This window comes from Methanoculleus thermophilus (assembly GCF_001571405.1).
In the GTDB taxonomy this organism is placed as follows: Archaea; Halobacteriota; Methanomicrobia; order Methanomicrobiales; family Methanoculleaceae; genus Methanoculleus; species Methanoculleus thermophilus.
This window is the reverse complement of sequence record NZ_BCNX01000017.1, coordinates 1-43,304: the sequence shown is the minus strand read 5'-3', so window position 1 is coordinate 43,304 and position 43,304 is coordinate 1. Positions and strand designations below refer to the sequence as shown.

Annotated in this window: 39 protein-coding genes; 13 read left to right on the top strand and 26 right to left on the bottom strand. The window is 60.0% G+C overall.

What is annotated here, in order from left to right; all coding sequences use genetic code 11:
* On the top strand, window positions 1-222 hold a 222-nt coding region (locus tag MCUTH_RS12010; protein WP_236707460.1), incomplete at its 5' end, for a metal ABC transporter solute-binding protein, Zn/Mn family.
* 32 nt (window positions 223-254) lie between these two features.
* Here MCUTH_RS12010 and fdhD read toward each other — a convergent pair.
* The 3 genes from fdhD to fdhF form a co-directional block, all read right to left on the bottom strand.
* The gene (fdhD, locus tag MCUTH_RS11110; RefSeq protein ID WP_066958858.1) at window positions 255-989 is read right to left on the bottom strand and encodes a formate dehydrogenase accessory sulfurtransferase FdhD; all 735 of its coding nucleotides are present in this window, start codon (window positions 987-989) and stop codon (window positions 255-257) included.
* Between the two features lie 515 nt (window positions 990-1,504).
* A complete protein-coding gene (locus MCUTH_RS11105) occupies window positions 1,505-2,743 on the bottom strand; it encodes a Coenzyme F420 hydrogenase/dehydrogenase, beta subunit C-terminal domain (protein ID WP_066958857.1) in 1,239 nt (412 codons plus the stop codon).
* A 1-nt stretch (window position 2,744) separates the two neighbouring features.
* Window positions 2,745-4,814 carry a formate dehydrogenase subunit alpha gene (fdhF, locus tag MCUTH_RS11100; protein WP_066958856.1) on the bottom strand — a complete coding sequence of 690 codons (2,070 nt, stop codon included), beginning with the start codon at window positions 4,812-4,814 and terminating at the stop codon, window positions 2,745-2,747.
* 317 nt (window positions 4,815-5,131) lie between these two features.
* On the opposite strand from fdhF, the gene MCUTH_RS11095 reads away from it, so the two are divergent.
* The 4 genes from MCUTH_RS11095 to MCUTH_RS11080 are packed head-to-tail and all read left to right on the top strand — an operon-like array spanning window position 5,132 to window position 8,990.
* Window positions 5,132-5,773 carry an FmdE family protein gene (locus MCUTH_RS11095; protein WP_066958862.1) on the top strand — a complete coding sequence of 214 codons (642 nt, stop codon included), beginning with the start codon at window positions 5,132-5,134 and terminating at the stop codon, window positions 5,771-5,773.
* 57 nt (window positions 5,774-5,830) lie between these two features.
* Window positions 5,831-6,652, top strand: a complete 822-nt coding sequence (gene tsaA / locus MCUTH_RS11090) for a tRNA (N6-threonylcarbamoyladenosine(37)-N6)-methyltransferase TrmO (RefSeq protein WP_066958855.1) — start codon at window positions 5,831-5,833, stop codon at window positions 6,650-6,652.
* A gap of 15 nt (window positions 6,653-6,667) precedes the next feature.
* Window positions 6,668-8,521 (top strand): molybdopterin biosynthesis protein, encoded by a 1,854-nt coding sequence (locus tag MCUTH_RS11085; RefSeq protein ID WP_066958854.1) that lies wholly within the window; start codon window positions 6,668-6,670, stop codon window positions 8,519-8,521.
* 52 nt (window positions 8,522-8,573) lie between these two features.
* Entirely contained in the window at window positions 8,574-8,990 is a 417-nt protein-coding gene (locus MCUTH_RS11080) for a nuclear transport factor 2 family protein (protein WP_066958853.1), read from the top strand.
* Window positions 8,991-9,085: 95 nt separating this feature from the next.
* Here the strand turns inward: MCUTH_RS11080 and MCUTH_RS11075 are convergent, their stop codons facing one another.
* Window positions 9,086-9,604 (bottom strand): META domain-containing protein, encoded by a 519-nt coding sequence (locus MCUTH_RS11075; RefSeq protein WP_066958852.1) that lies wholly within the window; start codon window positions 9,602-9,604, stop codon window positions 9,086-9,088.
* Window positions 9,605-9,835: 231 nt separating this feature from the next.
* Window positions 9,836-11,479 carry an META domain-containing protein gene (locus tag MCUTH_RS11070; RefSeq protein WP_066958851.1) on the bottom strand — a complete coding sequence of 548 codons (1,644 nt, stop codon included), beginning with the start codon at window positions 11,477-11,479 and terminating at the stop codon, window positions 9,836-9,838.
* Window positions 11,480-11,722: 243 nt separating this feature from the next.
* Between MCUTH_RS11070 and gpmA the strand changes: the two genes are divergently transcribed.
* The 5 genes from gpmA to MCUTH_RS11045 all read left to right on the top strand — a co-directional run bounded on the left by gpmA (window position 11,723) and on the right by MCUTH_RS11045 (window position 17,518).
* Window positions 11,723-12,472 (top strand): 2,3-diphosphoglycerate-dependent phosphoglycerate mutase, encoded by a 750-nt coding sequence (gpmA, locus tag MCUTH_RS11065; protein WP_066958861.1) that lies wholly within the window; start codon window positions 11,723-11,725, stop codon window positions 12,470-12,472.
* Window positions 12,473-12,558: 86 nt separating this feature from the next.
* A complete protein-coding gene (gene gap, locus MCUTH_RS11060) occupies window positions 12,559-13,566 on the top strand; it encodes a type I glyceraldehyde-3-phosphate dehydrogenase (RefSeq protein WP_066958850.1) in 1,008 nt (335 codons plus the stop codon).
* A gap of 12 nt (window positions 13,567-13,578) precedes the next feature.
* Window positions 13,579-14,637, top strand: a complete 1,059-nt coding sequence (locus tag MCUTH_RS11055; protein ID WP_066958849.1) for a hydroxyacid dehydrogenase — start codon at window positions 13,579-13,581, stop codon at window positions 14,635-14,637.
* A complete protein-coding gene (gene ppsA / locus MCUTH_RS11050) occupies window positions 14,634-17,072 on the top strand; it encodes a phosphoenolpyruvate synthase (RefSeq protein WP_066958848.1) in 2,439 nt (812 codons plus the stop codon). The genes MCUTH_RS11055 and ppsA overlap by 4 nt, the downstream gene beginning before the upstream one ends.
* A gap of 248 nt (window positions 17,073-17,320) precedes the next feature.
* Window positions 17,321-17,518: a hypothetical protein gene (locus tag MCUTH_RS11045; RefSeq protein WP_066958847.1), complete on the top strand. Its 198-nt coding sequence runs from the start codon at window positions 17,321-17,323 to the stop codon at window positions 17,516-17,518.
* A gap of 487 nt (window positions 17,519-18,005) precedes the next feature.
* Here the strand turns inward: MCUTH_RS11045 and malQ are convergent, their stop codons facing one another.
* From malQ to purH, 20 genes are all read right to left on the bottom strand, one after another.
* Window positions 18,006-19,505, bottom strand: a complete 1,500-nt coding sequence (malQ, locus tag MCUTH_RS11040; protein ID WP_083524877.1) for a 4-alpha-glucanotransferase — start codon at window positions 19,503-19,505, stop codon at window positions 18,006-18,008.
* 164 nt (window positions 19,506-19,669) lie between these two features.
* Complete coding sequence (locus MCUTH_RS11035) at window positions 19,670-20,473, bottom strand: proline dehydrogenase family protein (RefSeq protein ID WP_066958846.1); 804 nt, start codon at window positions 20,471-20,473, stop codon at window positions 19,670-19,672.
* A gap of 3 nt (window positions 20,474-20,476) precedes the next feature.
* Complete coding sequence (locus MCUTH_RS11030) at window positions 20,477-21,283, bottom strand: class I SAM-dependent methyltransferase (protein WP_066958845.1); 807 nt, start codon at window positions 21,281-21,283, stop codon at window positions 20,477-20,479.
* 13 nt (window positions 21,284-21,296) lie between these two features.
* Window positions 21,297-22,064: a TIGR04255 family protein gene (locus MCUTH_RS11025; RefSeq protein WP_066958859.1), complete on the bottom strand. Its 768-nt coding sequence runs from the start codon at window positions 22,062-22,064 to the stop codon at window positions 21,297-21,299.
* A 655-nt stretch (window positions 22,065-22,719) separates the two neighbouring features.
* Entirely contained in the window at window positions 22,720-23,088 is a 369-nt protein-coding gene (locus tag MCUTH_RS11020) for a hypothetical protein (RefSeq protein ID WP_066958844.1), read from the bottom strand.
* 46 nt (window positions 23,089-23,134) lie between these two features.
* On the bottom strand, window positions 23,135-24,088 hold the full coding sequence (locus MCUTH_RS11015) for a methyltransferase domain-containing protein (protein WP_066958843.1): 954 nt from the start codon (window positions 24,086-24,088) through the stop codon (window positions 23,135-23,137).
* Between the two features lie 56 nt (window positions 24,089-24,144).
* The gene (locus MCUTH_RS11010) at window positions 24,145-24,570 is read right to left on the bottom strand and encodes a PaaI family thioesterase (protein ID WP_066958842.1); all 426 of its coding nucleotides are present in this window, start codon (window positions 24,568-24,570) and stop codon (window positions 24,145-24,147) included.
* A 2-nt stretch (window positions 24,571-24,572) separates the two neighbouring features.
* Window positions 24,573-25,271, bottom strand: a complete 699-nt coding sequence (locus MCUTH_RS11005) for a glycosyltransferase (RefSeq protein ID WP_066958841.1) — start codon at window positions 25,269-25,271, stop codon at window positions 24,573-24,575.
* A complete protein-coding gene (locus MCUTH_RS11000) occupies window positions 25,268-26,245 on the bottom strand; it encodes a glycosyltransferase family 4 protein (RefSeq protein ID WP_066958840.1) in 978 nt (325 codons plus the stop codon). The genes MCUTH_RS11005 and MCUTH_RS11000 overlap by 4 nt, the downstream gene beginning before the upstream one ends.
* Entirely contained in the window at window positions 26,242-27,555 is a 1,314-nt protein-coding gene (locus MCUTH_RS10995) for a protoporphyrinogen/coproporphyrinogen oxidase (RefSeq protein WP_224732846.1), read from the bottom strand. The genes MCUTH_RS11000 and MCUTH_RS10995 overlap by 4 nt, the downstream gene beginning before the upstream one ends.
* A gap of 482 nt (window positions 27,556-28,037) precedes the next feature.
* Window positions 28,038-29,621: a sodium:solute symporter family protein gene (locus tag MCUTH_RS10990; protein WP_066958838.1), complete on the bottom strand. Its 1,584-nt coding sequence runs from the start codon at window positions 29,619-29,621 to the stop codon at window positions 28,038-28,040.
* A gap of 206 nt (window positions 29,622-29,827) precedes the next feature.
* Window positions 29,828-30,331: an acetolactate synthase small subunit gene (gene ilvN, locus MCUTH_RS10985; protein ID WP_066958837.1), complete on the bottom strand. Its 504-nt coding sequence runs from the start codon at window positions 30,329-30,331 to the stop codon at window positions 29,828-29,830.
* Window positions 30,328-32,004 carry a biosynthetic-type acetolactate synthase large subunit gene (ilvB, locus tag MCUTH_RS10980; RefSeq protein WP_066958836.1) on the bottom strand — a complete coding sequence of 559 codons (1,677 nt, stop codon included), beginning with the start codon at window positions 32,002-32,004 and terminating at the stop codon, window positions 30,328-30,330. The genes ilvN and ilvB overlap by 4 nt, the downstream gene beginning before the upstream one ends.
* A complete protein-coding gene (locus MCUTH_RS10975) occupies window positions 31,976-33,487 on the bottom strand; it encodes a 2-isopropylmalate synthase (RefSeq protein ID WP_066958835.1) in 1,512 nt (503 codons plus the stop codon). The genes ilvB and MCUTH_RS10975 overlap by 29 nt, the downstream gene beginning before the upstream one ends.
* Before the next feature lie 88 nt (window positions 33,488-33,575).
* The gene (locus MCUTH_RS10970) at window positions 33,576-34,253 is read right to left on the bottom strand and encodes a DUF4013 domain-containing protein (protein WP_066958834.1); all 678 of its coding nucleotides are present in this window, start codon (window positions 34,251-34,253) and stop codon (window positions 33,576-33,578) included.
* 175 nt (window positions 34,254-34,428) lie between these two features.
* On the bottom strand, window positions 34,429-35,115 hold the full coding sequence (locus tag MCUTH_RS10965) for a DUF4013 domain-containing protein (protein ID WP_066958833.1): 687 nt from the start codon (window positions 35,113-35,115) through the stop codon (window positions 34,429-34,431).
* A gap of 316 nt (window positions 35,116-35,431) precedes the next feature.
* On the bottom strand, window positions 35,432-35,596 hold the full coding sequence (locus tag MCUTH_RS11770) for a hypothetical protein (protein ID WP_263478269.1): 165 nt from the start codon (window positions 35,594-35,596) through the stop codon (window positions 35,432-35,434).
* Between the two features lie 54 nt (window positions 35,597-35,650).
* Window positions 35,651-36,301: a DUF4013 domain-containing protein gene (locus MCUTH_RS10960; protein WP_066958832.1), complete on the bottom strand. Its 651-nt coding sequence runs from the start codon at window positions 36,299-36,301 to the stop codon at window positions 35,651-35,653.
* Window positions 36,302-36,838: 537 nt separating this feature from the next.
* Entirely contained in the window at window positions 36,839-37,531 is a 693-nt protein-coding gene (locus tag MCUTH_RS10955) for a DUF4013 domain-containing protein (RefSeq protein WP_066958831.1), read from the bottom strand.
* Window positions 37,532-37,600: 69 nt separating this feature from the next.
* Entirely contained in the window at window positions 37,601-39,085 is a 1,485-nt protein-coding gene (purH, locus tag MCUTH_RS10950) for a bifunctional phosphoribosylaminoimidazolecarboxamide formyltransferase/IMP cyclohydrolase (protein WP_066958830.1), read from the bottom strand.
* Between the two features lie 295 nt (window positions 39,086-39,380).
* Here purH and MCUTH_RS10945 point away from each other — a divergent pair, with 295 nt between their 5' ends.
* Genes MCUTH_RS10945 through dnaJ form a run of 3 tightly spaced genes read left to right on the top strand, consistent with a single transcriptional unit; the run spans window position 39,381 to window position 42,875 of the window.
* Entirely contained in the window at window positions 39,381-39,890 is a 510-nt protein-coding gene (locus MCUTH_RS10945; protein WP_066958829.1) for a nucleotide exchange factor GrpE, read from the top strand.
* 4 nt (window positions 39,891-39,894) lie between these two features.
* Complete coding sequence (dnaK, locus tag MCUTH_RS10940; protein ID WP_066958828.1) at window positions 39,895-41,724, top strand: molecular chaperone DnaK; 1,830 nt, start codon at window positions 39,895-39,897, stop codon at window positions 41,722-41,724.
* 5 nt (window positions 41,725-41,729) lie between these two features.
* The gene (gene dnaJ, locus MCUTH_RS10935; protein WP_066958827.1) at window positions 41,730-42,875 is read left to right on the top strand and encodes a molecular chaperone DnaJ; all 1,146 of its coding nucleotides are present in this window, start codon (window positions 41,730-41,732) and stop codon (window positions 42,873-42,875) included.
* Window positions 42,876-42,919: 44 nt separating this feature from the next.
* On the opposite strand, the gene msrA is transcribed toward dnaJ, so the two are convergent.
* A partial coding sequence (msrA, locus tag MCUTH_RS10930) for a peptide-methionine (S)-S-oxide reductase MsrA (protein WP_066958826.1) occupies window positions 42,920-43,304 on the bottom strand: 385 nt, incomplete at its 5' end.

Genomic DNA, 43,304 nt, shown 5'->3' with positions numbered 1-43,304 from the left:
TCGGTCGAATTCCTGGAGCGTGTTGGAGGCGACCACGTTCGGGTGATCGTGCTCGTGCCGCAGGGAGCCGATCCGCATACCTATGAACCGCCGCCAGGAGTCCTCGCCGGGGTTGTCCTCCTGAAAAGATGGTGGGTTTTGGAGGAGCGAGAGTCCGAAGGACCGGATCTTGAGAAACTCGAAGAGTTTCGAGGTGCGGCGATTCGTAGGATCAGAGAGTGAAAAATTCGAAGAATTTCGAAAGGTTTCCCACCCTACGCCCCGCTACACCCCACAATCCTCTCCGGATGCGTATAGACCGCCATCTCCGGTGTCCTGGCAGAACCGACGATGCATAGGCCCGTCTCGTCTGCGATCTCGACGGCAAGCGCGGTCGGCGTGCCGGTGGAGACGAGCACCGGGATGCCGGCAACCAGGCACTTCCTGACCATCTCGGAGGTGATCGCCCCGGTGCTGGCGGCGACCATCCGGGAGAAGTCGAGTTTGTCCTGGAGTCCCCGGCCGATGACCCGGTCGAGTGCGTTGTGGCGGTCGAGATCTTCGAAGCGGGCGACGAGCCGGCCGTCCAGGGCGAGCAAAACCGCATCGAGCGGGTCGGGCGCCGAAAGGGCAGCGACGGCGGCCTCGATCTCGGGGATGGAGACCGCGAGATCGGAGTCGATTGTGGGCAGTTTCTGGGTGTCGATGTAGGAGACAGCCCCTCCGCACCCGGAGAGGATGGTCTTCTTTACGGTGCCCCTTCGGAAGGGATTCTTTGTGAGGACACTGATCCTATTCTCCTCGATCCTGACCGACTCGATCTCATCGGGGCTTTTGATGATCTCTTCGGTATAGAGGTAGCCAGTGATGAAGTCCTGAAACCCACCGGGGCTCAAGATCACGGTTGTCAGGTGGCGGCCATTGACGAAGATCGCAACCGGCGTCTCCTCGGCGGCATCACGGGCGATCTCTCCACCACCGATACGGATACAGGCAATTCTCTTGAACATGCTTCCTCACATCGTATTGACGCATTCCCGGAGAGCACCGGGCACTGCCCGGTGTGGGGCCGGTCATCCCATAAGAGATCTGCGGGGGTGAACTATATCCTGCCGGTCCCTTGATCGCGTTTGATATGGTGCGTCGTAAACTCTTACCGAGATTACGGAGAACGCTCTGCCCAACACCACCTCTCTATGTCACGAACGGCAATGAGGGACAGACGAACCTCATAGGTATTGCAGCAGTTCGGCCATCCGATCCCGCTTACCTCATTTATTCTCATGAGTCGAAAAACGGTATAAAAGAGGTTTTACCGGCTACCCCGGGGCGGGAGAGGATCGGGGAATCCGTCCGTCCCCGGGTATTGCCCAGGCAAATTCTTTTGTGCCCCGGCACGGGCACTTTCAGATTTTTATAGAACTCAAGATGCTCTTCGACGATCGATCACACACCCGATTGGACCCTCCCCGGGTCCGGTCAGGCTCCGGGCGCGAGCCCATCACAGCCTGCCGTGGCAAGGGGATTACTTGAATATGTCGAAGATCTGGTCGTCGCCGGTTGCAGTGAGCCGATCCCGCTCCGCCCGCTCCTCAACGAGCGCAAGCACTGGAAGATCCATGTTCACACCCGGGACGTGGCCGAACATCTTCTCCATCTCGGTCTGCAGGGCGTGCATATAGAGGGAGTTCGCGATCTCCATCGGGCAGTTCTCCTCACACTGGCCGCAGTTGACACATGAGTCAGCCACGTGAGCGTAGCGGATCAGGTGGAACATGAACGGCACGGGGAGAACGCCGGGCGCTACCAGGTAGGGCTTCTTCGTGCTGCACTCGACACAGTAGCAGATCGGGCAGTTCGAGATACAGGCGTAGCACTTGGTGCACCGGCTCGAGTCCTCCATGATCTTCTGGAGGCGCTCCTTGCCATCGCCGAGCTCTCCGAAGTAGCGCGCCCGCCACTTGTCGCCGAGTTTGAGCATCGCGTTCTCGACCTTGCCGCGGATCTCGATGCCCTTCGGGTTTGCGGGCTCGGAGGCGATTGCACCGGCCTTCACGGCTGCATCGAGGAGGTTTGCCCCCTTCTCCGAGCAGACCTCGACGAAGGTCGCCTTGCCGGCCTTGTCACCGATGACACCCCAGTTTCCGCAGGCAAGATCGGCCTGGCGGGGGATCTTCATCTTGCAGCGGCGGCAGTTGCTGCGGCGGCCGTAGCCTTCTTCCTCGAGTTCGTCGATCGAGATGCCCTTGTGCTGACCGTCCTTCGTGACGATGATGAACTGGCCCTTGTCGATCTCTTCCTTGACGACGTCGTCGGGGTCAACGCCGAACTTCTCGCGAATCATCTTCCGGGCGGCGACGGGGCTGACCGAACCACCACAGTTGACGCCGATCATCAGGATGTTGTCCAGGTTGACCTGGTTGCGCTTCGCGAGCTCGTAGATGCCCATTGCATCGCAGCCCTTGACCGTCACCCCGATACGCATGTTCTCGGCGCCGTCGAGGTACTTCTTGATCAGTTTCGAGAGCAGGAGCGTTCCGCAGTGAAGCGAGCCTGCCGTCTGTCCGATCTCTGCCGGGTCGGTGATGAGCGTGGGAACAGCGTCGTAGAGGTCCACTCCCTTCTTCACTGCCAGCACGGCGTCAACGATATTGTTCTCCAGGGCATACTTGAGAAGCCCGGTCACCGCGCCGCCGCACTCCGCCACCTCGGCGAGTTCGGGGCTCGTTGTCCAGGCGTATACCATATCTCCCTTTGCTACCATCTCACTGCACCCCCGTGATCTTCTCGACCTTCACAGCGCTGTGCTTCAACTCCGGCATCTTGGAGAGCGGGTCGAGGGCGGTGTTCGTCAGCTGGTTCACAGATCCAGCCCCACCGAAGTGCATCGTCATCATCAGCACACCGGGCCCGACCTCATCGGTCACCCTGGCAAGGGCCTCTGCCTGTCCGCGCCGGCTTACGAGTCTGATCTTCTCACCATTCAGGATATTCAGCCGCGCAGCGTCCTCCGTGTTGATCTGCACGTAGGCTTCCGGCACCTCCTGGTGGAGGATCTTCGCCCGGCCGGTCTGGGTCCGGGTGTGGTAGTGGAAGAGCAGACGTCCGGTCATCAGGGTGAACGGATACTCCTCGTCGGCAACCTCCGCAGGCGGTCGATATTCGATGCCGAAGAAGTGTCCGAGGCCGTCGGGGTTAGCGAACTTCTCGCGGTGCAGGATGGGCGTTCCAGGGTGGTCCTCGGATGGGCAGGGCCAGTGCACAGACTCCGGTTTCTCCATCCTTGCGTAGGTGATACCGGCCATCGACGGGGTGACACGCCGCATGTCGTTCCAGATATCCTCCGGCGAGTTGAAGTCGAAACCGTTGAGCCCGAGTTTGTGGGCAAGTTCGACGAAGATCTGCCAGTCTTCCTTTGCATCGCCCGGAGGCTCCACGGCCTTGCGGATACGGTTGACACGCCGCTCACCGCTGGTGAACGTACCATCCTTCTCGGCAAACGATGCGCCGGGCAGGATGACGTCGGCATATTGCGCCGTCTCGGTCATGAAGATGTCCTGCACGACAAGGAAGTCGAGTTTCTCAAGCGACTGCATGACGAGGTTCGAATCCGGATAAGAGACAACCGGGTTCAGCGCAAAGATATACATTGCCTTGATCTGGTCGCCGCACTGCTTGATCTGCTCTATTAATGTCGCGCCGTACTCTTTTGCAAGTCCGGTGACGCCCCAGAGTTCCTCCATACGCGCCCTGACGGCATCATCCTCGCACTTCTGGTAGCCGGAGAAGACGTTCGGGTAGGCACCCATGTCGCAGGCGCCCTGCACATTGTTCTGGCCACGGAGCGGGTTGACACCAGTTCCGGGTCTCCCGACGTTGCCGGTGAGCATGGCAAGGTTTCCAAGCGACCGAACGTTGTCCGTGCCGGTCGTGAGCTCCGTGATGCCGAGGCAGTAGATGATCACTGCGTTCTTTGCACTGGCGTAGATCCGGGCAATCTCCTTGACCCGCTCGGTGGGCACACCGGTGATCGACTCAACGTCGGCGTACTTCTCCACGGTCTTCTTCAGTTCCTCAAATCCAGTCGTCCTCTTCTCGATGAACTCCTTGTCGTGGAGATCCTGCTGGATGATCCAGTACATGATCGAGTTGATCAGGGCGATGTTCGTCGAGGGGTTGTAGCGGACGTACTCGTCGGCCAGACGTGCCGTGGGAGTGTACCGCGGGTCGCAGACGATGATCTTCTTCCCCATCTTCTTTGCCTGGACAAGCCGGCGGCCAGCGAGTGGGTGTGCCTCAATAGTGTTTGCACCGATAAGGAAGATGACATCGGCGTTTAAGGCGTCCTCGAATGGGTTTGTCGCGGCACCGGAGCCGAACGAGAGCGAGAGTCCGGCGACGGATGGTCCGTGGCAGATACGGGCACAGTTGTCTATGTTGTTGGTCTTGAAGGCGACCCGGGCGAGTTTCTGCATGATGTAGCACTCCTCGTTCGGGGTCCGGCACGAGACCTGGAAACCGAGGGACTTAGGCCCATATTTCTCATAGATCTCCTTGAACTTCGAGGCAACGAGATCGAGCGCCTCATCCCAGGTCGCTTCTTCAAACTTGCCGTTCCTCTTGATGAGAGGCTTTGTCAGCCGATCCGGACTCTGGACAAACTCCCAGCAGGTTGCCCCCTTGGGGCAGAGTTTCCCTTCGTTGATCGGGGACCTCTTGTTGGGCTCAACCCCAACAAGCTTGCCGTCGTTCACCACGAGGTTGAGCCCACACCCTACACCGCAGTATGGGCATGTCGTGGGAACATAGCGCAGTTTTCCATTGGTTTCAGCCATTCACATTCTCCAAATTGTTGCGTTCAACGTCGGTCGCCGGCATGTCCAAAGAGAGACATGCGCACACCATTAGTTTTACATTTACTACGTAGTATATAAATTTAAACTTACTCATTTAACTTCGATCGAAATATTATGGCGTATAATTGTTACAGGCAAGTTTAAATTTAATTCTCAGGTTGCTCATGTGGTTTAGGCGCCATATCAGGTTTTATGGCAAAATAAAAGGAATAAGTCATATTTATATATATTTTGTTAATTGAACAAATTTTACAGAGCCAAAATATTTACAAATAACCTTGACCAAACATTATCCCGTGCAACCGAGACTGACTCACACATGGGACGACATCGAGACCAGGCTCAAATCAAAAGGTACCTCTCCAGAGTTGATTGAGCACTTCCGGCGATGTATCGACTTTCATACCTATGCAGCTCCCGGACTCCTGGTCGGGGTCTACATGGTGGACTACGCCTTGGAACTCCTGAATCCACCCAAGGGCGAGAAGATCTACGCTGTCTGCGAGACCATGAAGTGTCTGCCGGACGCCCTGCAGGTGATTGCCCACTGTACGATCGGCAATCACCGTCTCCGGGTGCTCCCGATCGGAAAGTTCGCCCTCACCATGAACGGACCTGCCGACTCTCCATACGTAAATGGAATCCGGGTCTTTGTCGACGGCGATAAGATCGAGCAGTATCCAACGTTTGCTCTCTGGTTCACGAAAGACCCGCTCTTTGACCCGAGAGAACGGGGTGCAGCGTTGATTGACGAGATCCTCGATGCAGGGCGTGCATTCATCTCCGCCGAACGGGTGCGGGTGAAAGTACCGCAGAAATGGCCGTGGAAATCTGCAATCTGCTCCATATGCGGTGAGATGGTCCCCGACCACCTGCTCGTCGATGGGGCTTGCTCAGACTGCCGATCCCAGTCCTATTACGAAAAAATAGCATATTGAACGTGAGCTCCTCCCCCTTTTGGGGAGGTATAAATCTATTGAGATAGAAGGCACCGCATGGAGCTCTCTCCTATCGGATTCGTGCATTCGAGTATTCACTCTCGCAGTGATATGCCGGTCCAGGGCGTCGACGCCGAGATTGAGATACTTCCCCAATACTCCGAGGGGCTCGCAGGTATCGAGGAGAACTCACACCTGATCCTCGTCTGCTGGATGCATGAGGCCGACCGCGACGTCCTGCGGGCAGTGGCCCGGAAGGTTTCGAGCGACCTGCCGGAGAAAGGCGTCTTTTCCCTTCGTTCTCCTGCCCGGCCGAACCCTCTCTCAATCTCGGTGGTTCGACTGATCGGCATCCAAGATGGACGATTTCTCGCGCTTGCAAACGTCGACCTCATCGACGGGACGCCGGTGATCGATATCAAGCCCTACCAGGCAGGATGGGACTGCGTCTTCTCTGCGACCGGCCACGACCGGACGGAGAAGATCCTGAAGATGAGTCCTGCAGAGTACCGGGCCGGCCTCATTCGTGAGGCCATGAACTATCACGGGGAACTCTGCCCGGGCGTGGCGGTTGCGGTGCGGATCGCGGAGGCGGCAACCCGCGCCCTCAAAAGCGACCTACGGGCGCCGCAGATCTCAGTCGTGCTCGGCGCTGACCCTTGCATCTCCGATGCACTCATCGGGATCACCGGCGCAAGCCGGGGAAACTGCCGGCTCCGATACTCGAAAGATGATCGCTATAGCGTATCCAGTCCACAAGAGGAGGTAATCTTCCACCTTCGTGCCGTGCCCGAGAGCGTCGATGAAATTCTTGCGTGCCCCGAAGAATCGCTATTAGACTGCGCCGTCTGCTCTCCGGCGCAGCCGCTGGAGACATAGTTTCTGGAGTCTAATATGCCACGCCGGTACCTGAACCTTACGCCACTTTCGGAAGCACTTGCGGCTATGCGGGCGGCATTTCCTCCGGAGGAGCATGCCGAGACCGTGCCGTTGCGCCAGGCTGTCGACAGAGTGACGGCTAAACCCATTTATGCAGCATATTCGGTCCCGGAGACCGATATAGCAAAGTTCGACGGATACGCGGTGAAGAGCAGGGAGACGCTGGGAGCACAGGACCAGCGGCCGCTGCCTCTCACTGAGTATGCTCGGGTTAATACCGGGGATTTGATCCCTCCATCCTTTGATGCGGTTGTCATGATCGAGGATACCTGGGATGATGGCGGCATACCCTGGATCAGGAAATCTGCCTCATCCGGCCAGAACGTCCGGCATGCGGGCGAAGATATCCGAGCCGGTGAACTGGTACTCCCAAAAGGTCATCGAATCCGGTCGTTCGATATCGGTGCGCTCGCGACCTACGGAATAACCCGGGTATGCGTGAGATCGGTCAGGATCGGCATTATCCCAACGGGGAGCGACCTCGTCCCGCTCGGTGTAGCACCGGCGCCCGGCCAGACAATCGAGACGAATACCCTCATGGCGGAGGCCTACCTCACCCGGATGGGAGCGACCTGCTGCCGTTACGGTATTGTTCCTGACGACCCTGATCTGATTCGCCCGGCATTGGAGAAGGCCCTCGTTGAGAACGACCTTGTCATTCTCTCGGCGGGGTCATCGGCCGGCACCCGCGATTACTCCCGGGAGGTCGTCGAGGCGCTCGGAGAGATCATATTCCACGGTATCGCCGTTCGACCGGGAAAACCGGTGCTGCTTGCGAGGGTCAACGGCAAACCGGTCATCGGGATGCCCGGGTATCCCGTCGCGGCACAGACGATTCTCCGCGAGGTCGTCGGGAACCTGCTTGAATGGTGGGGGCTTTCAGCACCTCAGGCCGAGGAGCTGGACGTCCGGCTCTCGCGGAGATTGGCGTCCGATCTTGGATTTGACGAGTTTATTCCGGTCTCGATCGGGAGAGTCTCCGGCACCTGCTGGGCGACCCCGCATCCCCGGGGCGGGGGTATCCAGATGGCGGTTGTCCGGGCGAACGGCTACCTTCACATCCCTGCCGATCGAGAGGGTATCGAGGCAGGCGAGGAGGTGCGTGTCCGGCTCACCGTTCCTCCGGCCACGATCGCCCGCACGCTCATCTGTGTCGGTCAGCGCGATCTTGCTCTCGGCGAACTTGGAAACTGCCTTGCGGATGCCGGTTACCTGCTCCACTGCTGCAACGCCTCGACGATTGGTGCGGTGCTGGCTCTCCGGGGAAACACCTGCCATGCGGCAGCGGTCGCTCTTCCGGAGACCAGATCGGCCTGGAACGACCATGTCCTCAGGTTCCTGCCCGACGTGGACCTCCTGCGACTTCAGGTAGCCCGGACGGAACTCGGGATCGCCTCGACCGGGCACCTTGATCCCGCCGATCTTGCATCGTTGCGGTTCGTCAACCGTCCAAAGGGAACGCCGGCACGAACACTCTTTGATGAATGGCTGGACGGGCAGGGTCTCGATGCCGGGGGGATCAGCGGGTATGGTCACGAGATACGAACGCATAGTGCGGTTGTTGCTGCTATCAGCAGTGGGAACGCAGACGCCGGTGTCTGTACGGCTCATATGGCCAGGGAAGCAGGGCTCCGGTTCACCCCGCTCGGTTACGAGTCGTACGATCTCGTGATCCGGAAGGAACTCGCTGCAGACGACGGCGTCGCCGCCCTCATCCGGGCTGCGCATTCCCCGGAACTCCGCGCGCTCCTCCGTGCAGCAGGGAGAGCACCGGTGGACGGAGCCTCTGGCGACGTGCTCCCGGCCTGAAACAGCACATCTCCTCGAAACGAATATCTCTCTTTTGACAGGACACCTCTTCATGCGTGTCAGTGAACAGACACGGAACCAGATCATGGCGATGCTCCAGCGAATGGCGGAGGCCATCGGGAGAAAAGACATCGAGGGCATCATGGCGCTTACCGACCCTGATTTCCGGGGTTTCGGAATCGGGGTCGATGAGAGGGTTATCGGGAAGGAGGCTTACCGCAGGCACATTGAGCGCGAGTTTGCGAAGACTGAGGCGATCTCACTTGAGCTCTCCGGGATTCATATCGGAGCAGAGGGGACAATCGCCTGGATCATGGCCGATATGACCTATCACTTCGTCGTAGACGGCGCTCCGCAGACCTTAACCGGGCGGATGACGGCGGTGCTCCGCGGGACAGGCCACGCATGGGTCTTTGCCCAGATGCATTACTCCCTCCCGGCAGAAGGGCGGTCATATCGGCGGGTATAGTATCCGGGCTGCTTTGAAAATCCTCCTCACCAGCAGGCACAAGAAGATCCTGCTGTCGATGACCGCGAGCGTATTTCGACGATCTGGTAGCAGGGTTATCGTTCGGCCGAGAGCAGTGGTCCGGTCTTTGGCCCCTCTATCCGCGAGAACACGAGCAGATTTCTGCCCGACGGACCGGAGAGGATCAAAAGGTTATCTTCAACGCGGTAAGAAGCGGCCGCAACAAGGAGTTCGCGGTACCGGCTTTCCTGCCGGGCAAAGTCCTGGGCTATTGCGGGGTGGGCCAGTGCGACGTCGCCTGATTCCACCGTGATGGTTGAACCATTGATTCTGTAGGAGGCGGAGTAGGGATTCCCCCCGGCCAAACCCGAGAGCGTGCCGTCCTCGCTGAAAGCGATAAGCGGTTCCGTTCCGGGCAGGGGTGCAATGATCGAGCCGTTATCCGCACAAAATTGAGTGAGTTTCCAGGTCGTCCCCCCGAGTGGTTCGGCGGCCCGATCAGCATCGTTATGGGGCAAGGTTGTTGCGCCGGAGTAACTGGCTGAGATGAGGCACGTCACCGCGATGATCAGGAGTGCAGCCTTTGCGAGTGTGTGGTGTCCGCCTCTGCCCATCTATACCACAGGTAGGCGTTAGGGAAACAGAATTAAAAAGTAATCTATTTTTATCGAGATTCTCTCAATTCCCTTTCATTCTGCTGAGATGAGGTAACGGTCCCGATCCCGGTGTATCGCTCTGAGCATCCTCTGGCAAGGGAGACGGATGACCAAATGTGATGAATTGGAAAAAGCAAGGCAGGGACTGGTTCATGAGATACGATCCCTGCCATGGAGGATAAGAGCGGATCAGGAGCGATCCGCGCTCTCTGCCCGATAGGAGAGGAGGGTCTCTCCAGCCTCATCGAGGAGTTCGAGCCGGTCTCCATCGATGCGATAGCCCGCTACCGACGTAAGGAGGTTAAGGTATGTGCTCTCCTGCTTCATGATGCCTTCGGGCTCTTCGCAGTACATCTTCGTGCTGATAGGCGCATCAATGGTGAGGCTCATGCCGAAAAGTCGGTAGCCAGCCCCGTAGGAGTTGCACCCGGCATTGCCGGAGACGTTCCCATCGGGCGAGAAGACCGCAGTGATCGTGGTCCCGGCGATAACCGAGGAGACGGCCTCCCCACCAAGGCTGTATGACTCAAGCGTCCACTCCGTCCCGGTGAGGGGTGCCGGAGGCACTTCCGGCGCCTGTACGAAGAAGAGGATCTCGTTACCCTCCGCATCCGCGAGGATCAGCCGGTCGCCCTCGACCCGGTAGGAGGAGACGTTTGCTAGGTGGCCCATGAACGCCGCTTCCTGCTCCATGACCCCCGGCGTCTCGCAGTATATCAGGGTGCTGTAGAGCGAGGCGACCGTGAGGTTTGCGCCGTCAAGGCTGTACTGACCGCCGTAGTGGTTGCACCCGGCATTCCCGGTGACGATCCCATCGGCCGCGAAGTTCGCGGTGATGGTCGTGCCGGCGATCACCGAGGAGACTGCACCTCCACCGGTGCTGTAGGCCTCAAGCACCCAGTCTGTCCCGAAGAGCGGGAGGTCGGGCTTCGGGAGGTCGAGCTCGAAGACCAGGATGTCGTTGCCCTCGCTGTCCGTGAGGGTCAGCCGGTCGCTCGTCGTCCTTGAGGAGACATAAGCGCTGAGAGGGATCCTCTCGCCGTCCGCCATCACGCGCTCAACGCGGTAGGATGCGGCGTCCGCGAGGAGAGCGAGGTAGCGGTCCTCCTGCTCCATGAGGCCGGGCGGCTCGCTGCAGTACATCTCGGTTCGTGTGACCGGTTCGATCGAGAGGTTCGCGCCGTTTGCGGTGTAGCGTGCGCTGTAGTGGTTGCACCCGGCGCTGCCTCTGACCTTCCCGTCAGCGTCAAAGATCGCCGTGACGGTTGTGCCGGCGATGACCGGGGCCAGGGTGCTGTTTTCATCGGCGAGGCTTACGAGTTTCCAGGACGTTCCGGGGAGCATCACGGGTACGAAGGAGTCCTGCACGAAGACGAGCACGTCGGTGCCTGCCGCATCGGTGATGACGAGCCGGTCGTTCTCCATCCGGCAACCTGCCGCCGAGCCGAGGAGATCCATGAACCTTGACTCCTGCTCCATGATACCCGCGGGCTCCGTGCAGAGTTTCAGTGTCTGGACGAGTGAGGAGATCGAGAGGGTTGTGCCGCTCTGGAGGTAGTTGCCGCCGTATCCGTTGCACCCGGCGGAGCCGATGATTTTGCCGTCGTTTTCGAACCGTACGGTGATCTCCGTTCCCGGCAGAACCGAGACGAGGGAGCCGTTCTCGGCAAGGTAGGAGTAAAGTGACCAGGAGGTTCCAGGGAGCGCGACAGCCGGGCCGGGGGTCGACGTCCCTGATATACATCCTGCGGTTATGATGCACGCCACAGCGATGACGAGCAGTGATGCCGCCGCAAGGATCTGGTTCCTGTTCCAGTTTCTATTCGGTGCCATACAACAGCATATGGGCGGGAAGAAAAGATAAATGAATTGTAAGTTACGAAAAAAATCGAACCTATATGCGACCGATTTCCAAAACCAGGTGATTATATTCGACATTGAGATCGGATCACTCTGTTGCCCCACCGTACTTTCCTATTGCCCGGGTGCGGGAGATGCTCCCGTGGATCGTCTTTTTGGGTGATGCATAGGGTTTATGGGGAGGCAAAAACCACCCTCGGGCGGGAGATGACTGGAATGGTCGAGTTAATCCTCTTACGGCACGGCGAGAGCCTCTGGAATAGGGAGAACCGGTTCACGGGCTGGACCGATGTGGGCCTCTCGGCGCAGGGCATCAAAGAGGCCCACCGGGCGGCGGCGCTCCTTAAGGAGGGTGGACATACGTTCCGCGTCGCCTACACATCCGTCCTGAAGCGGGCCATCCGGACGCTCTGGATAGTCATGGACGACCTGGACCTCATGTACGTCCCGGTGCACCGGTCGTGGCGGCTGAATGAGAAGAGTTATGGCGCCCTGCAGGGTCTGAACAAACAGGAGACCGCGGAGCGGTATGGCGCAGAACAGGTGCACCTCTGGCGCCGGGCCTATGACGTGCGGCCGCCGCCGCTCGCATGGGACGACCCGAGGCACCCGCGGTTCGACCCCCGCTACGCGGACCTGGACCCTGCAAGCCTCCCGGCGACAGAATCCCTGCATGACACGCTCAAGCGGGTCCTCCCCTGCTGGGAGAACCACATCAAGAGGGATCTTGCGGCAGGCAAGCCCGTCCTGATCTCTGCCCACGGCAACAGCCTCCGCGCCCTGGTCAAGCACCTGGATAACATTCCGGACGACGAGATCGCGGACGTAAACATTCCCACCGGCTATCCTTTAATCTACGAACTGGATGATGGGGACTTAACGGCGGTCGGGCACTACTACCTGGGCGACCCACAAGAGGTCGCGGCGGCCGCCCGCGGCGTGGCCCGGCAGGCCGGGCCAAGATAGCCCCCTCCCCGGGACCCATGGGTTGGGGGAAGAATCATATACTCAACCCATAGAGGGGGTGGTCCAGCCTCACAGGGGGAAGTCTGATGAAGAAGGTTGCCATCAATGGGTTTGGGCGGATCGGGCGGAAAGTTCTCCACAACTACGTGATCGACCCGCCAGAGAATATCGAGATCGTTGCGGTGAACGATCCAAACCCGACAGACCAGCTTGCTTACCTGATGAAGTACGACTCGGTCCACGGGCGGGCACCCTACCCGGTCGAGGTCAGCGGAGATACCATCCGGGCCGGCTCGAAAGGGGTCCGGGTGCTGCACGAGAGAGATCCTGCACGCCTCCCATGGAAAGACCTCGGCGTGGATATGGTGCTCGAGTGCACCGGGCGGTTCACCGAGCGGGCGGCCTCCGCAAAACATCTGGATGCCGGGGCATCACGGGTCGTCATCAGTGCGCCGTCGGATGATGCGGACCTGACGGTCGTCCTCGGCGTCAACGAGGGGTCCTACGATCCCGCAAAGCACGTCGTCATCTCGAACGCATCCTGCACGACCAATGCGCTTGCCCCGGCGGCGAAGGTCTTGAACGAGACGTTCGGCGTCGAACGCCTGATGGCCACGGCAATCCACGCCTACACCGCCACCCAGGCGCTGGTGGATCGGGCCGCAAAGAAACCGCGCCGGGGGCGTGCTGCTGCCGTCTCGCTGATCCCGACATCGACCGGGGCCGCCGTCGCCACCACGCGGGTCCTCCCCGAACTCACCGGGAAGATGGATGCGATAGCCATCCGGGCCCCCATCCCCGATGGATCGGTCCTCGATATCGTTGCGGAGCTCTCGCGGGACGCAACGGCGGATGAAGTGAACGCCGCGATGAAGCAGGCGGCGGAAGGACCGATGAAGGGGCTTCTCATGTACACCGATGATCCCCTCGTATCCGCCGATATCGTCGGCGACCCGCACTCCGGGGTCGTTGACGGGCAGTCCACGAGCGTCGTCGGCGGGCGGATGGTCAAGATCCTGGTCTGGTACGACAACGAGTTTGCGTATGCTAAAAGGATGGTCGATATCGCCTCCTACATGGCATCTCGTGAATGAGGAGGTTGAACCATGCCAAAGCTGGTCTTCTTCGGCCTCGATGAGCACGAACAGGACGTGATCTGGAGAGCGTTCGCCGGCCCGAGCGGCTATGAGATTGCCCTGCACACCGAACAGCTCACAATCGAGAACGTATCGCTTGCCCGCGACGCTGACGGCATCGGTATCTTCGTCCTCTCGCGAATTACCCGAGAGGTCCTCGACCGATTGCCGAACCTCAAGATGATCGCCACCATGTCCACGGGGTTTGATCATATCGACGTAGATGCCTGCCGGGAGAGAAATATCGCCGTCTGCAACGTGCCGCGCTACGGCGATGCCACCGTGGCGGAGTTCGCGTTCGGGCTCATCCTGGCTCTAGTCCGGCGGTTCAGGCCGACGTTTGAGCGGGTGGACCGGGGCGACTTCTCCCGTGCCGGGCTGCAGGGAATGGATCTCTCCGGCAAAACCCTCGGTCTGATCGGGACCGGGCGCATCGGCTCGCACCTCGCCCGGATCGCCCATGCAGCGGGGATGAAGGTGATCGCCTACGACACAAGACCGAACCCGGCCCTTACGGAGGAGTACGGCGTCCGCTACATGGATCTCAACGACCTGCTTTCCGAAGCAGACGTCATCAGCCTGCATGTCCCCTACACGGAGGCCACCCACCACCTGATCAATGCCGAACGGCTGCGACTGGTCAAACCCACTGCTCTCCTCGTCAACACCGCCCGCGGCGGCGTGGTGGATACGAGGGCGGTCGCGGATGCCCTTCGCGAGGGTCGGCTTGCGGGGGTCGCGCTCGATACCTTCGAGGGGGAGCGGGTCTGGATCGAGGAGGAGTTTGCCGGGGCTGATGAGGCGCCGGCGGACGAACTGCGGGACGCGCTTGAGAGTTTCTCCCTCCTGCACTCGGATCGGGCGATTCTCACACCGCACAACGCCTTCAACACGCGCGAGGCGGTCGAGCGGATCCTCGCGACCAGCATCGAGAACATAAAGGCCTTCTTTGCCGGGAACCCGCAGAACGTCGTCGCCGGGACCTATCGGATGCCGGCAGCGGCACCGACCGGGGGCAGGGGAGCATGAGACAGGATGCGGCCTATATCCGCTGGTTCGCCGATATCGGGTCAGAGGACATCGCCCTCGTCGGGGGGAAGAACGCATCAATCGGCGAGATGTACCGCGAACTGACGCCGAAGGGCGTAAAGATCCCCGACGGTTTCGCCGTGACCGCAGAGGGCTACTGGCACGTCCTCTCGTCCGCCGGAATCCTCGATGACCTCAAAGAGACGCTTAGGGGTCTTGATCGGAACAACGTCACCGATCTCGCCAGGAGAGGGAGGCGTGCCCGCGACCTGATCCTCTCCGCCGGGGTCCCGGATGACCTCTGGGACGAGATCCGGGCTGCGTATGATATGCTCTGCGACGAATACGGGCCCGATGCCGACGTCGCCGTCAGGAGCTCCGCAACCGCCGAGGATCTCCCCACGGCGTCGTTTGCGGGCCAGCAGGAGACGTACTTAAACATCCGCGGCTACCAGGCCCTGCGAGAGGCCTACACGCGGTGCCTCGCCTCCCTCTTCACCGACCGGGCGATCGCCTACCGGGTGGACAACGGCTTTGACCACTTCAAGGTCGCCCTCTCGGTGGGGGTCATGAAGATGGTCCGCTCCGATCTCGCCTCAAGCGGGGTCATCTTCACGCTCGATACCGATACCGGTTTTCGGGACGTCGTCCTCATCACCGGGTCCTACGGCCTTGGCGAGATGGTCGTCCAGGGCGCCGTCAACCCCGATGAGTTCTACGTCTTCAAACCGACCTTCAAGAAGGGCTACCGGGCCGTCATCAGGAAGAACCTCGGTGAGAAACGGGTGAAACTCGTCTACGCTCACGGAGGTGAAAAAGAAGTCACCCGGAGGATCGATGTCCCGGAATCGGACCGAAGGAAGTTCTGCATCACCGACGACGAGATCCTTGCGCTCGCAGGATACGCCCTCACGATCGAGGACCACTACTCGATGAAGGCTGGTAAGCCGGTCCCGATGGACATCGAGTGGGCGAAGGACGGCGAGACCAATGAACTCTTCGTCGTCCAGGCCCGGCCCGAGACGGTGCATTCGCAGAAGGTGCGGGACGTCCTCGAAACCTACGTCCTTGATGAACGCGGGCCGGTGCTTGCCGCAGGTAAGAGCATCGGCGATAAGATTGCCGCCGGGAAGGCCCGGATCATCACCGACGTCAGCCGCCTCCCGGAATTTAAGCCGGGGGAGGTTCTGGTCTCCGATACCACGACCCCCGACTGGGAGCCCGTCATGAAGACGGCCGCCGCCATCGTGACGAACCGGGGCGGCCGGACATCCCATGCCGCGATCGTCAGCCGGGAACTCGGCATCCCTGCAATCGTCGGCACGGGCGACGCGACCGAGAAGATCCCGACGGGCCGGGAGGTGACGGTGAGCTGCGCCGAGGGGGAGGAGGGGTTCATCTACGAGGGCAGCCTCCCGTACCATGTCGAAGAGATCCGGCTCTCCGACCTGCGGCGGCCCAAGACCGAGGTGATGATGAACCTCGGGAATCCCGATATGGCCTTCGGGCTTGCAATGGTCCCGAACGACGGTATCGGGCTTGCCCGGATGGAGTTCATCATCAGCAGTTACATCAAAATCCACCCGATGGCGCTTCTCCACCCCGAGCGGATCGAGGATACGGCCGTCCGGGAGGCGATCGCCGACTTCGTCTATGGATACCCGGACGGGGAGGAGTACTTCGTCGAGAGACTGGCCGAAGGCGTCGGGACCATTGCCGCCGCGTTCTACCCAAACCCGGTCGTCGTCCGGACAAGCGACTTCAAGACCAACGAGTACGCAAGCCTGCTTGGTGGGGCCTACTTTGAGCCGGAGGAGGCAAACCCGATGCTCGGGTTCCGCGGGGCCTCCCGCTACTACGATGAGCGCTACCGGGAGGGGTTCGGCCTCGAGTGCCGGGCGCTCAAGCGTGTCAGAGATGAGATGGGGCTTACGAACCTGATCATCATGATCCCCTTCTGCCGCAGGGTGGAGGAGGCAAAGCGGGTCATTGAGGAACTCGAGAAGAACGGTCTTCGGCGAGGCGAGAACGGTCTGCAGATCTATCAGATGTGCGAGATCCCAAGCAACATCGTTGAGATCGACGCGTTCAGCAAGTACTTCGACGGGTTCTCGATAGGCTCAAACGACTTGACCCAGCTCGTCCTCGGGATCGACCGTGACTCGGCGGTCGTGGGGGAGGCCTTCGACGAACGCGACCCGGCCGTCAAGCGGATGGTCGCGATGGCCGTAGAAGGATGCCGGCGGAATGGGCGGCACAGCGGGCTCTGCGGCGAGGCGCCGAGCACCTACCCGGAGTTCGCCGACTTCCTGGTGGAGCAGGGGATCGACTCGATATCGGTCGAGCCCGACGCACTCTTAAAGATCACTCTTCGCGTGGCTGAGGTCGAGGAGCGGTTAGCAAAGGAGAAGGAGGCCGTTCCGGTGCCCCGGTGAGGGACGGGATCAGGAGGTGCGATCCCAAACCGTGAAGTGTGATCGGGGTTCGTCCTTACTCCCAAAAATGGGCTAAAATGGAATCAGAGCGGTGATAAAGCACATCTTCCATCCGGGAGTCGCGACTGTCGCGCCCTGTAACACAATTGTTACAACTCCCTCAAAAATGTTACAAATCTGTTACAACCCCGGCCAAGTCCGTTACAGATCTGTAACAATTAAATTTCGTCCCGGAAAATCTTCTTTCTATGTCCAAGGTCGTCCGGATCGACGAGGAGGCGCTGGAGGTCGCCCTGAAGTACGGGAAGAACCTCTCAGCCGGGATCATGAAGATGGAAGAGCTCTTGAAGAAGCAGGAGAAGGCGAAGCGCGACTACACGGCCATCGAGGAGATGATCCGCCGGACCATCAGGGAAGAGCTTGAGATGCTGACGTCGAGGTATTGATTTGGTCCTCAAACTGTCGGACATCATACTAGAGCGATATAAACAGAACCTGACTCTTCCCTGAAGTGCCCAATACACTGGACCGTGAGGATATCGCGCTGGGGGGTGGGGCTGACGGGGAGTGCGACGGTCCGAAGGACCGGAGCTCGAGCACCGCTAGGTGCGAGGCGCGAACGAAAGTGAGCGTGAGCACCGCTAGGTGCGAGGCGCGAACGAAAGTGAGCGTGAGCACCGCTAGGTGTGAGGGGGGATGCTCCCCCCTCGAAACTCTTCGAGTTTCTCAAGCTCGCTTCGCTCGCACTCCCCTGTCCCCTCCCCCCTGTAATGCGATGCCCAGTGGGAATCCGTATCCGGGTTGCTATGGGGAGACTTTTCCCATTGAATGTCTTCTTTCTTTTAGCCGATAGCATCGTTGCATTCAAGTTGCTACTCAACATCTAACCCGACATTTCGAAATAACCCCTGGGCAAATCCGCACCACTGCAGATCACCCCCGCCCGGTGAGTTCCGTCAACCCTCGCAGCCACTCGAAGGGCGCACCGGCGAACTCCTCCGGCGTCATCCGCCACACCCAGTTCCCTTCGGTGGTCGATGGATAATTCATCCTCGCTTCCGATCCGAGCCCGAGGAGGTCCTGCATGGGGATGATGCAGACCCGTGCAACCGATGTCATCGCAAGGCGGATGAGCTCCCGGTGGACCTCGTCCGCCCCCACCTTTCGCCCGATGTAGGCGAAGAACCGCGCCTTATCCTCCTCCGATGCCTCCTCTTCAAACCACCCCCGGGCTGTGTTGTTGTCGTGCGTCCCGGTGTAGCAGATGAGGTTTGGGACATAGTTGTGAGGGATATGTGGGCTTTTTTCGATCCCCCCGCCGAACGCGAAGAGGAGGATCTTCATCCCGGGCAGATCGAACCGGTCGAGAAGAGCCTGGACGGCCGGAGTGTTCGCCCCGAGGTCCTCGGCGACGATGGCAAAGCAGGGGAACCGCCGGGCAAGCGTCTCAAAAAAGTCGGCTCCCGGCCCGTCGACCCAGGTGCCGTGCTCGGCCGTCGCATCCCCCGCCGGGACCTCGTAATAGTCGGCGAACGCCCGGAAGTGATCAATCCGGAAGAGGTCGTAGAGCTCTCCTGACCGGGCGATCCGACGCACCCACCAGTCGTAGCCCAGCTTTTTGAGCACAGGCCAGTCATAGACCGGGTTCCCCCAGAGCTGCCCGGTCTTGCTGAAGATATCGGGAGGCACCCCTGCCACCACGTTCGGGCGGAGGTTCTCGTCCAGTTTGAATATTCCCGGATTCGCCCAGACGTCGACGCTGTCGTATGCGACATAGATCGGGATATCGCCGATGACCTGGATGCCGTGCCTCGCGCAGTGCCGACGGAGGGCCGACCACTGCCGGGCGGCGACGTACTGAAGGAACTTCTCCTTGCGTATCCGTTCCTCAAGCAGTTCGCGCATCTCCTTGAGAGCCTCCGGCTGCCGGCTCCGGATCTCCTCCGGCCACCGGTCCCAGGCCTCTCCGTGGAAGTGGTCTTTAAGCGCGACAAAGAGCGCATGGTCGTCGAGCCACCACCTGCTTGCGTCGCAGAATGTCTCGAACTCACGATCCGGCCCCGAACCGCGGAACCGCCTGTACGCCATCGAGAAGAGCCGTTCCCGGTACCACGCGGCCGCCTTGTATGCCGTCCGCCGCTCCGAAAACTCTGGAGCTGGCTCCAGTTCACTCTTCCTGAGGAGTCCGTCCCGGACGAGCATCTCGGGGCTGATGAGGAGGGTATTTAGGGCAAACGCAGATGGGCTGGAGTAGGGAGAATGAGCATATCCGGCCTGTGTCGGGTTGAGCGGCAGGATCTGCCAGTAGTGCTGCCGGGCCTGCTCCAGCGCCTCCACGAACCGGTATGCCGCCGGACCGAAGTCCCCGATGCCGTACTCTGACGGCAGGGACGTGATATGCAGGAGTATACCGCTCCCCCGCACCTGGATCATCCACCACCCCCTGAGTTGGTGCGCAAGATTGGATTCGATCCTTTTATACCCTTGGACCGGGCAGAACCCGTACTCGACCCCGTGCCAGGAGGCGATCGAGTATGCCTGAGGAGGTACTCAAGCCCGGGCATCCTGGCCGAGACGGAAGGGGTGGTGATGAAGAGTCAGGGCACCGACATCCGCCCTTCTGCCGCCAGCCTCGTGAGGTAGGCCTCGCGCCGGGCGATATAGACATCCGCCTGCTCTCCGAAAGGCACGTATTCTGCAACTGCCCTGCCAACTTCTGCGAACCGAAGTTTCGTCTCGTCTGAAAGCCCCATGAGAAACGCGAACTCAACCACTCCGGTCGTATCCTCGAGCAGCCACGCTACCAGATCCGGGTCATGGGTTCCGGCCGAGAACGGCACGCCCCGCTCGAGGAGTCCCGCTGCAAGCGCACGAAAGCGCTCCCGAACCTCGCTTGGGTCGTCGGTATCCCCGGGATAGACGCCTTTCACCAGGCGGGGCCGGATGCCGTGACGGACGATGCGCTCCAGGTCGCCCGGAGTACGGTCGAGGGAGGCCTGGAGAGCGAGCGTCACCGGCACCCCCTCCCGAGCGGAAGCGATAGCGGCCTCGACCGTCATTTCCACAAATCCCCGCCCCTCCATATCCGCCTCAAACCCGATGCCGCGTTCATACGCCCCGCGGGAGAGCCGAAGTAGGAGATCGCGGGCAGCGTTCCGGTCGATGAGGGCTCCGAGCGCGGTCATCTTCACGGTGAGGGATGCGTCCAATTCCTGCTCGTCGATCGCGGCTATCGCGGCAAAAGAGCGCTCCAGGTTCTCCCTGACCTGCCGCTCGCTTCTCGCATACTCGCCGAGGGGTGCGAGGATGCACCGGATACCCCGGTCGTTCTGCATCCGGCAACGCTGAATCGCCGCATCAAGGTCGGGCAGCGTCCACCGATCAGTCCTGCCTGCGGTCATACCCTACGGCTTCCCCGCGAGCAGCCACGCGCGGCCGACGAGCCCCCGGTCGGCCGCCATCGCCCAGAGGTCAAGCCCTTTCAGGGCATCCTTGTATGCCTCCTCCCCGAAGAGCCCGACGATGCTATCCCTCAGGTCATTCTCGAGCCTCTCCCGGATCTTGCAGATCTTTTGTGTGGAGTCGCCGGGGAGATCGCCCAGGTCTATGATGGAGAATCCATTCCGCTCAAGGAGTCCCGCGTAACTCTCGAGGGTCTCAAAGTAGGGGAAGGCCCGGAAGGTATTCTGGGTGTGCCACTCTTCGTCGTTCATCGGCCCGGTCTGCACCCAGTCGGCGAACGCAAGCGTGCCCCCTGGCTTTAAGACCCGATAGACCTCGCGGATCATTCGGTCTTTATCCCTCACGTAGCACCACGCATCCTCGCCCCAGACTGCGTCGAAGATTCCGTCCTTAAACGACATTTCAAGAGCGTTCCCCTGCTGGAAGTCGACCAGGGCGGCAAGACCGGCCTCTTCATTCTTTTTGACCGCCAGATCGACCATCTGCGGCAGCGCGACAAGCCCGATCACGGTCGCACCGTGCTCACGCGCAATATGCCTGGCAGGGCCCCCCGGGCCCGGGAGGAGGGCGAGCACCCGGGTCCCCGGGGCCAGTCCCGCCCGTTCTGCAAGTACGTCGAGATCTCCGTCGGCATCCTCGCCCGCGAGCATCTCCCAGATGAGCCCGACCGGCCCCCCGTAGACCTCCTCTACCTCGCCGGCATGGGCATCCATCATCTTCATCCATTTCCGGCGGACAATATCGCCCATATGAGATTCACCCTCACCGTGCTGGCGCTGCTGCCTCCTCCCGGAGGACGAAGAGGTCGCGCAGGGGGTCCTTAATGCAGGCCTCAAAGATATCCCGCACGTGCGTGTGGGCAATCTCCAGCCAGTCCGCGACCCCGTCCAGTGGGATGCTCTCTCCCTCTGTCAGGTAGTAGTCGATATTCAGGAGGAAGGCATTGTTCTCCGTCGACTCGGGCACAGCGTCGGTAAGTTCCACCCGGCAGTTGTCGCGGTTGTCGTGGAACGCGAACTCGCACCCGGTGATGAACCCCGCCGGGACCCGTGGCAGCTCCGGTGGAAGGGTCGGGTAGAAGGCGAAGTAGTCCGAGAGTGTCACCTCGCGTTCGGGGATCTCTATGAGGTTGACGTAGCGCAGGTTCATCGTCCCGATAGCATCGATACTGATGACCTCCCGGAACCGGTCGAAGCCCACGAGGATCTTCTCCGAGAATGCCTCCCAATGGACGTACGGCCTCTGGCAACTCACCGAGAGGAGGCGGGGGCCGACCTGGACGGCACAGCCCTCGTCCTCGGTAAGAAAGATCGACCGTTCGCTGACGACAATCTCCTCGCGGAGCCCCTCTGGACCAAGGAGCATGACCACCTCGCGCACGTAGCGCTGGTCCCGTTTTGGGTATGCGTCTTTTAAGTGGGCATAGAGCATGCCGGGATAGGTCATATCCCAGGGGAGATCCTCGGGAAACCGGAACTCGCATATCACTTCGGCGGCGGGCGGGTTGACGTACTTTCGTATTTCTGCCATCTTCTTCACCCTCAAGGGGATGTAGGGTAGATGGAGATCTCATTAAAGTGACTGTTCCCGGCGAACAACCGGAGACCTGCACGGTGTTCGTCCTCCGCGGCTGCAATCGCGGTGAGGTGGATGGACTGCTCTGGAGACGAGCCGTATCCGCGGGAATGATCACGAAACCGGGTTCATCTCCGAACTGCAGTATTCCCACTTGCGGTTCGCCCGCGGGCGCTGGACAGGACCGGACGGCATGGTCGGGCTGTGTGGTCCTGACGTGGGGTATAAGGTTGTGACAGAAGAATCGGGAATACCAAACTTAACCCAGTACACTGGACCGTGGGGGCTATCGCCATGTGGGGGTGGGGACAGGGGAGGGGGGGCGAACCCCCTTCGCACCTAACGGTGCTCGAACTCAGGGCGTTCCGCCCTTCGTTCCTCGAAACTCTTCGAGTTTCTCAAGCTCGCTTCGCTCGCACCTCGCACCTAACGGTGCTCGAGCTCCGGTCCTTCGGATCATCGCACTCCCCGTCAGCCCCTCCCCCCAATTGCGATGCCCCCTCGAAATCCGTACACAGACCCATCACCTGCAGACACATCTAAAAGAAAGACGTAGCGTTGTGCTGCAGAACGACCTAACAAGATTTGCTGGCCCTCTTATGCCCCCACATCAGAATTTAATCCCCTTTCTCCGGAGTTCCTCCGACTTCCTCTTCGAGCACTCCTCGCACCGGAACTCGGGGGCGGGATCTCTTGTTTTGTCGTAGTTCTCCGCCTTCACCAGGCGGTAGCCCCGGGCAACCTTCCCGCAGTCCACGCACCGGACCTCCTCCTTGACCTCCCACTGTGCGGCGAGCGACTCGGAGGTGAAGATGAACCGGTCGACCCAGAAGAAGATGAGGCCGCCGATGAGGTTTGCAATGATGGTGGCGGCAAGCGCCCCAAGGCCCCCGAGCAGCGCGAGCACCCCGGCAAGGATCGGGGTCGAGAGTTGCCACCGGATGAGGTAAAGGCCATAGCGTTTAAAATTTATTTCCACGTATGAAGTTTGCCGGCCCACCTCATAAAAATCAGGGTCGGCACCGTCACGCAAGCACCAGGATCCGGCGGGTCAGGCTCTTGTGGACCCGCTGCTCGTGCTCCTGCAGGACGGTGAAGTGGCGGGCGGCGATATCCGTGATATCGCGATGCGTGACGACGATCGCGCGCCTCCCGGGCTTGAGGATCCGCCGGATCTCCGCGAGCGAGCCGTCGTAGAGTCTGTCCATGCTCTCGGCCCGGATCCGGACGGACTGACCGTAGGGGAGATCGGTCACGACCGCGTCGATGGCATGGTCGCAGACCGGGACCGCGGTGGCGTCGGCGATCAGCACATCCGAGTTCGGGAGGTTCTGCCGGTAGCCGGCAACCATTGCAGGGTCGAAGTCGCTCCCGAGTATCCGGGCGCCGATCTCCCGGGCCTCAAGGAGGATCCCGCCGGTGCCGCAGAAGGGGTCGTAGACCCAATCCCCAGGGGCAGCAAGGGAGATATTGACGAGTGCCCTGGCCATCCGGGGCATCATGACGCCGGGATGAAAGAATGGCCGGCGCATGGGATTCCGAACATCAAACGCCCCCCGATCGATCTGCATTATGACGCGGCCGAAGTAACAACGGTCCTCCGATACGACGGCGCGGTACTCCTCGACCGGCTCACGAAGCGACACCGGGCCGACGATCAGGCTCCCGATCAGCCGTTCCACCTCGAGCCGGGCGACATCCATCCGGCTCCCCTGGATCATCTTCACCCGGCCGGCAAATGGTTTCTCGGTCTGGATGGCAAGATCGCGGAGGAGAGAGACAAATGCATCATGGGTGGGCTCGCACTCCCCAAGGTACTCCATCACCACATGCGTCAGGGCAAGTCGTCGGGCGGCTCCCGGGTCCGGACATTCGGCAACCGCGACCTGGATCCGCCGGTCAAGCACGGTGCCCACGCACTCCAGTTCCGCAACCGGAAGATCGGGGTGCTCACCGGAGAGTTCGAAGAGCAGTTTCATCCAAAGGATATTGGCCCTATAGGGCGATAAAACGGGCGGGAAGATACGTAGGCCGATCACGCCCGCTTCATTTGAGCGCCGACCTTGAACCCGATCCCCTCAAACGAGGCAACAGGGCGGCCGTCTGAGTAGACATCCACGGCATACACTGATGTCCTCTCAGTCTCCGCGACCCTGCGGGCGACCGCCTCAAGCGTCCCCCCTGCTGGCGGAGAGAAGTAGCGGATATGAGCCGAGAGCCCCGTCTCTTCCACCTCATCCAGGTTTCCGGCGATGCCGAAGGCATGGTCAGCGATGGCAAAGATTGCGCCCCCGTGGACTGTGCCGTGACCGTTCTTCATCCCTGCAGTCGGCATCGTCACCCGGACGCACCCATCGGCGATCTCGGTGACCACCATCCCGAGGCGGCGGGCAAACTCGCAGTTATCGGACCGGTGCACCACCTCAGCGAAGATCTCAGGGATAGGTCGTTTGGTCTCCACGCTTACTTATACTCCCGCCGTGAGTAGGTCGCACCGCTTGCCTCGCCGCCGCGAAGAACGATATACAACCACTCCCAGAGCGACTTGATAGTCCCGAACTGCTGGTAGCGCCGCATCGAGAACCCGACCTTCAGGCGGGGATCGAGGTAGACCTTCCCGAGTTTGCGCATCCTCTGCGCGATCTCAAGGTCGTCCCCGGCATCGATGCACCGGTACATCCCGGCCTGGAAGAACGCATCCCGGTCGAAGGCCGTGTTGCACCCGAGCGTGAAGTATATCGTCCGGGTGTAGTAGCCGAAGCGCGAGAAGGCGTTTGCGCCCATGAGTGAGAGCCGGTTGCGGAAGGTATCCTCGATCGGATAGACCGTACCGTAAAGCTGCACGATCTGGCGCTCCGCAAAGTTTCTCTCGATCCGCTCTATCCAGTCTCGGGGAAGGATGCAATCGGCATCCGTCGTGGCGATAATATCGCCTTTTGCGGCCATTGCCCCATCGTTTCGCGCCCCGCCGACCCGCTTGCTCGTCTGGATAAAAACCTTATCCGCAAGAGGCTTGGCCAGTTCTCGGGTCCTGTCTTTCGAGTTTCCGTCGACGACGATGATCTCGTACGTCTCCCTCGGCACCGTCTGGTCGGCAAGGGACCGCAGGCAGCGCTCGATGTTCTGCTCTTCGTTATAGGTTGGAACGACGACGGAGATCATCCCTCGATCAACTCCTTGTATAACTCTTGATGCCGTTTTGCTATAAGCGTGATGTCGTAGCCCTCGGTTGAGGCACGGGCTTTCGCTGCACAGCGTCGGAGGGTTGCATCGTCAGTAAGGAGGTCCTGCGCCTCGCCAACATCGGAGAAAAAGAGGACAGAATCCCCAAATATCTCCCGGAACTCAAAGATATCTCTGGCGATGACCGGGAGACCGGCCGAGAGAGCCTCGACGATCACAAGACCGAACGTCTCGGCATGGGACGGCATGAAGAAGACGTCCGCCCCGCTGTATGCCCGGGAGATGTCATCGATGACCCCGGTGAAGATGACATTCTCATGGCAGTGGGTCTTGAGCATCTGGATCTTCGCATAGTCCTTTGAGAGCGTCCCGTAGGGGAACCCGCCCACCCAGACCCAGGTCATATCAGGGTGCTGGTTGGCAAGTTTGAGGAAGTCATAGATGCCCTTCCGCGGGGTCTGCTGGCCGACGGAGAGGACCACTTTCTGGTCGGGATCGATCCCATACTCATTGCGAAAGAGTCTGCGCTTTTTGTTGTCCCGTTTGAAGTACTCCCGGTCGATGCCGTTTGGAATGAGGGTCTTTGGGATCTCGGGGACGAGCTGCTCGACCTCCCGGTGGCAGGGCTCCGAGATCGTGATGATATGGTCGAATTGCCGGTAGATTTTCGGATATACAGTGTTGATCCTCTTTGCGAAGGCGACATTCCCGTCATTCAGGCGAGGGGTTGAGTGAGCGGTCAGAACCTTTACGCCATTGGTGAACTTCAGGTGATACATCGCCCAGGGCCCGAAGGTATGGTAGTGAGTCAGGTCAAAATCGCCGAGATACTGGTTTCGGGAGACCTCCATATCGGGGAGACGGGCAAGGTGGTTGTACAGCGTCCTTGCAGCCGTTGCGCACCCGATATACCGAAGAAACCGGAAATCTTCGACGAATATATTGACCTTCATCGGTTTGCCCCCACGAAGTCAATCGCGCTCCTGATGCAGCCATCCATGTTAAGGTATTCGAACTGCGAGAACCGGCCGACGAGGTTGATGCCCCGCTCCCGGCAGAACTCCCGGACAATCGCGATGTTTCGGAGGTAATCGATATCATAGACGACGTAGGCGAACTTCTGTCGCTCAAGACCGGTGTAGACGACCGCATCCTTCGAGGGGATTATCCCTGCGGCTACAAGGGAGGTGACGGTATGCTCGATGATCTCGGCATCGGACATCCTCGAGACCGCGTCCCCGTCGTTGTAGGTGATCTCGGCGAGGATCGAGGAGTGGCCCGGGGGAGCGACTTTAGTACTATAGTTTGAGGGGAACGAGATCCGGTTGAAGAGGCCCGTCGCCGGATCGGGGATGTAAAGCCACGAGATATCCGGGACCTCCCCTGCAAGCCCGATGAAGACCGAGCATAGCGAGTTATAGCGGAGGGCGTCGCAGGCCGCCTGTACCTCGGCCGGGACGTCCGCTAGACTGGGGAGCAGGTTCTGGAGCGGGATGGTCGATATCAGGCGGTCGGCGTGGATGACCTCGTTGCCATCGCTGATAGCAAATCCCCCGTCTTCTTCACGGATTGAGGCGACGCGAAACCCTGTCCGGACGGCCGGGAGGATCGGTTCTGCAATGGCCCGGACCAGCGCCTCGATCCCGCCTTCGATCGGGTAGGAGAAGACCGCCTGATGAACATAGCCCTCGGTCTCGATCCCGATGGCTGATTTGATGATATCCTCGACCGGAGGGCGGGGTATGCGCCCCTCAACCCAGTGGTGCGACATCCGATCGGCCGGATAGTTCCAGATTTTCTGATTGTAGGGGAGCATGTAGCACTCGGCAATCCCCCGGCCGAAGGTATAGGTGATCCACTCGGCAAAGTTCGTGGGCGGCGGAACCTCGCCCTTCTCGACGGCGATGAGGTTTTTGACGAACTCGTTGATGCAGAAGAAACGGTCTTCGTCGGGCAGTTGGTAGAGACCGTTCTCGAAGGGATACTTTACGTAGCGGTCTTTATAGAGAATCTTTGTATTCCGCTTTCGTCGATCGGCGTTCTCGCCGAGGACCGAGAGCATGAATGAGAGGACTTCCGTGTCACGGGAGAAGATGATGTGCGAGCCCCCAATGTCAAACGTGAAACCCGACTCACTCCTCGAGCGGCAGAGCCCCCCGATTGTTACATTCTGTTCGAGAACAACCACATCCTCGCCCTGTTCATGGAGCAGGCGGGCCAGCGTAATCCCGGTGAGACCGCCACCCAGTACCGCCGTTTTCACGCTTATAGGGTTTACTGCCGATGCCATATATGGTTGACCATCTGTTCTCCGCGATTGCTGCATATTGGGCTGAAAATTCAGTGAAATTAGGCCGGGAACGCGGGGTGAGTGTTCGGGTGTACCACCGGTTCTGCAGTGGCCGGAGCATGTGCGAGGGTCTGATCTTTGCCAGAACATGGTGGTGATGGCGAGGGGGGCATATCCCACCGGTCGAGATCATGCCGCTGGCCAAATAGAATGGAGCTGACGGCAGCAGAACGAATAGGGATTATGCACGGGGTTCGCTCCCCGCCTGTGCCTGTATATCCGCAACCGTGATCTCCAGGCGCCTGTAGCGCCTCCTCACCTCGGTGCGGCACCCCGCTGGATCCGGCCAGCAATTGCACCATGTTCTGCATCCGCCGCGGCGAGCCGCCGCATCGTCGAGGTTGTGAATAGCGCTTGAACTTGGCTAAAAAAGAAAGCGGGGATGCGTTCCCCCGTCACTGCCGGCGGGCTGCGTCCCGGTCGGCAAACCAGGTCTCTCCGGGGCTTGCGGCCTGTGACGGGAGGGCTGGCGACTGGATGAACCAGCCGGTCCGGGTGCCGTCGAGTACGTCCTCGGAGTTCCGGGCGGTCATGAGGCTGACGACGACCATGGCGAGAAGCGAGCAGATGAGCGCGTAGAGGCTGAAGTGCACGGGGAGCTTCGCCACGAACTGGTGCCAGTAGCCGAAGATGCCGGAAGAGACGAGCCCGACCGCCATGCTCGCGATCGCTCCCTCTCCGGTCGCGCCGCGCCAGTAGAGCCCGGCGAGCAGCGGGACCGCGAACGTCGCGAGCATCACCCCGATGCCCATCCAGATCAGCCAGGCGAGCATCTCAGGAGGATTGATAGCAAGGATGAGTGTACCGCCGGCCCCGAGGACGATCGCGACCTTCGAGACGAGGAGCACCTCTCTGTCGGACGCCGAGGGGCGGAGAATGTTCTTGTAGACGTCCCACGCGAACGAGGTGCCGACGGTGAGCATCAGCCGGTCGGTCGTCGACATCACCGCCGCAAGGACGATCACCGCGAAGAACGCCCAGAGCGCCACGTTCGGTATCGCGTACTCGACGCCGGCGATGAAGGCGAAGTCCTGGGCGTTCACGGCGTCCGGGAGGACGAGCGTCTCCTCCTCAACGAGCGAGCGGACGGCAAATCCGGTGAACTTCACGAGGAACATGATGACCGCGTAGATGGCGAACGCCACAAGGGGCGCCCACTTGAAGTAACGTGCCTCTTTTGCAGCGAGGACGTTGTTGATGACGTGCGGTGCGCAGGCAAGGCCGACCATCAGGAGGATCGCAAACGAGAAGAGGAACTCCGGCGTCGTGTAGGCGTATGAAGCGTAGGCAGTCGGGTACCAGGGCTCGACGAAGTTCGGGTCGATCCCGGTAAGAACTGTGTTGATATGCTCAAGCCCGCCGGCACTCATGATGACCGGCGGCGCCATCAGGAGGACGCCGAGGATCAGGATCCCGCCCTGGAAGAGGGTCGTCCAGGAGACCGCATAGAGCCCGCCGACGACCGTGTAAGCGGTGATGATGACCCCGGCGATGAGGAGCGCCTGCCAGTGCGGGATACCGAAGAGCCAGACCAGCACGATGCTGATCGCGGCGTACTGCCCGACGAGGTAGATCAGCGAGACGACGATCCCGGAGATGGCCGAGAGACCCCGGAGCGCCCGCGGGCTCTCGAACCGTTCGGCGAGATAGTCCTGGACAGTCAGGTAACCCCGCTCTTTTCCAATGGCGTTGAGCTTCACCCCAAAGAAGATGATGCAGAACGAGGCTGCGAGCGGGACAAAGATCTGTTCCCATATCCCCGGCCAGCCTGATGTGTACCCAAAGCCGCTCACACCGAGCAGGGTCATCCCGCTGCAGATCGAGCAGACGATCAGGATCGTGAAGACCCAGAACCCGAGCGATCTGCCTGCGAGGATGTAGTCCTCGGTGTTGTGGATCTTCTTCGAGGCCCAGTTCCCGATGCCGATGAGCACAATAAAGTAGAGCGCGATCAGGACGAGCGTTGCTATATCCGCCATTCAAGCGGCCTCCCTGAACCGGAGGCCCCAGAGGGTGAGCAATACGACGGCAAAGAGAGTCGCACCGCCCACGATGAGGGCCGTATGAGTAGGTAACCCGAAGAACATGCTATGACACTATGTGGCGTGCTAACATATAACACGATCGCCGGGGAACCGGGAGACTACCCCGATGGATGGTCAGTTCGATCACATCAAAAAAGGAGTCATTTGGAACTCTTAACGGTCTTTGCACCCCGGAGGAGTGCGATCTTACCAGTGCGGACGAGTTCTTTGATGCCGTACTGGCGCAGGAGTTTCTCCAATGCGTCGATCTTCTCCGTATCCCCGGTCACCTGGAGGATCAGGGTCTTTGACCCGACATCCACGACCTGGGCCCGGAAGATATCGGCGATCTGGAGGATCTCGGCACGGGATGTGCCTGATTCAGCAGCAACCTTGATGAGCGCAAGTTCCCGCTCCACGCTCTCGCGCTCCGTCAGGTCCGAGACCTTGATGACGTCGATGAGTTTGTTGGTCTGCTTCATCACCTGCTCGATGACGCGGTCATCACCGTTCACGACAATCGTGATCCGGCTCATGTTGGGCTCCTCGCAGGTCCCGACGGCGAGACTCTCGATATTGAACCCCCTACGCGAGAACATTCCGGCGACCCTGCTCAAGACACCCGCCCGGTTCTCGACAAGGACGCTCAGCGTATGCGATTTCATCCCTGCCTCACCCCGATCATCTCGTTGATGGCGGCACCCGCAGGAACCATGGGGAAGACGTTCTCCTCCCGCTCGATCCTGAAGTCAAGGACGAACGGCCCGTCGGTGGCAAGCGCTGTCTCGAGTGCCTCCCGGACGTCGGCCTTCTCCTCGACCCGGATCCCCTCGACGCCGTAGGCGTTTGCGATCTTCACGAAGTCCACCGGCGGGAGCTCCGTGTAGGAGTAACGGCGGTCGTAGAAGAGCTCCTGCCACTGACGCACCATCCCGAGGTACATGTTGTTCAGGATCACGACCTTGACGGGGATGTTATACTGCGCCACCGTCCCGAGTTCCTGGATATTCATCTGGAAACTCCCGTCGCCTGCAACATCGACGACCGGCGTATCCGGCCGGGCGAAGTGAGCGCCGATGGCTGCCGGGAAGCCGTAGCCCATGGTCCCAAGGCCCCCCGAGGTGATCCAGGTCCGGGGTTTCTTGAAGCAGTAGTAGAGCGCGGTCCACATCTGGTTCTGGCCGACCTCGCTTGTGATGATACCCTCGCCGTTCAAGATGTCGCTGAGTTCCTGGATGACGTACTGCGGGCGAAGGTGGCCGTCATCGCGGTAGCGGAGGGGGTACTGCGTCTTCCAGGCGCTGACCCGACTGACCCAGCCCGCCGTATCACCGCGCTTCTGCATCCGCTGGAGGATCGCCTGGAGGACAGCTTTGACGTCACCCACGATCGGGACATCGACGACCTTGTTCTTCCCGATCTCGGCCGGGTCGATATCGATATGGATGACCGCCGCGTTCGGCGCGAAGGACTCAATCTTGCCCGTCACCCGGTCATCGAACCGGACGCCGATGGCTATCAGGAGGTCGCACTCCGTCACCGCGTAGTTCGCGGGCTGGGTGCCGTGCATCCCGAGCATCCCGAGGTTGAGCGGGTGATCGCCGGGGACGGCGCCGAGCCCCATCAGGGTCGTCGTGATGGGGATCCCTGCCGTCTCGATGAACTGCAGGAGTTCGGCAGATGCCCCCGAGAGGATCACGCCCCCGCCGGCATAGACGAGCGGGCGCTCCGCTCTTGCAATAAGGTCTATCGCCTTGTCGATCTGGCGGATATGCCCCTGATAGGTGGGCTGGTAACCGCGGAGGGAGACTGTCTCCGGGACGGGTTTGCTGTTCCTCACCTCGCTCGTGCTGACGTCTTTGGGGAGATCGATCAGCACCGGACCGGGCCGTCCGGTCCGGGAGATGTAGAAGGCTTCCTGAACGATGCGATCGAGATCGTTGGCATCTTTGACCAGATAGTTGTGCTTCGTCACCGGCATCGTGATCCCGGTGATGTCCGACTCCTGGAACGCATCGTTCCCGAGGAGGCCGGTGGGCACCTGACCGGTGAGCGCCACGATAGGAATGGAGTCCATATACGCCGTCGCGATCCCTGTAACCAGGTTGCACGCGCCGGGGCCGGAGGTGGCAAGGCATACGCCTACGCGGCCGCTTGCACGCGCGTACCCGTCGGCCGCGTGCGCCGCTGCCTGCTCATGCCTTACCAGAATATGCCGGATCGACGAATCGTAGAGTTCATCGTAGATCGGCAACACTACGCCACCGGGGTAGCCGAATATGGTGTCCACCCCTTCACGCTGCAGCGCGTCAATCAGAGTCCTGGCTCCGGTTTTCATGCTCTTCCCTGAGTAGTCTGTTCATTCCGGCGATAACTGCTTCGACGCTGGCCATGATGATGTCGGTCCGGGCACCCCGCGAGGTCACGGTCTTCCCGTTCCTGCTGAGTTTGACCGTTACGTCAACGACGGCATCTGTGCCGCCGGTTATGGCATCCACGCGGTATTCGTCGAGTCTTATGTTTCCGACCGCTGCAACCGATCGCTGGAGCGCGCGGATCGCCGCATCCACCGGCCCGGTCCCGACTGCGGCTCCGGTGATCTCGTCGCCGTGAACCAGCATCGTCACCGAGGCGGTCGGCATCGCGTTGCTCCCCGAGACGATGGTGAACTGGCGCAGTTCGATACAGGGCTTAAACTCGATCTCCATCACCGTATCGGCGATCGCCATGATGTCTGCGTCGGTTATCCGCACTCCGGCATCCCCGATCTGCTTGATCCGGGCAACGATCTCGGCAAGCTGCGCCGCATTCGGGGTATACCCCATGTCATGGAGCGCGGCCTCGACCGCCGCCGACCCCGAGTGCTTCCCGAGGACGATGCGGCGCTTTCGGCCCACCTGCTCCGGCCGGATGGGTTCGTAGGTGCTTGCGTCCCGCATCACCCCGTGGGCATGGATCCCGCTCTCGTGGGTGAAGGCCATCTCTCCGACGATCGGCTTGTTGGTCGGGAGCGGCACCCCGGTCAGCCGGGAGACATGGGTCGAGAGGTGGTAGAGTTCTTCGGTCTTAATCCCGGTATCGACCCCGTAGAGAACCTCGAGCGCCATCACCAGTTCCTCGAGAGAGGTGTTCCCCGCCCGCTCGCCGAGGCCGTTGACGGTGACGTGGGCAGCGGTCGCCCCCGCCCTGAGGGCGGCGACGGTGTTTGCGAGCGCAAACCCCAGGTCGTCGTGGCAGTGGATCGAGAGCGGGGCAAAGCAGAGCGGCGGTATCATCGCGGCCGCCCGCTCGGGGGTGAGGAGCCCGACGGTGTCGCAGAAGCAGAGCCGGTCGGCACCCCGTTCCACTCCTTCGCGGAAGACCTCCGCAAGAAACGCCTGGTCGGCGCGGGACGCGTCCTCCCCGGAGAGTTCGACGATGAGCCCGCGCTCCTTCGCGTACTCGACGGCGCTCCAGGCCATCTCGGAGACCTCGTCGCGGGTCTTTCGAAGCTTCTTGCTGATATGGAGATCGCTCACCGGTACAACGAGGTGCACAGAGTCGGCACCGGCATCGGCGGCGAGATCGATGTCCCCGGGAAGAGCCCGGACGTAGGTGCAGCACTCGGCCGAAAGCCCGGCGTCGGCGATGGCGCGGATGGATTCGCGCTCCCCGAGAGAGGCGGCCGCAGAGCCGACCTCGATGACGTGTACGCCAACCTCGGCAAGGTGCGTCGCAATCTCAAGCTTTGCGTCCGGCGTGAGAGAGACACCGGGTGTCTGTTCGCCGTCCCGTAAGGTAGTGTCAAAAAAGCGGATCGATTCACCAAATAAAACAATCACTCATAGTGGGTTCCACCGCCATAACATTTGGCGACACCGTTACTTAAATGTTGGGCATTTGGAGGACAAGAAAAAGAAATGAGAGATATTACACCGGCGCCGGGGCGCTCTCATAGAGGAGAGCGAGGTAGCGGGAGGCGAAGATGATAAACGCCGGTGTCAGGAGGAAGAAGAGGAGCCAGCCGATGATCGGGATCAGGGATAGGATGACCTGCGCAACCGTGATGACGACCGTCAGAACGAGGAGAGCGACAAAGACATTGAGCCACCCGATCCTTTTTATGTGTGCAAGGATGGCCCTGAACCTGAAGGCCTCGCGCATCCTCCCCGTGCGGGCGAACCGGACCACCGCAAACGTCGCAAGAATGCCGAGGACGATGACGGCGAGGATACAGATGACGAAGAAGGCGAGAGCCACGAAGATGCCAAGCCCCGGGTCGATGAGCCCGCCGGAGCTCGCCCCCGCCGGGGTCGTTGTCGTCGAGACCGGGGTGAGGTAGAGCACCAGTGGAAGGAGCATGAGGATTATGAGCGGGATCGAGTAGACGATCGATATGACGAGCAGTTTGATGCCGTCGATAAAGAGCCTGATCCAGCCTTCGAACTCGGGTTCAGGCTTTGCGCCGCTCATGACCCGTACGCTGTAGCCGTAGATGAGCGGGAATATGATCGAGGCGATGAGCAGGAGGAACCAGCGGATCCACCTGCCCCAGAGGGCTTCCTTCGTGTAGTCGAAGGAGGCGCTGAGTAGGCGCATGCAATCCATGTGTGTCACCGGATATGACGATAGCGTCCTACTGTTTTGGGGAAAAACATGCCGTTTTGTTCGTAAAAGGTGATGACGGAATGAAAGACTGTTTATAACGGTGAGTGGTTGCAAGTGACCTGCCCCGGCCTGATCGCGGCCCTGCAGGCGGGGAAAAAGAAAGGGTTCCTCCGACTTACATCGGAGCAGATGTCTCTTCGTAAACCAGGGCAAGGTACCGTGCGTAGAAGACGGTAAACGCCACGTTGAGGAAGAGGACGATGAGCCACCCGATCAAGGGTATCATGGAAAGGAGGCCGACCACAAACCCGTAGATGAGTGCGATGATGAGAAGGACGATGACCGCGATGATCCAGGTTCCCCACCCGAGTTTGCCGATGTGCGCAAAGATTGCACCAAAGTTGAACGCCTCACCGAGGCTGTCCGTGTGGGCGAACCGCATGATAGCAAACAGGGCAATGAACGCGAGGATGATCGCGATGAGCGCTGCAAGCAGGGAACCCCCGAGGAGACTCAGCACTGCTGCCGTCGGGTCGCCGCCGGTGGCCTCGTTTGCCGCGGCACTGATGATAGCAAACCCGCCGAATACCGCGAAGATGATGATCGCCGGGAGCATATAGATCAGCGCGATAATGTTCAACTTCCATCCGTCGATGAAGAGTTTGCCCCATCCGTCGACTTCAGGAGCCGGCGTCTTCCCTGCAAGCACCCGCACGGCGTAGCCGTTAAGGAGCGGGACCAGAGAGAGCGTAAGCCCCTGCACGATTGACAGGACCGCCAGGATGACCCACCGCATCCATTTTCCCACCAGGGCATCCTTGGTATACTCAAATGACCTGGAGATTGCAGTTCCGTAGTCCATAGGATTTACCTACGAGTAGATGTGAGAATACTGTATATAAATATGCTGGATTTATCTGGTTAGATATCGTTCGTTTCTGAAGAAGTATGCAGTAATCCTTGTATAATCACTCAAATGCCGAAAGATGATATCCGGACGGGGCTAGAGCGCCCCGGTATGTCCGTTCATGGCGGGGATGCTGGCCTTGGAGCGTGCCTGCCGGGAGCTCCCGGTCAGGCAAAGGGGAGGTTCTGCCTCAAGACTGCGAAGTTCTTACGGAGGAGGGCGATAGATGAACGCCAATTTGAGCGGGATTTCACAAAAAAAAGAGGATTGTTTAGGCAGGTGCTGCCGCGCTGTCATAGATGAGGATGTAGTACCTCGTCACGAATACTGCTGCAAACGGTTCGACGAGGATTGCCGCGACGATGGCACCGATGTTGAATGCCTCTCTGAAACTGTTGGTCCTTGAGAAGCGTATCAGAGTCATCAGAGCGATGATCTGGAAATACAGAGGAGACGCAGTATGTGACCGCAGTCAAAAAAGAATAGATTTTTACGCCGGTGCCGGGGCGCTCTCGTAGATCAGGGTCATATACCGTGCCGCAAAGATCGCCCAGACCGGGGACAGGAACAGTGCGATCAGTCCGCCGATGATCGGGATGAAACTCAGCAAGGCGACGATGACGCCAAAGACAATCCCGACGATCCAGAGGACGATGAGGGCGACGATGTAGTTCACCCAGCCGATCTTTCCGATGTGCTCAAGGATAGCGCCGAAGGCAAATGCCTGGCCCATGCTGTCCTTTCGCGCGAACCGGATCATACCGATCGCCGAGACCAGCGTGATAATGATTCCTACGATGAGCATGACGATGAGTCCGATGCCCAGCGACCCGAGGGCGAGCATGGCGTCTCCGCTGTCAGCTGCCATGAATATCGGCACCATGAAGATGGCCATGACGATGAATATCGGGATGGCATAGATGATCCCGATGATCCAGAGTTTCAGGCCGTCTATGAATGTCTTCACCCAGTTCCCCATCTCGGGAGCCGGCTTCACACCACTATAAATGCGGACCATATATCCCATGATGAGCGGGAATATGATCGTGCTGATGATAAGCAGGATCCACTGGACCCACTTTCCCCAGACTGCGTCTTTTGCATAGCCGAACGAATCGCTCAGCATGTTTCCAACGTCCATAGGTATAACCCCTATGATTTACCCTGAGACAGGATGATATAAAAGTGTTGCCATAGCCCTCTCCATTATGCCAATTTTTATGGAAAATGAGCAATATTTTCGGTTCAAATTGGTCAACTGAGGTGCAGAAAAACTATCCCGAAATCACAGCGAGGTGGCGTTTAGAGCCTAGGACAGGGCGGAAGTTGGGTTGAAGGGATTCTGTAGGCCGTCCCGGTCGCGATCCAGGCGACCCGGCCAGAACTGGCAGCATCGTTCACCAGAGGAGTCTAGTCATCGCCGCAATTCTGTCCTTATTCCTCTCTGGATTTGGTCAGATGTATCATGGATAGTTTGGACGTGCCCTGTACTCTATCACTCTTTATCCCGATCGACTTTCCGGCGGCTCATCGGGAACGTCGATGCATGCACCTCTGCCACAAGGATGAATACCGGCGAGGATACCTCCAGGTTCATTGACTAATTCTTTTCATGAATCGGTAAATGGTGCAGTTCTCCCTGCAGAGGAAGACCGATATTGCACCAAAAAATGTAATCTTATCCCGGCGCCGGGACGCTCTCATAGGCCTCAACAAGATAGCGGGCATGGAAAATGCCGTAGGCCACCCCGAGGAAGAGGTTGATGATCCAGCCGAGGATGGGTATCGAGGTGATGAGCCCGGTTACAACCGCGTAGACGAGGCCGATGAGCGCGAGGATGATGACCACAAGGATCCAGGCACCCCATCCTATTCGCCCGATATGAGAGAAGATCGCCCCGAAGCTGAACGCCTGGAAGAATCTCCCCGTGTGGGCAAACCGGACGACGGCAAGCATGGATATGAACGATATAATGATCCAGAGGATGCTTGCGATCACGATCCCGGTGACGGCTGCCGCGACGGCCGATGCCCATACATCGGGGTTATCCAGCCCCTTTGCCGCTATGGCTGAGATGGCTGCAATTCCCCCAAAGACGGCTAGGACCAGGATTACCGGGATCAGGTAGATCAGAGTGATGATGTTCAGCTTCCATCCGTCAACAAAGAGCCTGCCCCACTGGTTCACGTCCGGGGCGGGCCGCCGGCCGGAGAGCACCCGGACAAGGTAGCCGCTGTAGAGCGGGACTAAAAAGAGCGTGAACGTCTGGATGAGCGATAGGATGACCAGGAGCACCCACCGCCACCATTCGCCCCAGAGGGCGTCTTTTGTGTAACGTAACGACCGGGAGATGATACTACCATAGTCCATACCACATCACCTTCGGCCGCAAAGAGGGGGCGGGGAATATAACAGTTTGGAATAACTCAAAAAAAGTGTTTAATGCCGGAAGTGCCGCACACCGGTAAAGACCATCGCGACGTTCAGCCGGTTCGCCGCGTCGATGACCTCCTGATCCCGGATGGAGCCGCCCGGCTGGACGAGCGCCGTTGCGCCCGCCGCCGCCGCGACCTCCAGGGTGTCGGGGAAGGGGAGGAAAGCGTCCGAGGCGACCGCTGAACCGGCAAGGGACTTTCTGGCCTTCTTGACCGCGATCTCTGCGGACTCGACCCGATTCATCTGTCCGGCACCGATCCCGATGACGGCTTTCTCATCCGCAAATATGATGGCATTGCTCTTTGTGTGCTGGCAGACCTTCCAGGCGAGTTGCATCGCCCGCATCTCGTGGGCTGTGGGTTCCCGCTCCGTCACGACCTGCCAGTTCTCCTTATAGGGCTCCGTCCGCTGGACCAGCACGCCGCCGTCGATGCTCCGAACCTCATCCCGCACCACCGGCTCGGGCAGACGGAGCACCCGCATGTTCTCCTTGACCTTCATGATCTCAAGCGCTTCAGGCGTGTAGGACGGGGCGATAACGACCTCGACGAAGGTCTTTGTGAGTTCGCGGGCGACGTCTGCCCCCACCTCTCGGTTCATCGCGACTATCGAGCCGTACGCCGAGACCGGGTCGACCTCCCGCGCAGCGATGTAGGTCTCAAGAAGGTTCTCGCCGGTCGCGACCCCACAGGGGTTGTTATGCTTGACGATGACGACGGCGCACTCCTCGAACTCCCTGAGCAGGCCGACTGCAGCGTCGACGTCAAGGTAATTGTTGTAGGACATCTGCTTTCCCTGGAGGGGTTCCTCCCCGGCGATGCCGGCATCACCATAGACTGCAGCTGCCTGGTGCGGATTCTCACCGTAGCGGAGTGGTCTTCCATTCTTGAACTGAAGAGTGAGGACTTCAGGGAACGGCCGGTCAATGCCGGTGAAGTAATTCGTGATTGCGCCGTCATAAGCCGCTGTCCGGGCGAACGCCTTTGCGGCGAGGGCCAGCCGCTCTTCTGCTGTAAACCCGCCCCGCCGGACGGCATCCGCGACCATGGGATAGTCGGCCGGGTCAACAACGACCGCGACGTACTTATGGTTCTTCGCCGCCGCCCGCACCATTGCCGGACCGCCGATATCGATGTACTCGATGATCTCATCGAGTGTTAACCCCGCATCCTTCATCTTCTCGAAGGGGTAGAGGTTCACCACGACAAGATCGATCGGCTCGATCCCGTACTCCTGCATCACAGCGTCATCGATGCCGCGGCGCCCAAGGATACCTCCGTGGATCTTCGGGTGAAGGGTCTTCACCCGACCGTGCATCATCTCAGGAAACCCAGTGTAGGTGGAAACATCTGTGAACGGAACGCCCGCCTGCTCCAGCGCGGCTCCGGTGCCGCCAGAACTCAGGATCCGATAACCATGCTCTACAAGCGTCTTTGCAAGATCAGCGATGCCTGCTTTATCCCAGACTGACAGCAGTGCCCACTTCATGGTTAACACATGAGCGGGATAGGGAGATATATTTGGCGCCGCCCGCGGATTTGGGGGTATTTCATCCCGCCGGCCTGTATGCGGGGTGAATCAGACGCTATTTAGCCAAAGAGGCTTCAGTTGCCTCATTCGGGACTGCATATCGGTGAAGGAATATTCTCGAAAGAGCGCCCAATCGAAAAATCGACTCATTATAGAACCCAGATTCTTGCCCTATCCACCAATATTATATAGAACTACATTACAATATATTCAAAAACGAGTAGTTTACATCATTCTCAAGCAGGTAAGGCGTATGCAGGAGAATACATCCGAACCAAACGAGAAGCAACAAGATCTCGATGAAACGACGGATGCAGCATCTCCGACGCTTGAAGAGTTGCAGAAGGCGTATGATGACCTTAACGACCGTTATCTGCGCCTTGCGGCAGATTTCGACAACTACCGAAAGCGGATGGCCCGGGAGCTCGACGCTCGTACAACATTTGCCATCGAGGAGTTCGCGGTGGAGTTGCTCGACGTCGTAGACAACTTTGAGCGGGCGGAGAAGGCCGACGGTGCGGGTCTCAAGGAAGGAATGGAGCAGATCAAGAAGCTCTTTATGACCATTCTTGAACGGCATGGGATCAAGCCTATCGAGTGCCGGAACCTTCCTTTTGATCCCGAACGGCATGAGGCTATCGCCTACGTTCCTTCAGAAGCAGAAGAAGGGACCGTGATCGACGAGGTCATCCGTGGGTATTGTATGCAGGATAAGGTCATCAGGTGCTCTAAAGTCGTAGTGTCTAAGGGAATGGAGGAATAAGCAGATGGTTTCAGAGAAAGTCCTTGGCATCGATCTCGGAACAACGAACTCGTGCATGGCAATCATGGAAGGCGGGCGGGCGACCGTCATCGCCAACGCCGAGGGCGGGAGGACTACCCCCTCGGTCGTAGCCTTCACCAAGGAGGGCGAGCGGCTGGTCGGGACCGTCGCAAAGCGGCAGGCGATCACAAACCCAAGCCGTACCATCCAGTCGATCAAGCGCAAGATGGGCACGAGTGAGAAGGTCACGATCGGGGATAAGACCTACACGCCCCAGGAGATCTCTGCGATGATCCTCCAGAAGCTCAAACTGGACGCAGAGGCGTACCTGGGCGAGAAGATAACAAAAGCCGTCATCACAGTTCCCGCATACTTCAACGACGCTCAAAGACAGGCAACCAAGGACGCAGGAACAATCGCCGGTCTCGAGGTGCTCCGGATCATCAACGAGCCGACTGCAAGCGCCCTCGCCTACGGTATTGACAAGGAAGGCGAGTCTACGGTTCTCGTCTACGATCTCGGCGGCGGTACGTTCGATGTCTCCATCCTCCAGCTCGGCGACGGTGTCTTCGAGGTCAAGGCGACCGCAGGGAACAACCACCTTGGCGGTGACGACTTCGATCGGCGGATCATCGACTACCTGGTCGATGAGTTCCAGAAGAAGGAGGGCGTCGACCTCCGCAAGGATCCGGTCGCCATGCAGCGGCTACGGGACGCAGCCGAGAACGCGAAGATCGAACTCTCTACGGTCCAGAAGACCAACATCAACCTCCCCTACATCACCACGACGGATAGCGGGCCCAAGTTCCTCGATATCGATCTTACTCGTGCAAAATTCGAGCAGCTCATCGCCGATCTCGTCGACTCAACCATCGGACCGGTGAAACAGGCGCTCTCTGATGCTAAACTGAGCCCCGGCGATATCGACCACGTCCTTCTTGTCGGCGGATCGACCCGTGTACCGCTCGTGCAGGAGACCGTGAAGAAGATCCTCAACAAGGAGCCCGACAAGGGCATCAACCCCGACGAGTGTGTCGCCCTCGGCGCCGCGATCCAGGGCGGCGTGCTGACCGGCGAGACAAAAGACGTCCTGCTCCTCGACGTGACCCCGCTCTCGCTCGGGATCGAGACGCTCGGCGGTATCGCGACGAAACTGATCGAGCGCAACACCACCATCCCGACGCGCAAGAGCCAGATCTTCTCCACCGCTGCCGACGGCCAGACCTCGGTCGAGATCCACGTCGTGCAAGGCGAGCGGGCGCTCGCAAAGGACAACTTCACTCTGGGTCGGTTCCAGCTCACCGGTATCCCGCCGGCACCACGGGGTATCCCGCAGATCGAGGTCACGTTCGATATCGATGCAAACGGCATCGTCCACGTCTCGGCAAAGGACCTCGGCACGGGCAACGAGCAGTCGATCACCATCAAGCCGCAGGATTCCCGCCCCTCCGAGTCCGAGATCCAGCGGATGATTGATGAGGCAAAGAAATACGAGGAAGAGGACAAGAAGAAGCGCGAGGAGATTGATCTTCGGAACACCGCCGACACCGCGATCTTCACCGCCGAGCGGGCCATAAAGGACGCCGGGGACTCAATCGACGCTTCGGAGAAGGAGAAGATCGAGACTGCGATTGCCGACCTCAAGAAGGCTCTTGAGGGTGACGATCTTGAGGCCATCAAGCAGAAGATGGATCTCCTGACCGAAGCGGTATATGCGGTCACGACAAAGATGTACCAGAAAGCCCAGGCCGCCGCCCAGGAGCAGAAAGCGGCGGGAAGCGGCGCAAAGAAGGATGATAACGTCGTTGATGCCGATTACGAAGTCAAAGAGTGAGGTCGATGGGTCCGGACAGCTACTATGATATCCTCGGCGTCGCGAGAGACGCCGACGAGAAGGAGATCAGGAAAGCGTACCGGGACCTGGCACGAAAGTATCACCCCGATGTCTGCAAGGAGCCGGGGGCCGAGGAGCGGTTCAAGAAGATCAACGAGGCCTACAGCGTCCTCTCCGACGCCCAGAAGCGCGCTCAGTATGACCGGATGGGGCATGAAGCCTATAGCAACGCGTCCCGCGGTTCGTACTCCGGCGGCGGCTACTCCGGCGGGTTCAGCGCCGACTTCTCGGGGTTCGGTGACATCTTCGATGCGTTCTTCGGCGGCGGATTTGGCGGGGGCAGGCAGAGCGGCCCCCGCCCCGGCGCCGACCTCCTGATGAATATGCGCATCACGCTTGAGGAGGCGGTGTTCGGAACGGAGAAGGAGATCTCCGTCGATCATGTCGAGCCCTGCCCTGTCTGCGATGGAACGGGGAGCGAGACGAGGAAGTTCACCACCTGCCCGACGTGCGGCGGAAGCGGACAGATGCGCCAGATGAGCCAGTCCATCTTCGGGAGTTTCGTCCGGATGACACCTTGCACCGCCTGCGGGGGACGGGGGAGGATGCCCGAGGCCCGGTGCAAGACCTGTGGCGGGAGCGGGCACCGGCGCGCCCGGCAGACTGTGAAGGTCCGTGTCCCGCCGGGCGTGGACACGGGCATGCGCCTCCGGATGGAAGGTTACGGCGACGCCGGAGAGTACGGTGCGCCGCCGGGGGATCTCTACATCGAGATCAGTGTTGCGCCGCATAAGTCGTTCGTCAGGCGGGGTGACGACCTGGAGACGACCGTCGATATCACCCCGGCCCAGGCGGCGCTGGGCTCCGAGGTCGAGATCAAGACGATCGACGGGCGGACGGTCGTATTGAGTATTCCGGCCGGTGTGCAGCACAACACCGGGTTAAAGATTGCAGGCGAGGGTGTGCGGTGGCAGACGAAGCCCGGCGATATGCTGGTGCGGGTGCACATCGTCGTCCCCACACGCCTGACAGACGAAGAGCGCGATCTCTATGGGCGCCTCCTTGAGATTGAGGGGAAGAGGCGCCCCGCAAAGAAGAGCAAAGGCTTCTTCCAGGACGTCGTCGACAAGATGAAAGAGTCGGTGAAGTAAAGGGGGACCTCCCTTTACCGACGATCCCGTTTCTTCTCGAACCACTACATAATCCTGCAGTGTCCGCCGCCCCGTTTTGCGAAGTACTGCTGATGATACTCTTCGGCACGCCAGAACGTCCCGGCGGGCTCGATCGCGGTGACGATAGGGCGCCCAAACCTACCCGAGCGTTTCATCTCCTCTTTTGAGGCCCGTGCCTCCGCTTCCTGCTCCGGGGTGTGGTAGAAGATCACCGACCGGTACTGCTCACCGATATCGGGGCCCTGCCGGTTCGGCGTGGTCGGGTCGTGAACGTTCCAAAAGACTGTGAGGAGATCGCGGTATGAGACCTCGTCAGGATCGTAGGTCACCTGGACGACCTCCGCGTGCCCGGTTCTCCCGGTGCAGACGTCACGATATGTCGGGTTCTCGAGGGTGCCGCCCATGAAC

Bases quoted from the DNA above. Each gene is read 5' to 3' on its own strand.
- fdhD (WP_066958858.1), bottom strand. From the start codon at position 989: ATGTTCAAGAGAATTGCCTGTATCCGTATCGGTGGTGGAGAGATCGCC.
- MCUTH_RS11105 (WP_066958857.1), bottom strand. From the start codon at position 2,743: ATGGTAGCAAAGGGAGATATGGTATACGCCTGGACAACGAGCCCCGAA.
- fdhF (WP_066958856.1), bottom strand. From the start codon at position 4,814: ATGGCTGAAACCAATGGAAAACTGCGCTATGTTCCCACGACATGCCCA.
- tsaA (WP_066958855.1), top strand. From the start codon at position 5,831: ATGGAGCTCTCTCCTATCGGATTCGTGCATTCGAGTATTCACTCTCGC.
- MCUTH_RS11085 (WP_066958854.1), top strand. From the start codon at position 6,668: ATGCCACGCCGGTACCTGAACCTTACGCCACTTTCGGAAGCACTTGCG.
- MCUTH_RS11080 (WP_066958853.1), top strand. From the start codon at position 8,574: ATGCGTGTCAGTGAACAGACACGGAACCAGATCATGGCGATGCTCCAG.
- MCUTH_RS11075 (WP_066958852.1), bottom strand. From the start codon at position 9,604: ATGGGCAGAGGCGGACACCACACACTCGCAAAGGCTGCACTCCTGATC.
- MCUTH_RS11070 (WP_066958851.1), bottom strand. From the start codon at position 11,479: ATGGCACCGAATAGAAACTGGAACAGGAACCAGATCCTTGCGGCGGCA.
- gpmA (WP_066958861.1), top strand. From the start codon at position 11,723: ATGGTCGAGTTAATCCTCTTACGGCACGGCGAGAGCCTCTGGAATAGG.
- gap (WP_066958850.1), top strand. From the start codon at position 12,559: ATGAAGAAGGTTGCCATCAATGGGTTTGGGCGGATCGGGCGGAAAGTT.
- MCUTH_RS11055 (WP_066958849.1), top strand. From the start codon at position 13,579: ATGCCAAAGCTGGTCTTCTTCGGCCTCGATGAGCACGAACAGGACGTG.
- ppsA (WP_066958848.1), top strand. From the start codon at position 14,634: ATGAGACAGGATGCGGCCTATATCCGCTGGTTCGCCGATATCGGGTCA.
- MCUTH_RS11045 (WP_066958847.1), top strand. From the start codon at position 17,321: ATGTCCAAGGTCGTCCGGATCGACGAGGAGGCGCTGGAGGTCGCCCTG.
- malQ (WP_083524877.1), bottom strand. From the start codon at position 19,505: ATGATCCAGGTGCGGGGGAGCGGTATACTCCTGCATATCACGTCCCTG.
- MCUTH_RS11035 (WP_066958846.1), bottom strand. From the start codon at position 20,473: ATGACCGCAGGCAGGACTGATCGGTGGACGCTGCCCGACCTTGATGCG.
- MCUTH_RS11030 (WP_066958845.1), bottom strand. From the start codon at position 21,283: ATGGGCGATATTGTCCGCCGGAAATGGATGAAGATGATGGATGCCCAT.
- MCUTH_RS11025 (WP_066958859.1), bottom strand. From the start codon at position 22,064: ATGGCAGAAATACGAAAGTACGTCAACCCGCCCGCCGCCGAAGTGATA.
- MCUTH_RS11015 (WP_066958843.1), bottom strand. From the start codon at position 24,088: ATGAAACTGCTCTTCGAACTCTCCGGTGAGCACCCCGATCTTCCGGTT.
- MCUTH_RS11005 (WP_066958841.1), bottom strand. From the start codon at position 25,271: ATGATCTCCGTCGTCGTTCCAACCTATAACGAAGAGCAGAACATCGAG.
- MCUTH_RS11000 (WP_066958840.1), bottom strand. From the start codon at position 26,245: ATGAAGGTCAATATATTCGTCGAAGATTTCCGGTTTCTTCGGTATATC.
- MCUTH_RS10990 (WP_066958838.1), bottom strand. From the start codon at position 29,621: ATGGCGGATATAGCAACGCTCGTCCTGATCGCGCTCTACTTTATTGTG.
- ilvN (WP_066958837.1), bottom strand. From the start codon at position 30,331: ATGAAATCGCATACGCTGAGCGTCCTTGTCGAGAACCGGGCGGGTGTC.
- ilvB (WP_066958836.1), bottom strand. From the start codon at position 32,004: ATGAAAACCGGAGCCAGGACTCTGATTGACGCGCTGCAGCGTGAAGGG.
- MCUTH_RS10970 (WP_066958834.1), bottom strand. From the start codon at position 34,253: ATGGATTGCATGCGCCTACTCAGCGCCTCCTTCGACTACACGAAGGAA.
- MCUTH_RS10965 (WP_066958833.1), bottom strand. From the start codon at position 35,115: ATGGACTACGGAACTGCAATCTCCAGGTCATTTGAGTATACCAAGGAT.
- MCUTH_RS10960 (WP_066958832.1), bottom strand. From the start codon at position 36,301: ATGGACGTTGGAAACATGCTGAGCGATTCGTTCGGCTATGCAAAAGAC.
- MCUTH_RS10955 (WP_066958831.1), bottom strand. From the start codon at position 37,531: ATGGACTATGGTAGTATCATCTCCCGGTCGTTACGTTACACAAAAGAC.
- purH (WP_066958830.1), bottom strand. From the start codon at position 39,085: ATGAAGTGGGCACTGCTGTCAGTCTGGGATAAAGCAGGCATCGCTGAT.
- MCUTH_RS10945 (WP_066958829.1), top strand. From the start codon at position 39,381: ATGCAGGAGAATACATCCGAACCAAACGAGAAGCAACAAGATCTCGAT.
- dnaK (WP_066958828.1), top strand. From the start codon at position 39,895: ATGGTTTCAGAGAAAGTCCTTGGCATCGATCTCGGAACAACGAACTCG.
- dnaJ (WP_066958827.1), top strand. From the start codon at position 41,730: ATGGGTCCGGACAGCTACTATGATATCCTCGGCGTCGCGAGAGACGCC.